We start from the raw sequence: 56,325 nt of genomic DNA on the forward strand, positions 1-56,325 counted from the left end.
ATCGCTTTCAGGTCGAAGGCTATGCGCTGCCCAACGGTTTGCAGTTGCTGCTCAAACCCGGCACCGAGCGTGGGCATGTGGCGATCCGCTTGGTGGTCGGCGTTGGCCTCGACGATTTCGATTGCGATGACAAAGAGCTGCCGCACCTGCTCGAACATCTGCTGTTCAGCGGCATCGACGCCACTGGCGAAGGCGGTTTAGAGGAACGCATGCAAGCGTTGGGCGGCGACTGGAATGCCTTTACCAGTAACGCCGATACCACCTTCGTCATCGAAGCCCCGGCGAAAAACCAGCGCAAGGTCCTCGACCTGCTCCTCGATCTGCTTACGCAAACACGCATCGACGACAACGCGATCAACGCCGCCAAACGTGTAGTCGAGCGTGAGGACGGCGGCCATTACACGCGTCTGCAGCGCTTTCTTGACCGCCAGGATCTCGGCCACACCGCGAGCAATCAGCTCGCCGTCGAACTTGGCTTGAAATGTCCGCAACGCGCCGAGGTCGGCCACCTGACCCAGGAGCAACTGGAGAAGGTGCGCAAGGCCTGGTACGCGCCGAACAACATGACCCTGATCGTCGTCGGTGAGCTCGACAAACTGCTGCCGGCCTATCTGGAACGCACCTGGGGCGCCCTCGAAGCGGTCGACCCGAGCGAACATCGGCCACTGCCGGACATCCGCACCAGCGCCGCCCATGAACGCACCCTCACCCGTGGTTTCATCGGCGACAGCGCCAAGCTGCACTGGCTGGTGCCGGAACCGGTGATCGATGATCAATACGACCAGACCTTCGACATCCTCAAGGATTACCTCGACTGGGCGCTGTATCGACAGATTCGCCTCAATCACGGTTTGTCCTACGGGCCCTGGGCCGAGCGCGAAGTGTTTGGCGGCGTCGGCTTCATGAGTCTGAACGCCGATCTGGATCGCGATGACGTCGACGAGGCGATCCAGGTGCTGGAAGACCTCAAGGCCGATCTGCTGAAAAACGGCCTCGATCCGGACACCTTTGCGCGGATCAAACAGGCTTCCATCGCCCATCAGGCCTGGGCGGTCCAGGGCAACAGCGCGCTGGCGGATTATTACTGGAGCGCCCTCGGTGATTACCAGGACGGCCGTTTTGCCAACCCGGCGCGTGAGCTGCAAGGAGTGACCCTGGAAGCAGCGAACAAGGCCATGCGCGAGTTGCTGTTGCAGCCGGGGTATTTGCGGATCGAGAAGCCGTTGATCAGTGATGATCAGGTGTTGTGGTTGAGCGCGGGGGGTATCGGTGTGTTGCTGCTCATCCTGATCGGCTGGCGCTTGCACCACCGCCGCCGGCCGGCCGAACACTAACCCTGTAGGAGTGAGCCTGCTCGCGATAGCGGTCCTTCAGTCACCATTTCTTCGGCTGATACACCGCTATCGCGAGCAGGCTCACTCCTACAAGGGAATGCGTTGGTTTTAAGTGACCGGCAGCCTCGCCACAGCGCCCGGCGGGCGCTACTCTGTCGAGGTTTTTTCCTATCCAGTTGTGAACCGCCCAAATGCCGAAAATACAGCTCCTGATCCAGCGCATTCTCGAACTGATGAAGCGCTATCCCGGGGTCATTGCGCTCGGCGGTTTCATCTCCGGGGTCGGCAGTTTCATCATGGTCGACCGTCAGCAAGGGCTGGCGAGCTGGATCACCGTGATCATGCTGCTCAGCTGGATCTGGCTGATGTTGGAAAACACCCTCACCGGCCTCTTCACCCGCGTGTTCAAACGCGAGATTCCCCAGCCGCTGCTGCGTTACGCGACGCAGATGATCCATCAGGAAAGCCTGTTTTTCGTTCTGCCGTTCTTCTTCATCACCACGACCTGGAACAGCGGTCAGTTGTTCTTCACCGGCCTGCTCAGCGTCGCGGCACTGATTTCCATCGTCGATCCGCTCTATTACAAATGGCTGGCGCCCCGGCGCTGGGCGTTTCTCGCGTTGCACACGCTGACCCTGTTCGCCGCCCTGCTTACCGCGTTGCCGGTGATCATGCACCTGACCACCGCGCAGAGCTTCAAGTGGGCGCTGGGCATTGCCGTGCTGTTGTCGTTCCCGAGTCTGGCGTCGATCTTCCCGATCCGCACGCTGCGCAACGCGCTGGCGATTCTGTGCATCACCGTCGGCATTGGTGGCGTCGGCTGGGCGCTGCGTTCGTGGGTGCCACCGGCGACGTTGTGGATGACCGACGTCGCAATCAGCACGCAAATGCAGGATCGCACGCCCGGCGCCAGTCTCGACACGGTCAGCGCCGAGCAGATTCGTGGCGATGGCCTCTACGCCTACACCGCGATCAACGCGCCACGCGGGCTCGATGAGCGGATTTATCACGTTTGGCAGTTCAACGGCAAAGAGGTCGACCGCATTCCGCTCGATATCCACGGCGGGCGCAAGGAAGGCTACCGGGCGTGGACGCACAAGCAGAATTTCCCCGGCAACCCGGCGGGTAAATGGCAGGTACGAGTGCTGACCGAGGATGGCCAGGTGATCGGCGTGCTGCGCTTCGAAATCACCGACAGCACAGCGATCAAAGAAAAGTAGTCCGGTTCGTGCTATTACGTTAGTTCGCATAAAGGCCGAACAAGCACGGAGCTTATGACCAGCAGCTCGATCAGCGGTAATGCCCAACTGGACACGACGATCAGCCCTGCCCGCTTGCGGGTCACGGGGGACTGGACGCTTGCCCATTACGCCGAGCTCAAGACCCTGAGCGAGAAGCTTCGCGGCCAGTACGACACCAATACTCAAATTGACCTCAACAGCCTCGGCGCCCTCGACACTGCTGGCGCGTCGTTGCTGGTCGAACTGCTCGGCTCCGAACGTCTCGGTAAATCTGCCGAGCATCCTGATTGCACGATTTCCACCGCCGACCGTGCGCTGCTGCAAACCGTGTACTGCTCGATGAGCGATTTCTGCGTGCCGATCAAGGAGCCGGAAATCAGCGTCAGCGTGCAGTTGCTCACGCGCATCGGTCGCGCCGTCGATACCATCTGGCAAGACACCCTGCAGTTGCTCGGCTTCGTCGGCCTGATTCTGGAAACCATCGCTCGCAACCTGTTCCGGCCCAAGCGCTGGCGCATCACGCCGATGATCGCGCACATCGAACAGACCGGCCTCGACGCCGCCCCCATCGTGGCGTTACTGACCTTTCTGGTGGGCGCGGTGGTGGCGTTTCTCGGCGCGACGGTGCTGGCCAGTTTCGGCGCGACGATTTTTACCGTGGACCTGGTGGGCTTCTCGTTCCTGCGCGAATTCGGCGTGCTGCTCACGGCGATCCTGATGGCCGGGCGCACCGCCAGTGCCTTCACCGCGCAGATCGGTTCGATGAAGGCCAACGAAGAAATCGACGCGATCCGCACCCTCGGCCTCGACCCGATGGAGTTGCTGGTGGTGCCGCGTGTGCTGGCGATGCTGGTGGCGCTGCCGATGCTGACGTTTCTGGCGATGCTCTGCGGGATCATTGGTGGCGGCGTGGTTTGCGCGGTGTCGCTGGATATCTCGCCGGCGATGTTCCTGACGCTGTTGCAGTCGGACATCGGCGTGCAGCACTTTCTGGTCGGCTTGGTGAAGGCGCCGATCTTCGCCTTCATCATTGCCGCGATTGGTTGCCTGGAAGGCTTCAAGGTCAGCGGCAGTGCGGAGTCGGTCGGCGCCCACACCACGTCGGCCGTGGTGCAGTCGATTTTCGTGGTGATCGTGCTCGATGCGGTGGCCGCGCTGTTCTTCATGGAGATGGGCTGGTGAGTCGTCTACCCCGCGCGCCCTCGGAGGCGGTGATCGAGGTTCGTGGCCTGTGCAATCGCTTCGGCAGCCAGAGCGTGCACGAGAACCTCGATCTGGATTTGTACAAAGGCGAAATTCTCGCCGTGGTCGGTGGTTCCGGCAGCGGCAAATCGGTGCTGCTGCGCAGCATTGTCGGTTTGCGCCGGCCCAGCGAAGGTATGGTCAAAGTGTTCGGCAAAAACCTGCCGAGCCTGTCCGAGCATGAGCGCTCGCTGGTCGAACGCCGCTTTGGCGTGCTGTTCCAGAAAGGCGCACTGTTCTCGTCGCTGACGGTGACCGAGAACGTCGCCCTGCCCCTCATCGAACACGCCGGCCTCAGCCGCAACGACGCCGAACACTTGGCCGCGGTGAAGCTGGCGCTGGCCGGGCTGCCGTTGTCAGCGGCGGACAAATACCCGGCGTCGCTGTCCGGCGGCATGATCAAGCGCGCCGCGCTGGCCCGGGCCCTGGCGCTGGATCCGGACATTCTGTTCCTTGACGAACCCACCGCCGGCCTCGATCCGATTGGCGCGGCGCAGTTCGATCAATTGATCCTGACCCTGCGCGATGCCCTCGGCCTCAGTGTGTTTCTGGTGACCCACGACCTCGACACGCTCTACACCATCACCGACCGTGTGGCGGTGCTGGCGCAGAAGAAAGTGCTGGTCGCCGGTCCCATCGACGTCGTCTCGGAAACCGACGACGCGTGGATCCACGAATACTTCCACGGCCCGCGCGGCCGCTCGGCGCTGGACGCCGCCAAATTGCTCAACGAGGTCTGACATGGAAACCCGAGCGCATCATGTATTGATCGGCCTGTTCACCGTGATTGTGGTGGCAGGCGCCCTGCTCTTCGGTCTGTTCCTGGCCAAGTCCAGCGTCGACACCGAGTTCAAGGATTATGAAGTCGTCTTCAACGAGGCCGTCAGCGGTCTGTCCAAGGGCAGTTCGGTGCAATACAGCGGGATCAAGGTCGGCGATGTGATCAGCCTGCGCCTTGATCCGAAAGACCCACGGCGGGTGCTGGCGCGGATTCGTCTGGCCGGTGACACCCCGGTCAAGGAAGACACCCAGGCGAAACTGGCGCTGGCCGGGATCACTGGCACGTCGATCATCCAGCTCAGCGGTGGCACGCCGCAGAGCCCGAAACTGAGTGGTCATGACGGCAAGCTGCCGCTGATCGTCGCTTCGCCCTCGCCTATCTCGCGCCTGCTCAATGACAGCAACGATTTGATGACCGGCATCAGCGCGCTGCTGCATAACGCCAATCAGATGTTCTCCCCGGAAAACGTCGAACGTGTGAGCAAAACCCTCGCGCATCTGGAGCAAACCACCGGCACCATCAACGATCAACGCGGCGACATCAAACAGGCCATGCAGCAATTGGCGACGGTCGGCAAGCAGGCCGGCAGCATGCTCGAACAAACTTCGCTGCTGATGCGCAACGCCAACGGCCTGATCAACGATCAAGGCAAGCAAGCACTGGGCAGCGCCGAGCAGGCGATGAAGTCGCTGGAGCAAAGCACCGCGACGATCAGCACCCTGCTCAACAAAAACGAAAACTCCCTCGACAATGGCATGCAGGGCCTCAACGGCCTGGCCCCGGCGATCCGCGAATTGCGCGAGACGCTGACCTCGCTGCGCGCCATCTCGCAACGCCTTGAGGCCAACCCCAGCGGCTACCTGCTGGGCCGCGACAAGAACAAGGAATTCACGCCATGAAGCTGACTCGCCTCGCCCTTTTCGCTGCTGGCATTTCGCTGATCAGCGCGTGTTCGATTCTGCCCCAGGCCGAGCCGTCGGACGTGTATCGCTTGCCGGCCGCACAGGCGCCCGCCTCGGCCAGTTCGGCAGCAACGCAGCACTGGTCGCTGCGACTGAACAAGTTGCAGGCCAGTGAGGCTTTGAACCGGCCGACGATTGCGGTGATTCCGCAGGGCGATGTGATCAGCAGCTACAAGGGCTCGCGCTGGAGTGATCCGGCGCCGGTGCTGGTGCGCAATCGCTTGCTCGACGGCTTTGCGCGTGATGGCCGAGTGACGTTGCTCAGTACCGATGACAGCAACTTTGCGGCGGATCTGGAATTGGGCGGGAATTTGCAGGCGTTTCAGACCGAGTATCAGGGCGCGCAGGCCAGCGTTGTGTTGCGGGTTGATGCGTTATTGGTGCGCGGCTATGACCAGCGCATTCTGGCCAGTCGCCGGTTTGAAGAGCGCCAGCCGCTGAGTGATGTGCAGGTGCCGGCGGTGGTTGCCGGGTTCGGCCAGGCCAGTGATCGCTTGACCGCCAAAGTCGTGGCTTGGGCCGTCGACCAGGGCCAGAAACTCGCGCCCCCAAAACCCTAAGCCCAACACACAACCCCTGTAGGAGTGAGCCTGCTCGCGATAGCGGTGTATCAATAGCCATCAACGGTGACTGATACACCGCTATCGCGAGCAGGCTCACTCCTACAGTTTGGAATTGTGGTTAGCCGAAGAACCAGTAGCAGACGAAAATGGCACCAACGACCCCGGCAAACTCCGCCAACAACGCACACCCCACCGCATGCCGCGCGCGCTGAATCCCCACCGCGCCGAAATACACCGCCAGCACATAGAACGTGGTCTCGGTACTGCCCTGAATAGTCGCCGCGACCAGCGCCGGGAAGCTGTCGACCCCTGAGGTCTTCATCGTCTCGATCAACATCGCCCGCGCTGCGCTGCCGGAGAACGGTTTGACCATCGCCGTCGGCAACGCATCGACAAACCGCGTGTCCCAACCGGCCCACTCGACCAGATGACGAATGCCGTCGAGCCCGAAGTCCAGCGCACCGGAGGCGCGCAACACGCCCACCGCGCAGAGCATCGCCACCAGATACGGCAGCAGATTCTTTGCGACATCGAAGCCTTCTTTGGCGCCTTCAACGAACGCCTCGTAGACCTTCACTTTCTTTAACGCGCCGATCAGCAAGAACAGCATGATCAACCCAAACAGCGTGAGATTGCCGAGGATCGACGACAGTCCCGCCAAAGCCGTCGCCGAAAGGGTGCCCAGCAGCGCCATGAAGCCGCCGAGAATCAGCGCGCCGGGAATCAGATACGCCAACACCACCGGATCCCAGATCCGCAGACGCTGCATGAACGCCACCGAGAGGAAGCCGACAATCGTCGAGCAACTGGTCGCCAGCAGGATCGGCAGAAACACCAGTGTCGGGTCCGGCGCGCCTTGCTGGGCGCGGTACATGAAGATCGTCACCGGCAGCAGGGTCAGGGAGGAGGCGTTGAGCACCAGGAAGAGGATTTGCGCGTTACTGGCGATGGTGGCACTGGGATTGAGCTCCTGCAGCGCCTTCATGGCTTTCAGGCCGATGGGCGTGGCCGCGTTGTCGAGGCCCAGACCGTTGGCAGCGAAGTTCAACGTGATCAGGCCGAGGGCAGGGTGACCGGCCGGGACTTCCGGCATCAGCCGCAGAAACAGCGGGCCGAGGACTTTCGCCAACCACTCTACGATCCCGGCTTTTTCGGCAATGCGCAGAAAGCCCAGCCACAGGGTGAGGGTGCCGAACAGCAGCACCATGACTTCGACCGAAAGCTTGGCCATGGCGAAAATGCTTTCCACCATCGCCGCGAAGATCCCGGCGTTGCCGCCGATCAGCCACTGCGCCAGCGCCGACACGGCTGCGACGATAAAGAAGCCAAGCCACAGGCCATTAAGCATCAGTCAAATCCCCCGAAGAATGCCGCGAATGATAGCGGGGTCGCCAGAAACGACAAACCCCGGATTTCTCCGGGGTTCGTATGGCTGACTCGGTCCTCTGTAGGAGTGAGCCTGCTCGCGATGAGGGCGGCACATTCAACATCTCTGTTGTTTGGTACACCGCCATCGCGAGCAGGCTCACTCCTACAGGGTTTTGTGTCAGTTCTTGGAGATTTCGCCCGCTGGCAGTTTTTCCTTGCTGCGCCAGTGCGGCAGGGAGTTCCAGTAGCGCTCGCCCTTGGCATCGTCGTACATGCCTTCCCAGCGCGAGATAACCAGTACAGCCAGGGCGTTACCGATCACGTTCAGTGCGGTACGGGCCATGTCCATGACGCGGTCGACACCGGCGATGAAGGCCAGACCTTCCAGCGGGATACCGACGCTGCCCAGGGTGGCCAGCAGCACCACGAAGGAAACGCCCGGTACGCCGGCGATGCCTTTGGAGGTGACCATCAGGGTCAGCACCAGCAGCAGTTGTTGGCTGATCGACAGGTCGATGCCGTACAGCTGCGCGATGAAGATTGCCGCGATCGACTGATACAGGGTCGAACCGTCGAGGTTGAACGAGTAACCGGTCGGCACCACGAAGCTGCAGATCGCTTTCGGTGCGCCGTAGGCTTCCATCTTCTCGATCACGCGCGGCAGCACGGTTTCCGAAGAAGCGGTGGAGTAGGCCAGCACCAGCTCATCCTTGAAGATGCGCATCAGCTTGAACACCGAGAAACCGAACATCTTGGCGATCAGGCCCAGCACTACGAAGGCGAAGAAGGCGATGGCGAAGTAAACCAGGATCACCAGTTTGGCCAGCGGCAGCAGGGAAGCGAAACCGAAGTTGGCCACGGTCACCGCGATCAGTGCGAATACGCCGATCGGGGCGTAGTTCATGATCATGTGGGTGACTTTGAACATGCTTTCCGAGACGCCCTGGAACATCTTCACCAGCGGCTCGCGCAGGTCCGACTGCAGGCTCGACAGACCGAGACCGAACAGCACGGAGAAGAAGATGATCGGCAGCATTTCGCCGCGGGCCATGGCCGCGAAGATGTTCGACGGGATCAGGTTGAGGATGGTCTCGATGAACGCGTGTTCATGCTGTACTTCGGCGGCAGTGGCCTGGTACTTGGAGATGTCCACTGTGCCGAGGGTGCTCATGTCGATGCCGGCACCCGGATGGAACAGGTTGGCCAGCAACAGGCCGACAACGATGGCGATGGTGGTGACGATTTCGAAATAGATGATCGTCTTCAGGCCGATGCGCCCAAGCTTCTTCGCGTCGCCGACGCCGGCGATGCCGACGATCAGGGACGAGATGACGATCGGGATCACGATCATCTTGATCAGACGGATAAAGATATCGCCTGCTGGTTGCAGGACGTTGCTGATCCACCAGGCCTTCTCGGCACTGAAGTGGTTGAGCAACGCACCGATTGCAATACCCAGAACCAGACCGATGAGGATCTGCCAGGCGAGGCTAATTTTTGCCTTCTTCATTATCTTTACCCTTACTTGCGTTTGACTCAGGCACATGCAGGAACTGGAACGCTTTTTAGCGGAAAAGTCTGTGCATCTGCCTCCGTATAAGGTGCCCCGAAGCGCGTGTTTACGGCTCTTCGGCAGGCGAAAAAAGGCGCAACTATTCCGATGCAAGGTTGCGACGTCTAATGCCGTAAACGCCTACCCTATGCCGAATCGGCATGAGCTTTTTTAATTGAAACTGGCGTCCCAACCGGTTCGATTGTGACATTTCGGCCGGCATAAGTGCCGTGAACCGGCCATCACAGCGGAGGTTGGTTGTTTTTTGAGCAAGGAAAATTCATCAAAAACGTTAGGAAAAAGCCTACGTAGGAAGACTAGAAGTCCCACTGTTTAAGTGGACTCTTTGTCGATATACGGTCGCCATGAAACACCGCGTAATGTTTTTGCGCGCAGTGTCAGCGATAAAAAGGATGAGCTGGACGCTCTGGATCAATGTTTTGCTCGATTGAAAGCTCAGCGCAAGTCCGTCGATCGATGCTGGATCGGCGAACCTGCGGCGCAGCTTTTTAATTGCCCTGACCCGGCCCTTGCGCAGGCACTCCCTGTACCCGTAGGTCACTCCGACCCTGCAACAGTCAGAACGTCCCGGCCCCTTGGTCATGCGCCGGCCTTCCTCAGGTGGGCGCAATGGAAGGCAGCAGGGCTGCTGCCTTCATGTTCAGATCAGTACCAGTTCGGATCTTTCTTGAGGGTTTCCATCAGAAGATCCTGCATGCCCTGGTCGGGTTTGCCGAGGAAGCGGTAGGTGGCATGTCGCGTGGGCGACTTGTCGGCCGGCAGTCCTTCGGGGACATCGACGAGCATGGCGTATGCGTCTTTCTTGTCGAAACTGAAGGCGACGATCAAGCGGTGGTTCAGGCACTTGTCTGCAGATTCGCAGAGCGGGCCAACCAGATACTGGTCGCCATCTTCAGTCACGGCATTCATCTGTTGGTCAGGCGTGCCGGACAGGTTCATCACCCATTCCGGCAGGCGCTCTTCCTTCTTCACCACGCCTTCCCAGGTTTGCCGATACTGCGGGTCGGAACTCAACAGTTCGTTGACCCGCGCCTGGCCATCGTTGGCCGCCATCGCCATGGCACTACCGCCCAGAAGCAGGGCGGCTGCCAGTGTCTTTAAAACAGTCATCGTTAACCTCGGCCGCGACGGCCAAAGAAGAAGGAAGCGATGAACATCACCAGGAACACGACAAAGAGAATCTTGGCGATACCCGTGGCGGTGCCCGCGATACCACCGAAGCCCAGTACTGCAGCGATGATGGCAATGATCAAGAATGTAATTGCCCAGCTCAACATGGTGATTCTCCTTACTTCTCTATTTAGGGGTGTTGCGTGTCCCGGCGCGTAGCGCCCGAATTCATTCAATTGGTCAGAAAACCCAACGCTCTTCGCGTGGCATTTGATCCAGTGGCTGCGCTTGATCGACATCCATCATGCGCATCGAGGCGCTCTCGGCCTGACTGCTGCTGACGGCACTGAAGTGCGTTTGCGTGTTGTGCTGGATCGAAATCAGCGGCTCAACCTTCTGGCTGTTTTCCCAGCTCAGGTATTGCTGACAGGCGATCAGGGTGATCAACAGCGCCAATACGCCAAACAGACCTTGCTGGATATGCAGTGGCGAGATACGCACTTGGGCGGCACGTGGGCGAGTCATCCTGGGTTCCTCACTCTTATTCGGTTGGGGCAGTTCATGTCTGCCCGGGCTGTAAGAGATATTGCAGCCTGCATGCCAGTTTTTTGTTTGAAAAAAAATCAATAAAATCAATATGTTACAAGTGTGAGGAAAAGCGTTCGCGACGCATCCTGCACGATGGCTCATCTGGCATCGTGCGCAATGCACGATTTTTTCGTAGGAGAATTCATTCTTATGGAATTGAGAGCAGGGCGCAGATGTCAGAAAAGGACGCAGGTAATGCCCTGCAAACCGGTGACTGTTTAAATAACCAACAAAATCAATGTATTGGCCGTAACGGCAGGAGAGAGCTACCCTCCTATGGCTGGCATCGTTCAGAATCAACCATGCAACTTGCCCGATTTTTCCGGGACTAACCCAAGACCAATCACTATGGAGCGTAGGAAAAATGGAATCTGCCACTGAGCATCAAGGCCGCATTCTGCTGGTGGACGACGAATCCGCCATCCTGCGTACGTTCCGTTATTGCCTCGAAGACGAGGGCTATACGGTCGCCACAGCGAACAGCGCGGCTCAGGCCGATGCCCTGCTGCAGCGTCAGGTCTTTGACCTGTGTTTCCTGGATTTGCGCTTGGGCGAGGACAACGGTCTCGACGTACTGGCGCAAATGCGCATTCAGGCGCCATGGATGCGCGTAGTGATCGTCACCGCGCATTCAGCTGTCGATACGGCCGTTGATGCGATTCAGGCCGGCGCCGCCGATTATCTGGTCAAGCCGTGCAGCCCGGATCAGTTGCGTCTGGCCACCGCCAAACAACTTGAAGTGCGCCAACTGTCGGCGCGCCTCGAAGCCCTTGAAGGCGAGATCCGCAAGCCGAAAGACGGTCTCGACTCGCACAGCCCGGCGATGAAAGTCGTACTGGAGACGGCCCGCCAGGTCGCGAGCACCGATGCCAACATTCTTATCCTTGGCGAGTCCGGCACCGGTAAAGGTGAGCTGGCCCGAGCGATTCACGGCTGGAGCAAGCGCGAGAAAAAATCCTGCGTAACCATCAATTGCCCGTCGTTGACGGCGGAATTGATGGAAAGCGAGCTGTTCGGTCACAGCCGTGGCGCGTTCACCGGCGCTAGCGAAAGTACGCTGGGTCGAGTCAATCAGGCCGACGGCGGTACGCTGTTTCTCGACGAGATCGGCGATTTTCCCCTGACATTGCAACCCAAGTTGCTGCGTTTCATTCAGGACAAGGAATACGAGCGGGTAGGGGATCCGGTCACCCGCCGCGCCGATGTGCGCATCCTTGCTGCAACCAACCTCAATCTGGAAGACATGGTGCGTGACGGCCGCTTCCGTGAAGACCTGCTCTATCGCCTCAACGTGATCACCCTTCACCTGCCGCCCCTGCGCGAGCGCGCCGAGGACATTCTCACGCTGGCCGACCGCTTCCTCGCCCGTTTCGTCAAAGAGTACGCACGTCCGGCGCGGGGTTTCAGCGACGAGGCTCGCGAGGCGCTGCTCGGTTACCGCTGGCCAGGCAACATTCGTGAGTTACGCAACGTGGTTGAGCGGGCGAGCATCATCTGCCCGCAAGAACGCGTCGAGATCACCCACTTGGGCATGGCCGAGCAACCGGCCAACAATGCGCCAAGAGTCGGTGCGGCATTGAGTCTCGACGAATTGGAGAAAGCCCATATCGGCGCGGTTCTCGCCACTGCCGGCACGCTGGATCAAGCGGCAAAAACCCTGGGTATCGACGCCTCGACCCTGTATCGCAAGCGCAAGCAGTACAACCTGTGAGTGCCGGGCGATGAAACTGGCGATGAAGTTGCGGACCCGCTTGTTCTTGAGCATTTCCGCGCTGATCACCGTGGCCCTTCTCGGGCTGCTGCTCGGGCTGGTCAGTGTGATGCAGATGGCCGGCACTCAAGAGGCATTGGTGCGCAGTAACTTCGTCACCCTCGATCTGGGCCTCAAGTTGCGACAGACGCTGGGTGATCAATTGATCATCATGCTGGCGGAAAAACCTGACCCGGTCGCTTTCGAAGCGTCGAAACAGCATTACTTCCAATTGCTCGACGAAGGCATCGCTCAAGAACAGGAGGGCGATGGTCGACAGTACGGTTTCAGTCAGGCCAAAGCGGATTACCTCCGCTTTCTGCAAGCCTTCGATTTGTCGCATGACCCGGCCAGTTCAATGGGCAGCAGCGCCGACTTCCGGGAGCGCTTCAACACCTTGCGCAACGGCCTGATCGCTGAACACAAACATGCCCTCGATAACATCAACGCGGTACAACACGCCGCCCGCGACCGGGCGCTCCTCGTCGCGGGCCTGCTCGGGCTGGTGGGACTGGCTGTGTTGATCATCGGATTTGTCACTGCTCACGGTATCGCCCGGCGATTTGGCGCGCCGATCGAAGCGCTGGCGCAAGCGGCGGACAATATTGGCCAAGGCAATTTTGAAGTGACCCTGCCGATCTCTTCGGCAATGGAAATGAATCAGTTGACCAAGCGTTTCGGGCTGATGGCCGAAGCGCTGCGTGAGCATCAGGCAACCAACGTCGACGAATTGCTTGCCGGTCAGCAACGCTTGCAGGCGGTACTCGACAGTATCGATGACGGCTTGTTGATGATTGACCGCCAAGGACATCTGGAACACCTCAACCCAGTCGCTCAGCGCCAATTGGGCTGGGAAGATGACCGTCTCGGCCAAGGACTGGGGACGGCGCTGGGGCGCCCGGAACTGGACGCGCAGTTGCAACTGGTGCTGCGCGGCGGCTCTCTGGAGCGTGCGCCGGAGGATTTGAGTATCGAGGTCGACGGCGAATCGCGCCTGCTGACCTACAGCCTGACGCCGGTCAGTCACACCCAGGGCCACATTCTCGGCGCAGTGATGGTCTTGCACGACGTCACCGAGCAGCGCGCTTTCGAGCGGGTGCGCAGCGAGTTCGTCCTGCGCGCCTCTCACGAGCTGCGCACGCCGGTCACCGGCATGCATATGGCGTTCGGCCTGTTCCGTGAACGGGCGAAGTTTCCAGCGGAGTCGCGCGAGGCGGACCTGCTCGACACCGTGAACGAAGAAATGCAGCGCCTGATGCAGTTGATCAATGACCTGCTCAACTTCTCGCGTTATCAGAACGGTCTGCAGAAACTGACGTTGGCGCCGTGTTCCATCGAAGATCTGCTGGAACAGGCGCGACTTCGCTTTGCAGATTTTGCGCTGGGCAAAGGCATCGCACTGAATGTCGAAGTGCAGGGGCCATTGCCCCGGTTGCAAGCCGATCAGGCCCAACTCGACCGCGTCCTCGACAACCTGATCGACAACGCCCTGCGCCACACCGCCCGCGACGGCCAGATACGGTTGCAGGCGCGACGCCATGGCGAGCGGGTGATCATCAGTGTTGAAGATAATGGCGAAGGTATTGCCTACGGCCAGCAGGGGCGCATCTTCGAGCCGTTCGTGCAGGTCGGACGCAAGAAGGGCGGCGCCGGTCTTGGCCTGGCGCTGTGCAAGGAAATCGTCCAGCTACACGGCGGGCGGATGGGCGTTTACTCGCGGCCGGGGCAGGGCACGCAGTTCTATATGGCGCTGACAGTTTAGGCTTCGTCGTCCATGCGTCGCCCGGTGAGGCGCCGCCCTCGGGTGATCAGCTCAATGAACTGCACCGCGCTCAGGGCATGGGCGAACAGCCAGCCTTGCCCGAACTTGACGCCTTCACTGCTGAGCAATTCGGCTTGCGACTCCAGCTCGATGCCTTCGGCAATCACCTTCAAGTCCAACGCCTGCGCCATGTGAATGATGTGCGGGGCGACGCCGCTGCTCGCCGCATCGTGGCCGAGCGCATCAATAAAGGCCTTGTCGATTTTCAGGCAATCCACCGGCAGGGTTTGCAGGTAGGCGAGGCTGCAATAGCCGGTGCCGAAGTCATCGATCAGCACCTGATGGCCGACATCGCGCAGGGCTTGCAGGTTTTCCCGCGCCACCACCACATCAATCAGACCACGTTCGGTGACTTCGAAGGCGATTTGCCGCGCGGCCACCCGGTGCAACGTCAGTAGCCGCGCCATGACTTGCCCGATGCGCGGCACCATGACGTCGCAAGCCGCAAGATTCACCGAGATATACAGTTGCGGGTTGGCCCGAAGCAACTGGCCCAACTGCTCCAGCAGGCGCTGGAGGACGAAATCGGTCATCTGGCGGATCTGCCCGGTGTTCTCCGCCATCGGGATGAACAGGTCGGGGCTGGTCAGCGTGCCATCTGGGCGACGCCAGCGCAGCAAGGCTTCGGCGCCGACGCAGTTACGGCTGTCGAGGTCGAAGATCGGTTGGTAGAGCACCTGCAGCTCGCCACGGCGGATGGCGCCGTGCAATTCGGCATCCAGCGATTGGCGCTGACGCGCCAACAGAAACACCAGAAAACCGACAATGGCGCCGGCCACCAGGCAGACCGGGATCATCCACCACCAGACAGCGGGGATGTGCATGCCGGTACGCGGTGTGATCAATACCAACTGATATTCGGGGTTGTCGGTGGGCATGCGATAGATCAGCCGCGTGTGCGTCACCTGCAAGGCGTCGCGGCTTTTCGGCGGCCATTGCTCTGTGGGTGGCCAGACCTGTTCTTTGCCCAGTACCGGAATGGCTCGAGTGCCATGGTCCAGCACCACCAACAGACTGCTGCCGGGCGACAGATCGACCATATCGGTCAGGTGCCCCCGGGAGGTAGCGACGCGAAAATTACCGCGCCCCAACATCAGCGCTGCACGGTTTTCATCGGGTTCGGTGGTGGTGTTAAGCCAATAGCTGTAGGTCGGGCCTTTGATATCCGGCGCACGAACAACGGACAGACCTTCCTGGCGCGGACGGTTGGAGCAGATCCGCGAGGCGTCCATATAAGCGGCTTCATAAACGAAGCGATAGTTGAAGGTGACTTGCTGCAGGGTAGCGATCATTTCGTCGTCACAACTGCGCAGAGGTTGGGCTTCGAGGTCGTCGAGACTTTCGCGCAGTTGACCGAACAATTGTTCGAGGCGGGCCAGGAATCGTTCGCCTTGGGCATTCATTTCCTGGCTTTCACGTTGCTCGACCTGACGCATTGCGACAAACAAACCGCCGGCGATCAACAGGCTGGCACTGAGGACAGCCGCGATCATCGCCAAAAACCAAGGGCGAAAGAACCAGCTACGCAGCGTCTCTCGGGTAGCAGCCATCATGGAATATCCGAAGAATTACCAATGAGTTATAGCTGCTGATTGCGATTTCGCCCTGACCGTCGGGCGGGCGTCATTATTTTGTCTGATTAAGGACCAGCAGCAGTGCTGCGGTTTGCGCGTCCGGTGTGCCGTCGAAGCGCGAAGGGCGGAAGTGCATCTGGAAGGCTGCGAGGACGTGGCGTGTCGCAACGTCGAGTTCGCCGGTCTGCGGGGTGTCGTAGCCCAGATGCGCCAATTGCGCCTGGAACCAGCTGATGCTCGGCAGTTCGGCGCTGTTGAACAGCATTTGCTGGCGCGCGACCGCCATTTCATTCGGCCACACGCCCAAGCCTTCAGCGGCGAGGCGCTTCCATGGGAACAATGGGCCCGGATCGAGTTTGCGCAGCGGGGCGATGTCGCTGTGACCGATGATGTGACGCGGGCTGATGCCGTTGCGCTTGCTGATGTCCTTGAGCAGGACGATCAGCGATTGAATTTGCGCTTCGCTGTACGGATACCACAGGCGCCCGGTCGGCGTGTCCTTGAAGCCCGGATTGACGATTTCGATACCGATCGAACTGGAGTTGAGCCAGGTGCGGCCCTGCCATTGGCTTTCACCGGCGTGCCAGGCGCGCTGGTTTTCGTCCATCAGCTTGTAGATGGTGCCGCCCTTGTCGTCGCCGATCAGGTAGTGGCTGCTGACTTCGCCGTGGGTCAGCAGTTGCAACGAGCGTTCCAGCGACGTCGACGTGTAGTGGACGATCACGAACTGAATGCGACTGTCATGGTTGGCCGAAGGGTGGCTGGTGTCGTAACGCGGGCCGCTGGCGCAACCGGCCAGGACAAGCAGCGAAGCGAGAAGGGCAAAGAATTTCATGGCAGAGGGCAATACACGCAAGACAATAATGCAACAGTGTAACGTACTGCCTTGCGTCTCAACGGTCAGCGGGCGCAATTAAACAAAATGGAACAATTTGCTCAGCCCAGCTCGACCCGGTTGCGTCCGGCGTTTTTCGCCCGGTATAGCGCCTGATCGGCTCTTTTCAGCACCAGATCGCTATGTTCTCCCGCTCGGAATGTCGCCAATCCCATGGAAAGGGTAATCGTCACTCGCTCGCCTTTAAAGTGGAACGGGCACGCTTCGATCGCGGCGCGCAGGGTCTCCAGCAGTTTGGCGCCAACTGCAGGTGGTGTGGCTGGCATCAGTAGAACGAATTCCTCCCCGCCGAAACGGGCGATGAAGTCCGAGCCGCGCAGGCGCTTGCGCAGCACGGTGGCGATGATTTTCAGCACCTTGTCGCCGGCCAGATGGCCGTAGTTGTCGTTGATCCGTTTGAAGTGATCGAGGTCGAGCATGGCCAGGCTCAGGGTGTTGCCGTGTTGTTGCCACTGCTGGATTTCGTGCTCGAGGCGTTCACTCCACGCGGCGCGATTGGGCAGGCCGGTGAGCGGATCGATCAAGGCTTTCTGTCTTTGTACTTCAAGATGTTCGCGGAAACCTTGGGCTTCCTGTTCCATATGCGCTACGCGCTCGGACAGGCTTTTGAGCCGCGTGGCGACTTCCTGCTCGCGGGCGTCGCGCTGCTTCTGGTGCTGATCCATGGTGCCGAGCAGGCCTTCGAGATGGTTCTCCAGCACGTGCTTGAGGTCTTCCAGATCCGCAGCTTCCTGCACGCTGGTCTGCAAACCGTCGACCTGCTCGCGGATCTGAGTGTCCATGGCCCGCGCTGCCGAGCTGTTATCGGCGTGACCTTCACTGGCGGCTTGCAGATTGCTCTGGAACGCTTCGAGGCGTTCGTTGAGCTGTTGCAAATAGGCTTCGAATTCATGCTGACCGCTGTCAGTGATCGCCAGCATCAACGTCGCGAGATCGTCGAGGATCGGGATCAGTTCATACCAGTTCAAGCCGTGCTTGAGGCGCTCACGCATCGCTTCGGCTTGCGGGCGGTGGCGCTCGGGCAGGGTCAGGTCGTCGAGCAGACCGATCAGGGTGTCTTCGATGTGTTTGGCCACGGAGCTGTACGACGGCTCTGGGGAGTCCGGCAGGGCGAAGAGAATGTCTTGCTCGGAATGCTCCGGATCGATAGCTGCGAGGGCCTGCGCCATTGGTTCAGGCAGGGGCAGGCTGTCGAGGATCAGCGGTGTCGGGTCGCCGGGGTGGATCAATTCGTCCGGGTTGAAGCTGGTGGCCATTGCCGGCGTCGGGGCGGCACTTGGCGCGATGACGGTTTCGGCTTTGGCCTCGACGGACGGCGCTACAGCCGTATCAGCCACTTCTTCGCTGACGAGGGGAGGTGGTTCAAATGCAACCACGTCAGCTTCTGGCAGCGGCTCCGAGAGCGGCGAGCGGGCCTCGATCGCAGGTGCGGGTGGTTTGATTATGGGAGCGGTGATGACCGGCTCCGAAACTGCGGCAGCTTGCTCGGGCACGGGCACTGGTTCTGGCCCGGTTTCTGACGCGGCAGGCGCTGGCACTTCACGCGTTACTTGCGCCTGCGCCTGCGCGGGCGTTTCTGCGCTCGGAGCTGGCGCTTCTTCACTGTCACGAGCCCCAAACAAACGCTGCAACAATCCCGGACGTCCCGGTTCGGCTGGCGTTTCCAGCTGACTCAATGCCCTGCTTTGCAAGCCGCTGAGCTCACTCAGCAGCAATGGCATTTCCCGCGCGGAACCGACGCGACCATCCAGTTGTTTGGCGAATTTCTTCAGCGGCTGGGCGACTTCACGCGGCAGTGGCAACGCCTGCAACTGGGTGACCAGCGAGGTCAGCGCGGTGCTGACTTGATCAATGCGGGTTTCACGGCGCTGCTCGGAATCGAGCACGGCTTTTTCCAGGCGCGGCAGCAGGGCGGCGAGGCCTGCGTCCATGTCGTCGGTGCGCACCACATCGCGCATCTCTTTCATGCACTGATCAACGACCTTGTCGGTGCCCTCGGCAGCCAGCGTGCTGCGCACCAGACCACGTCGAAGCAAGTCGAGCCTGGCGGCCCAGCGGCGTTCGAGTTTGTCCTGCTGTTCGATGCTTTTGAGGTACTTCTCTTTCCAGCGCTGGGCTTCGTCGCTCATTCAAGGGTTCCGCGAGGGGCAGGACTCATCGCGGGCAATGCATCGGCCGTGAGCGAACCCGGCAGACGAATCTCTACCGCGACCGGCAGGTGATCGGAAATGGGTTGTGCCAGCACTTGAACTCTTTCCAGGGTCAGGGTCGGGCTGAGCAGAATATGATCAAGGCAACGCTGCGGGCGCCAGCTGGGGAAAGTCGCTTCCACCTGCGGAGCCAGCAAGCCGAGATCGCGTAACGGAGAGTGTTGTAGCAGATCGCTGGCGTGGGTGTTCATGTCACCCATCAACACTTGGTGTTTATAGCCACCGATCAGCTCACGAATATAGGCCAGTTGCAGGCTGCGCGTGCGCGCGCCGAGGGCCAGGTGCATCATCACTACCACCAGCGCTTCCGGACCTTCGCCGAAACGCAGCAGAATCGCGCCGCGACCTTTCGGGCCGGGCAGCGGATGATCTTCAATCGCCGACGGTTTCAGGCGACTGAGCACGCCATTGCTGTGCTGGGCCAGTCGACCGAGGTTGCGATTGAGTTGTTGATACCAGTAGGGGAAGGCGCCGAGTTGGGCCAGATGTTCGACCTGGTTGACGTAGCCTGAACGCAGGCTGCCGCCATCGGCTTCCTGCAGGGCGACCAGATCGAAGTCGCCGAGCAGGTCGCCGATCTTTTGCAGATTGCCTGAGCGGCCGTTGTGCGGCAGCAGGTGCTGCCAGCTACGGGTCAGGTAATGCCGATAGCGCTCGGTGCTGATGCCGACCTGGATATTGAAACTGAGCAGACGCAGTCGCTGGTCTGCGGGCAGGCCCGTGGACTCCAGGTGATGCTCGTTGACCTGCGGATCATGCAGGCCAACGATGCGTTCGGACTTCCAGCGGCGCATGGCGGTGGCGGCGCTTAGTTGGCTGCAGCCTTGGTTGCCGCTCGCTCTTTGGCGACCAGTTGGTCGGCCAGTTGCAGCGCTTGCTCGGCACCACCGGCAGAGCCGATGTCGAAGCGGTATTTACCGTTGACGATCATGGTTGGCACGCCAGTGATTTCATACTTCTTGGCCAGTTCGCGAGCCTTTACGATCTGACCTTTGATGGCGAACGAGTCGAAGGTGGCAAGGAACTTGTCCTTGTCCACGCCCTGGGTGGCGAGGAAGTCAGCCATGTCGTTCTTGTCGGTCAGCTTCTTGTGTTGTTTCTGGATTGCTTCGAAAACCGCGGCGTGAACCTTGTGCTCGACACCCATGGCTTCGAGGGTCAGGAACATTTGACCGTGAGCATCCCACGGGCCGCCGAACATCGCCGGGATACGCACGAAGTTGACGTCGGATGGCAGCTTCTCAACCCATGGGTTGATCACCGGTTCAAAGGCGTAGCAGTGCGGGCAGCCGTACCAGAACAGCTCGACCACTTCGATCTTGCCAGGCTCTGCAACCGGTACCGGGTTGGCCAGCTCGACGTAAGGGGCGGCTGGGGCTTCGGCGGCTTGAGCGGTCACGCCGAACAGGCTGGCAGCGACGAGGGCGGCGCTGATGATCAGATTACGCATGCTTTACTCCTGGACAATTTGGGTCGCCTCGCGCGACCTGTTTTCAGACAGATCCTGGCGGGCATGAGTTCTGTAGTGTAACGGCAGCGGCCACAAAAAAGGGCGGCCAAAGCCACCCTTTTTATACTTGCTGTGACGGATTAATCGAGCGTTAACATCGCAGGAGATGTCCACCCCCTGCAGACCTCGATCCGCTGGCCTTCGCTGGCCTTAGTGCAGGCCCTGAATGTAGCTGGAGACCGCGGCGATGTCTTCGTCGCTCAGCTTGCGGGCGATGGTGCGCATGGTCATCGCGTCGCCGTCGTTGCTGCGTCCGGCCGCCGGATCTTCCTTGCGGAAGTCGGTCAGTTGCTTGGCGATGTATTGAGCGTGTTGGCCACCGAGGTGCGGGAAGCCGGCGGCGGCGTTGCCAGCGCCATTCGGCGAATGGCAGCCGGTGCAGGCTGGCAGGCCTTTTTCCAGGTTGCCGCCACGGAACAGGGCTTCACCGCGAGCGACGATCTTCGGATCGGCGGCGCCGACGCTGCCTTGCTGGCTGGCGAAATAGGCAGCGATGTCGGCCAGGTCCTGATCGCTCAGGTTGGTCAGCAGGCCGGTCATTTCCAGAACAGTGCGCTTGCCCGACTTGATGTCGTGCAATTGCTTGGTCAGGTAGCGTTCACCTTGACCGGCCAGTTTCGGAAAGTTTGGCGCCATGCTGTTGCCGTCCGGGCCATGGCAGGCTCCGCAAACGGCGGCTTTTGCCTGGCCTGCTGCGGCATCACCGGCAGCATGGGCGAAGCCTGAGATTCCCACGGTCAACAGCAGACTCACGATCAATTTGTTCATCAGCTAATCCAACTACGGCTAAGGGTTAAGTTATGGACCGGGTTTACTCGCTCATCCAAAGGATGATGGCTTGGTAATCCTCGGCACTGCAGTCCATGCACAAACCACGCGGCGGCATCGCCTTGAAACCCTGGGTCACGTGTTGCACCAGCGTCTCCATACCTTTCGCCAACCTCGGCGTCCAAGCTTCCTGATCGCCTCTTTCGGGCGCCATGGGTAGTTGGCCGGAATGACAGGCACCACAAACACGGTTGTACACAGCTTCCGGATCCTGTGTAGCCTGTGCGCTGTAAAGCGGCATCAAGACTCCGGCAGCCAGCAGCCATTTCGTCATAAAACGACCTTTTCAGGGTTGAGAGCGTTCTGCGTTCTAATGCGCAATCAAGGTCTGTCGCTCTCGTGAACTTCATCCTACGCTGGGACAAAGCACACACAAAATCTGCGGCATTATATACTGGCGTCACTGAAACGGAAGCGACACCGCGTTCCGCGCCCAATCCCGGCGCCGCCCACATCGGAAATCCCATGCAACTCAAGAATCCCATCCTCGGCCTGTGCCAACAGTCCACGTTCATGCTCAGTGCCGCCAAAGTCGATCAATGCCCCGACGACGAAGGCTTCGAAGTGGCATTTGCCGGTCGTTCCAACGCCGGTAAATCCAGCGCACTGAACACCCTGACTCACGCCAGCCTGGCGCGCACCTCGAAAACCCCGGGTCGCACACAGCTGTTGAACTTCTTCAAGCTAGACGAAGATCGCCGTCTGGTCGACCTGCCGGGCTACGGTTACGCAAAAGTACCGATCCCGCTGAAGATGCACTGGCAGCGTCACCTTGAGGCGTACCTCGGTGGCCGCGAGAGTTTGAAGGGTTTGATTCTGATGATGGACATCCGTCATCCAATGACCGACTTCGACCTGTTGATGCTCGACTGGGCCGTTGCGGCCGGCATGCCAATGCACATCCTGCTGACCAAGGCCGACAAACTGACCTACGGCGCAGCCAAGAACACCTTGCTCAAAGTGCAGTCGGAAATTCGCAAGGGCTGGGGCGATCAAGTCACCATCCAGCTGTTCTCGGCACCAAAACGCATGGGCCTGGAAGAGGCCTACACTGTACTGGCCGGCTGGATGGAACTGGCAGACAAAGGCGCCGAGGCGGCTGAGTAAACAGGGATTAGAAAATTGGCTGTGGTGCGCTCAGGCAAGGCGAAAGCACACTGAAAAGCGGCCGGGGTCGCGCTCGACTTTAGGGTACCTAAATGAGCATTTTTAGCTGTGCTTTCAACGCAATCTGAGCGTGCCACAGCCAATTTTCAGGCAAAAAAAGCCCCGGATTTCATTGGGGAGGGAGAAATTCCGGGGTTTAAGTTCCGAACCGCTAGGGCGGGGTTCAGATATCTGCCAACACTTAACACAACATAGGAGCATCGAAGGGCTTCACCAGCCATTCAGTATCTCTGAGTGGTGTACTTCCAGATTAGTTCAGATTTTTTTCAAAAAGCTTTGGAATAATCCCAAGCGCTTTTCGAAATAAGCAGGTTTTACCGGCGTTGCCGCGACATCAGGTCGCGGCAAACCGTGTTCAAAAGGCTCAGTGAGCCTCATCCCAATTGTTGCCCACCCCCACTTCGACCAGCAGCGGCACATCCAGTTTCGCCGCCTCGCTCATGTGCACGCGAATCTCGGCGCTGACCTGTTCGACCAAATCCTCACGAACCTCCAGCACCAGTTCATCGTGCACCTGCAGAATGACTCTGGCGTCCAGCCCTGAAGTCGCCAGCCAGTTATCCACCGCGACCATGGCTTTCTTGATGATGTCGGCAGCCGTGCCCTGCATCGGCGCGTTGATCGCTGTGCGTTCGGCGGCAGCGCGTTCCTGCGGCTTGTTCGAATTGATCTCCGGCAGGTACAGACGACGACCGAAGAACGTCTCGACATAACCCTGATCCGCCGCCTGCGCGCGGGTGCGATCCATGTACTCGCGAACGCCTGGATAGCGGGCGAAGTAGGTATCGATGTAAGCCTTGGCCGTCTTGGTGTCGACGCCGATGTCCTTGCCGAGCTTCTGCGCGCCCATGCCGTAAATCAGACCGAAGTTGATCGCCTTGGCGCCACGGCGCTGGTCCGAGCTCACTTCGTTGAGCTCAACCTTGAACACTTCAGCAGCGGTCGCGGTGTGCACGTCGAGATTGTTGCGGAAGGCATTCATCAGGCCTTCGTCCTTGGACAGGTGCGCCATGATCCGCAGCTCGATCTGCGAATAGTCCGCCGCCAGCAATTTATAGCCCTTTGGCGCGACGAACGCCTGACGGATGCGTCGACCTTCAGCGGTGCGCACCGGGATGTTCTGCAGGTTCGGATCACTGGAGGACAAACGCCCGGTCGACGCCACAGCCTGGTGATACGAAGTGTGGATCCGCCCGGTGCGCGGGTTGATCTGCTCCGGCAGGCGATCGGTGTAAGTGCTCTTCAGTTTGCTCATCGAACGGTGCTCCATCAGCACCTTCGGCAAGCGGTGATCGTCTTCAGCGAGTTTCGCCAGCACTTCTTCAGCGGTGGACGGTTGACCCTTGGCGGTCTTCTTCAGTACCGGCAGGCCGAGTTTTTCGTAGAGAATCACGCCCAGTTGCTTCGGCGAGCCAAGGTTGAATTCTTCCCCGGCGATCTCGAAGGCTTCGCGCTCCAGCGCGACCATCTTGTCGCCCAGCTCAATACTCTGCACACCGAGCAGGGCTGCGTCGACAAACGCGCCTTGGCGTTCGATGCGCGCGAGAACCGGCACCAGCGGAATCTCGATGTCGGTCAGCACGCTGGCCAGACTCGGGATGGCGCTGAGCTTTTCGAACAAAGTCTGGTGCAGACGCAGAGTGATGTCGGCATCTTCGGCGGCGTACGGGCCGGCCTGTTCCAGCGCGATCTGGTCGAAGGTCAGTTGCTTGGCGCCTTTGCCGGCGATGTCCTGGAAGCTCACGGTGGTGTGATCCAGGTACTTCTGCGCGAGGCTGTCCATGTCGTGACGGGTGGCGGTGGAGTTGAGCACGTAGGACTCAAGCATCGTGTCGAAGGCGATACCGCGCACGGTGATGCCGTTGTTCTGATCGCCGCCGATGGCGCAGTTGGCGAGGATGTTCATGTCGAACTTGGCGTGCTGGCCGACCTTGAGCTTGCTCGGGTCTTCCAGAATCGGCTTGAGTGCGCGCAGTACGGTGTCGCGATCCAGCTGTTCCGGCACGCCGATGTAAGAGTGGGTCAGCGGAATGTACGCGGCTTCGTTGGCCTGCACGGCGAACGACAGGCCGACCAGTTGCGCCTGCTGCGCGTCGATGCCGGTGGTTTCAGTATCGAAGGCGAACAGTTTGGCGTTGTTGAGTTTTTCCAGCCAGACGTCGAAACGTGCCTGATCGAGGATGGTTTCGTACGCGGCTTCAGCAGGCGCGGCGGGCGCTTCCTCTGCTGGCGCGCTGAACAGATCGGCGGCCGGCGCAGGCTCGCTGGCTGCGCTCAATTCGAGACGTTTGGCGTCGCGATCCAGATCATTGATCCAGCTTTTGAATTCGAGCAGCGTGTACAGCTCGTAGAGCTTGGCCGGGTCTTCCGCGCCCATCTGCAGATCGTCGAGTTCGACGTCCAGCGGCACGTCGACCTTGATGGTCGCCAGTTGATAGGAGAGGAACGCCATCTCCTTGTGTTCTTCAAGCTTGGCCGGCAGGGTTTTCGCGCCGCGAATCGGCAGGGTCGGGACGATGTCGAGATTGGCGTACAGCTCGGTGAGGCCGCCGTTGACCCCGACCAACAGGCCGGACGCGGTTTTCGGGCCAATGCCCGGAACGCCGGGAATGTTGTCGGACGAATCGCCCATCAGCGCCAGATAATCGATGATCTGCTCCGGTGCGACGCCGAATTTCTCCTTCACGCCTTCCACGTCCATCGAACTACCGGACATGGTATTGACCAAGGTAATGTGGCCATCGACCAGTTGCGCCATGTCCTTGTCGCCGGTGGAGATCACCACCGGGCGATCCGCCGCCGCGCTGCTGCGGGCGAGGGTGCCGATGACATCGTCAGCCTCGACGCCTTCCACGCACAGCAGCGGGAAACCGAGGGCGATCACGCTCTGGTGCAGCGGCTCGATCTGCACGCGCATGTCGTCGGGCATGCTTGGGCGGTTGGCTTTGTATTCGGCGTACATTTCATCGCGAAATGTCCCGCCCTTGGCGTCGAACACCACGGCGAACGGGCTGTCCGGGTACTGCTTGCGCAGACTCTTGAGCATGTTCAGCACGCCTTTGACCGCACCGGTCGGCAGGCCTTTGGAGGTGGTCAGTGGTGGCAGCGCGTGAAACGCGCGGTACAGGTAAGACGAACCGTCCACCAGGACGAGGGGGGCTTGGCTCATGAGCAGGATCAACCTTTTCGGCGGGTCCGGCGCTAGAATAGCGGGACCGTTGACGACAAAGGGACAAGGTTATCATGCGTACGTTAAATCGCTTGCTGCTGGTCGGTCTGATTGCTGCCTCGCCGTTGGCCGCGATGGCGGCGGATGATGCGCCGTCGGGAGATCCTGAAGTCACCATTCGCACGGAAGGCGACAAGACGATTCAGGAGTATCGTCAAAACGGGTTCCTGTACGCGATCAAAGTCACGCCGAAGGGCGCACCACCCTACTTTCTGGTGCGTGCAGACGGGACGGATGCAAACTTCATCCGCTCGGATCAGCCGGATATGCTGATTCCGTCGTGGAAGATTTTCGAATGGAAGTAGATTTTTAATTCACTCGGCGCCGCAATTGGCGGCGCCCGTACTGGCAGTTAAAACATGTCTGTGTTCACTCCCCTGGCTCGGCCCGAGCTGGAAACCTTTCTCGCCCCTTACGGGCTTGGCCGTCTGCTTGATTTCCAGGGGATCGCCGCCGGCAGCGAAAACACCAACTTCTTTATCAGCCTGGAGCAAGGCGAGTTCGTCCTGACCCTGGTCGAGCGCGGTCCGGTGCAGGAGATGCCGTTCTTCATCGACCTGCTCGACGTGCTCCACGAAGCCGATCTGCCGGTGCCGTACGCACTGCGCACCACCGACGGTGTGGCGTTGCGTGAGCTGAAAGGCAAACCGGCGCTGCTGCAACCGCGCCTGTCCGGCAAGCACATCAAAGTCGCCAATGCTCAGCATTGCGCGCAGGTCGGCGAATTGCAGGCGCATCTGCACCTGGCGACCCAGGGCGAGCGCATGATCAAGCGCAAGACCGATCGTGGTCTGGACTGGATGCTGGAGGAGGGCACGGAGTTTCTCTCGCACCTGAGTGATGAACCGCGTGTGCTGCTACAAAAGGCGCTGGATGAAATCACCGAGCGCAAAGAGAAGATCCTCGCGCTGCCGCGGGCGAATATTCATGCCGACCTGTTTCGCGATAACGCGATGTTCGAAGGCACGCACCTGACCGGGCTGATCGACTTCTACAACGCTTGCTCGGGGCCGATGCTCTATGACGTGGCGATTGCCTTGAATGACTGGTGTTCGGACGAGGACGGTTTGATCGATGGACCGCGAGCCCGCGCGTTTCTCGGCGCCTATGCGGCGTTGCGCCCGTTCACGGCGTCGGAGGCTGAGTTGTGGCCGACCATGCTGCGCGTGGCGTGTGTGCGGTTCTGGCTGTCGCGGTTGATCGCGGCGGAGCAGTTTGCCGGGCAGGACGTGTTGATTCACGATCCGCAGGAGTTTGAACAGCGCTTGGCGCAGCGGCAGCAGGTCAATACACCTTTGCCTTTCGCGCTTTAAGATCAAAAGATCGCAGCCTTCGGCAGCTCCTACATGGGATTACCTGTAGGAGCTGCCGAAGGCTGCGATCTTTTTCTATGGGTTTACAGAGATTCCAGGCACCCGGCCAGATCGTTACCCAACTTCTCCAACACCTGCTCATAACCCTGAGCCGTCGCCGGGGTGTACCCGCCCAACGCATCCAGCTCAGCTAGTTTCACCGGCAGCCCGGCCACCAAAGTCTCGGCCAAGCGCGGGCGCAACGGCGGCTCACTGAACACACAGGTCTTGCCGACTTCCTGCAAGCGCTTGCGCATCGCTGCAACATGCTGCGCGCCCGGCTGCACTTCGGCAGCCACGCTGAATACGCCGGTGTGCTTCAGGCCATAAGCCTCTTCAAAGTAATCAAACGCCTCGTGGAAGACGAAGTACGGCTTGCCTTCAACGCTGGCCAGACGCTGCTTCAAACGCTGATCCAACGCATCCAGACGCGCGTCAAACGCCTTGGCATTGCTCTGATAACGCTCGGCGTTGGCCGGGTCGGCAGCGCTCAAGTCTGCCGCCATCTTGTCGGCAATCACCCGTGCGTTCACCGGCGACAACCACAAATGCGCATCCAGCGTACCCGGGCGGTGATCGTGATCATGCTCGTCGGCGTCTTCGGCGTGGGAATGGCTGTCCTCAGCAAAACGACGCAGTTTCATCCCGGGCAGGTCCTGCACCGCGACGCTCGGCAGCGTACGACCGTTCAGCACGCGCGGCAGGAAACCTTCCATGTCCGGGCCGATCCAGTAGAGCAGATCGACCGATTGCACCTTCCGTACGTCGGATGGGCGCAGGGCGTAATTGTGCGGCGAAGCACCCGGTGGCAGCAGCACTTCGGGAATCGCCACACCGTCCTGCACCGCCGCTGCAATCAGCTGCAACGGTTTGATGCTGGTGAGCACTTTGACCTCGGCCTGAGCCGAACCGATCAGCAGAAAACTGGCGACAAAAGCCACAAAAACAGAAAAAAGTCGGGACACGATGACCACTCAAGGAGGCGAGAACGGGTAACATAATAACGTCTCTATCAAAACTCGTCGCCGCCCATGCCTATTACACCGATTGCCAGCCGTCCCCACGACCACTCACATTGCGTGCACAGCGCTTTGTCCGAGGCCGATACCTTGTGCGCCCAGAAGGGCTTGCGCCTGACCGCGTTGCGCCGCCGGGTACTGGAACTGGTGTGGCAGAGCCACAAGCCGCTGGGCGCCTACGACATTCTCGCGGTACTCAGCGAGCAGGACGGCCGCCGCGCCGCGCCGCCAACCGTGTATCGCGCGCTGGATTTCCTCCTGGAAAACGGCCTGGTGCACCGCATCTCCTCGCTCAACGCCTTCGTTGGCTGCGTGCACCCGGAGCACGCGCATCAGGGCCAGTTCCTGATCTGCCGCGATTGCCACGCCGCCATCGAACTTGAGCAAAAAGTGATCAGCGACGCGATCATCAACAGCGCCAAAGACGTTGGCTTCATCGTCGAAGCGCAGACCGTCGAAGTCGTCGGCCTGTGCTCCGGTTGCCAGGGGGCTTGATGAGCAATGCGCTGATTCGTCTGGAACAGGTCGCCGTCACGTTTGCCGGGCAGGCTGTGCTGGACAACATCGAGCTGAGCGTCGAACCGGGGCAGATCGTCACCCTGATCGGCCCCAACGGTGCCGGCAAGACCACCTTGGTGCGCGCCGTGCTTGGCCTGTTGAAACCGGACAGCGGCAGCGTTTGGCGCAAGCCGAAACTGCGCGTTGGCTACATGCCGCAAAAACTCCACGTTGATCCGACGTTGCCGTTGTCGGTACTGCGCTTTCTGCGGCTGGTGCCGGGCGTTGATCGTCCGCGTGCCTTGGCCGCATTGAAAGAAGTGGGTGCCGAACACGTCATCGACAGCCCGGTGCAAAGCGTTTCCGGTGGTGAAATGCAGCGTGTGCTGCTCGCTCGGGCCTTGCTGCGCGAGCCTGAATTGCTGGTGCTCGACGAGCCGGTGCAGGGTGTTGATGTTGCCGGCCAGGCCGAGCTTTACAGCCTGATCACCCGTCTGCGCGACCGCCACGGCTGCGGCGTGCTGATGGTGTCCCACGATTTGCATCTGGTGATGAGCACCACCGATCAGGTGGTCTGCCTCAACCGTCATGTCTGCTGCTCCGGGCATCCCGAGCAGGTCAGCGGCGATCCGGCGTTCGTCGAGCTGTTCGGCAAGAACGCGCAGAGCCTGGCGATCTATCACCACCATCACGACCACGCTCACGACCTGCACGGTTCGGTAGTCAAAGGGCCAGTTGTTGGCCAACCTCACGTTCATGGAGACAACTGCAAGCATGGCTGATTTTCTGTTGTATGCCCTGCTTGCAGGTCTGGCGCTGGCACTGGTGGCCGGTCCGCTCGGTTCGTTTGTGGTCTGGCGGCGCATGGCCTATTTCGGCGACACCCTGTCCCACGCCGCGTTGCTCGGTGTGGCGCTGGGCTTTCTGCTGGATGTCAGCCCGACCGTTGCGGTGACCGTTGGCTGCCTGCTGCTGGCGGTGCTGCTGGTAACCCTTCAACAGCGTCAACCGCTGGCGTCTGACACGCTGTTGGGAATTCTCGCACCGAGCACGCTCTCTCTTGGCCTGGTGGTACTAAGCTTCATGCATGAAGTGCGGATCGACCTGATGGCCTATCTGTTCGGCGACCTGCTGGCGATCAGCCCGACTGATCTGGCGTGGATCCTCGGTGGCAGTGCGGCGGTGCTGGTGTTGCTGGTGACACTGTGGCGGCCATTGCTGGCGATTACCGTGCACGAAGAACTGGCCAAGGTCGAAGGCCTGCCGGTTGCGGGCCTGCGCATGGCGCTGATGCTGTTGATCGCAGTGGTGATCGCGGTGGCGATGAAAATAGTCGGTGTGTTGCTGATTACGTCGCTGTTGATCATCCCGGCGGCTGCGGCACAGCGTCACGCCCGTTCGCCGGAGCAGATGGCACTCGGCGCGAGCTTGCTGGGCATGCTCGCCGTATGTGGCGGGCTGGCGCTGTCGTGGTTCAAGGACACCCCAGCCGGGCCGTCAATCGTTGTGACGGCGGCCGCACTGTTTCTGTTGAGTTTTGTTCTGCCCCGTCGTGGGGTGTAGACTTGGCCGCTTTTTGCGCAATTAGAGAGTCGCAGGAATGAAGCCGTTCGCCTCCCGTTATCTGCTCCTTGTCGCATTTTCAGTGCTACTGGGCGCCTGCCAAAGCACGCCGCCGGTGGCTGAAGTCCCCGATGCGCGGGCTACGGCCATCGCACAGCTGGAGCAAAACCTGGCCAGCAGCGAACTGGCCACTGCCGAAGACCAATTGGCTGCTTTGCAGAAAGAAACCCCAAACGACGCATCCCTTGAGCAATACCAGCGGCAATTGGCCGAGGCGTATCTGCGTCGCAGCCAGATCGTGCTGCAGAAGGGGGATGTGAATGCCGCCGCCACAGCGTTGAGCCGTGCCCGTGCGTTGATGCCGAAAGCACCGGCGCTGACCGGTGGCGTGAATGGCGCCATCACTGAAGCGCGCAAGGCTGAGCTGGAGAAGGCTGAAGCTGCACTGCTGGCCGCCGAAGCCAAGCCGAAAGCCAAGGTGATCGATCCGACCGCCGAGAGCACCACGGTGGCGCTGAATATCACCGATAGCCGCAAACTTCGCCGGCAACTGGATGCGATCGCCGCTGACGTGGTGAATTACGAGTGTGGGGTGACCATTCAGGCACCACGGACGAATGACTATCCATGGTTGTCGACGTTGCTGACAAAACGGGTCAAGAAATTGAACCCGGATTTTGAGCTGAAGATCGAGAAGCAGATTGTGCGCACCGTACCGGCGCAGATGGTTCTTAGCCCGCGTAAGCAGTAGAAAGATCGCAGCCTGCGGCAGCTCCTACACAGTCATTCCCTGTAGGAGCTGCCGAAGGCTGCGATCTTTTGCTTTTTAAGCCGGAATGGCTTTGGCCTTAGGCTCGCGATCCCAAACCCGATGCTGCCCGATCGCCGCAAAGAACGGTTTGGTCAACGCACCCACATCCTTGCCCTCCAGCAGCCCGGCATCTTTCTCCAGCTTCAACACATCCAGCAACTGCTTGGCTTCGCCCTGCAACGCAATTGCCTTCAAGTGCTTGTAAGCCTCCAGCACGTAGTGCAATGCCACGCCGTCGCCGCTCAACGCCTTGACCGACGCCGCGCCACCCGGCACAAACACCGCGTCAAAGATCACCGACGGCATGCCTTCCATCGAAGCGTCCACGGGCAGGCTTTTGCCGTCCGCCGTTTTCACCGGCGCCGAAGTCGGCCCCAGCAACTTGGCGTGCGCACCTTCAGCCGCCAATGCTTTCTTCATCGCATCAATCGCCGCGCCATCGACACCGTTAGCAGCAAGAATCGCCACTTTTCGCGTTTTGATGTTTTCCGGCAGCAGGTTCGCCTGACTCAGTGCTGGCGAGTGATCGAACGACACCTTGCGCGCATCCACCGTGCCTTTGGCAGGTGCAGGCAGACCCAGATTGGCCGCCACACGCTTGGCCAGTTCCAGATCGATGTTGGCCAGAATCTCGTTCACTTCCCGCGCACGGATGAATTCGCGCTCAACCTTGCCCAGCTCGAAGCTGTAGGCGGCAATGATGTGCTCTTTCTCGTGGTCGCTCATGCTGTTGAAGAACAGCGTCGCCTGGGAAAAGTGATCGCTGAACGACTCGCTGCGCTGGCGGATCTTGTTCGCATCGATGCGTTCCGGATAACTCTCGAACCCACCGTCCTGCGCGGCCGGCGGCGTTTCTTTTGGCCAGCCGCCATCAATCGAGTTCGGCTCGTAAGAGGCGCGGCCCTTGTCGATCACCGTGCGGTGCTGCGCATCGCGCTGACCGTTATGGAACGGCGCCACCGGGCGGTTGATCGGCAGCTCATGAAAGTTCGGCCCACCGAGTCGGCTGATTTGCGTGTCGGTGTAGGAAAACAGCCGACCTTGCAGCAGCGGGTCGTTGGAGAAGTCGATGCCCGGCACGATGTGGCCAGGGCAGAACGCAACCTGCTCGGTCTCGGCAAAGAAATTGTCCGGGTTACGGTTCAAGGTCATTTTGCCCAGCGGCGTGATCGGCACGATTTCTTCTGGGATCAGTTTGGTCGGATCGAGGATGTCGAAATCGAAGTCATGCTCGTTTTCTTCCTCGATGACCTGCACGCCCAACTCCCATTCCGGGTAGTCGCCCATCTCGATCGCTTCCCAGAGGTCGCGACGGTGGTAGTCGGTGTCTTTACCGGCGAGCTTCTGCGCTTCGTCCCAGACCAGCGAGCAAGTGCCGGCGGTAGGGCGCCAATGGAATTTGACGAAGCGTGATTTGCCTTCAGCGTTGATCAACCGGAAGGTGTGCACGCCGAAGCCCTGCATGCTGCGCAGGCTTTTCGGGATCGCCCGGTCGGACATCGCCCAGATGACCATGTGCGCCGATTCCGGTACCAGCGAAACGAAGTCCCAGAAGGTATCGTGGGCCGAACCGCCGGTAGGGATTTCATTGTGCGGCTCGGGTTTCACCGCGTGGACGAAGTCGGGAAACTTGATTGCGTCCTGAATGAAAAACACCGGCATATTGTTGCCGACCAGATCGAAGTTGCCTTCATCGGTAAAGAACTTCACGGCGAAACCGCGCACGTCTCGTACGGTGTCACCGGAACCGCGCGGCCCCTGCACCGTGGAAAAGCGCGCGAACACCGGGGTCTTTTTCCCTGGGTCCTGTAGGAAGCCGGCCTTGGTCAGCGTCGAATGGTTCTCGTAGGCCTGAAAGAAACCATGGGCGCCAGTGCCGCGCGCGTGGACGATGCGCTCCGGGATGCGTTCATGGTCAAAATGCGTGATCTTTTCCCGCATGATGAAGTCTTCCAGCAACGACGGTCCGCGCGGGCCGGCCTTGAGGGTGTTCTGGTTGTCGGCGATCTTCACGCCTTGGTTGGTACGCAGGGCCTGGCCGGTGGCGTCGGAGCGAAACTTCTCGAGGCTGTCGAGTTTGGCGTTGGTGTTGGCGCGATCCGGCGTGTCGGTTCCGGCCATCTGGCTTTTGTCGGACGTAGGCTTCTTGCTCATCAGTCGTAAACTCCTCGGTTGACCCCGATGCTTGCCGGGGACTCTTGAGTGGTTCCCGGGCACGGCACCCAGGGTTTTCAAGTCGCTTACTTAGTGACTGATGGGCTGCTTTGGACGTTCCTTTTTTATGACCTTTGATCTTGTTATTGCCAAATCGAAGGTTAATTGCGAAATAAATGCTAAGAACCTCTATACGGACAGGCTAAAATGCGCGCCCGGCTAACCGCTGATCCTTTTCTAACGCGCCCCACAAGGTTCGCTACGTGATCGAGTTTCAAAACGTCCACAAGACTTACCGCGTCGCCGGTAAGGATATTCCCGCGCTGCACCCGACCAGTCTCTCTATCGAGAACGGGCAGGTGTTCGGCCTGATCGGCCATTCCGGCGCGGGCAAAAGTACCCTGCTGCGTCTGATCAATCGCCTGGAAGACTCCAGCGGCGGCAAGATCATCGTCGACGGCGAAGAAGTCACCGCGCTGGACGCCAACGGCCTGCGCCGTTTCCGTCAGCAAGTCGGGATGATCTTCCAGCACTTCAACCTGCTCGCCTCCAAAACCGTGGCCGACAACGTAGCGTTGCCGCTGACCCTGGCTGGCGAACTGTCGGGCAGCGACATCGACAAGCGTGTTGCCGAGTTGCTGGCGCGGGTCGGTCTGTCTGACCACGCCAAGAAGTACCCGGCGCAATTGTCCGGTGGCCAGAAGCAGCGCGTCGGCATTGCCCGCGCCCTGGCAACCAAGCCGAAGATTCTGCTGTGCGACGAGGCCACCAGTGCCCTCGACCCGCAGACCACCGCATCGGTTCTGCAATTGCTGGCCGAGATCAACCGCGAACTGAAGCTGACCATCGTCCTGATCACTCACGAGATGGATGTGATCCGTCGCGTCTGCGATCAAGTGGCGGTGATGGATGCCGGCGTGATCGTCGAGCAAGGTTCGGTGGCTGATGTGTTCCTGCATCCCAAGCACCCGACCACCAAGCGCTTTGTTCAGGAAAGCGAGCAGATCGACGAGAGTGAACAGCGTGATGACTTCGCTCACGTGCCGGGGCGCATTGTGCGTCTGACCTTCCAGGGCGAAGCGACCTACGCGCCGCTGCTCGGTACCGTCGCCCGGGAAACCGGCGTCGACTACAGCATCCTTGCCGGTCGTATCGACCGCATCAAAGACATTCCGTACGGGCAATTGACCCTCGCCGTCACCGGTGGCGACATGGAAGCGGCTTTCGCCCGCTTCACCGCCGCTGACGTTCACATGGAGGTATTGCGCTAATGGAAGACCTGATCAGTTTCTTCACCAATATCGATTGGTACGAAATCTGGCTGGCCACCGGCGACACCATGCTGATGCTTGGCGGTTCGCTGCTGTTCACCGTGCTGCTCGGCCTGCCGCTGGGCGTGCTGCTGTTCCTCTGCAGCCCGCGCCAGTTGCTGGAAAACCGTGGCCTCTACGCGTTCATGTCGTTGGCGGTGAACATCCTGCGTTCGCTGCCGTTCATTATTCTGTTGATCGTGATGATCCCGTTCACCGTGCTGATCACCGGCACGTCGCTGGGCGTGGCCGGTGCGATTCCGCCGTTGGTCGTCGGTGCCACACCGTTCTTCGCGCGTCTGGTGGAAACCGCGCTGCGTGAAGTCGATCGCGGCATCATCGAAGCGACCCAGTCGATGGGCGCGACCACGCGGCAGATCATCATGAACGCTTTGTTGCCGGAAGCCCGTCCGGGCATTTTCGCGGCGATTACGGTGACGGCGATTACACTGGTGTCCTATACGGCAATGGCCGGTGTGGTCGGCGCCGGTGGTCTGGGTGACCTGGCCATCCGTTTCGGTTACCAGCGTTTCCAGACTGACGTGATGATCGTCACCGTGGTGTTGCTGTTGATTCTGGTGCAAGTGCTGCAGATGGTCGGTGATCGACTGGTCGTGCATTTCTCGCGCAAATAAGCGGTTTTGTAATCAAGAGATGAGCCGGCCATTCGCTGGCAGGCGCCAGACGGGCGCCTCATAAGGAGTTAGCTGAATGAAAAAACTGATCGCTGCTTTCGCTGCCGTTGCGGCATTCTCGGCCCACGCCGAAACCCTGACCGTGGCTGCCACTCCGGTGCCGCACGCGGAAATCCTCGAGTTCGTGAAGCCGGCGCTGGCCAAAGAAGGCGTGGATCTGAAGGTCAAGGTCTTCACCGACTATATTCAGCCGAACGTACAGGTCGCCGAAAAGCGTCTGGACGCCAACTTCTTCCAGCACCAGCCGTACCTCGATGAGTTCAACAAGGCCAAGGGCACCAGTCTGGTTGCCGTGGCCGGTGTGCACCTGGAGCCGCTGGGCGCTTACTCGAGCAAGCTCAAGGATCTGAAGGATCTGCCAAGCGGTGCCAACGTGGTGATCCCGAACGACGCCACCAACGGCGGCCGTGCGCTGTTGCTGCTGGCCAAGGCTGGCGTGATCACGCTGAAGGATCCGACCAACATCCTGTCGACCGTCAAAGACATCGCGCAGAACCCGAAAGACCTGAAGATCCGTGAACTGGAAGCCGCGACCATCCCGCGCGTGCTGACCCAGGTTGATCTGGCGCTGATCAACACCAACTACGCGCTGGAAGCCAAGCTCGATCCGTCCAAGGATGCGCTGGTGATCGAAGGCAACGACTCGCCGTACGTGAACATCCTCGTGTCCCGCCCGGACAACAAGGACAGCGATGCGATGAAGAAACTCGCTGCTGCGCTGCACAGCCCGGAAGTGAAGCAATTCATCACCGAGAAGTACAAAGGCGCGGTATTGCCGGCGTTCTGATTCGGGTTGCTGCAATGAAAAAGGGGCGCATTTATATGCGCCCCTTTTTTTGTCTGATGCTTGGCTTTGGAGCTGTTGTGAAGCGACCCCTCACCCCAGCCCTCTCCCGGAGGGAGAGGGGGCCGACCGAGGTGTCTTGCGTTCTACATCGACCTGAAAGATCCAGTCGATTATGGATTCAGCACAGCACATCGACCTGAAAGGTCTTGGCGATTATAGATTCAATGCAGGACGTTCAATTCGGTGTGGCTCCCCAATATCCCCCAATCAGTCCCCTCTCCCTCTGGGAGAGGGCTAGGGTGAGGGGCTTTTGCGTTTAAAAGATTACTTGCGGTTAAGCATGACCGGGAGTTGCGCCACCAATTTGGCGTTGTTCAACGGTGCCCGAATAAACCCACGCTGGGTGCCATCCGGGCCAATCACCGCGAGGTTGCCGCTGTGATCCACGGTGTAATTCGGCTTACTGGTATCCGCCGGAATAAACGGAATACTCACCGCATTCGCCACCTTCTGCAGCTCTTCAATCGAGGTCGGTGTCAGGCCAACAAACTGTGGATCAAAGTAGCCCAGATACTGCTTCAACTGCTTCGGGTTATCGCGGTTCGGGTCAACGCTGACCAGCACGATCTGCAACTTGTCCACAGCGTCTTTTGGCAACTCACTCTTGATCTGCCGCAACTGCGCCAATGTGGTCGGGCAGATGTCCGGGCAGAAGGTGTAGCCGAAGAACAACAGACTCCACTTACCCTTCAACTCATTGATCGCCACCGGTTTGCCGTCCTGATCGGTCATCGTCACGTCCGGCAAATTACGGCTCTGCGGCAGCAGAATGATGCCGGCATCGATCAGCGCAGTCGGGTCGCCCTGGCCCTTGCCGCTCAGCACTTTGTTGACGGTAAGTCCCAGGATCAGCGCGATCACGGCGACGAGGATGAAGACGGTTTTCTGGGTTCGAGTCATAGGTTCAACAGTAAGTAGTGGTCTACGAGCAGGGCGATGAACAGCAGAAACAAGTACCAAATAGAGTACTTGAAGGTGTTGATCGCCGCGTGCGGCCGAGTGCCACGGTACAGCACCACGGCCCATTGCAGAAACCTTGCGCCGAGGGCGAGGGCGCAAATCAGGTAGAGCATGCCGCTCATGTGGATCACGTACGGCAGCAGGCTCACCGCCAGCAGCGCGAAGGTATAAAGCAGAATATGCACTTTGGTGTAGTGCTCGCCGTGGGTAACCGGCAGCATCGGGATGTCGGCCTTGGCGTATTCCTCTTTGCGATGGATCGCCAGCGCCCAGAAGTGCGGCGGCGTCCAGGCGAAGATGATCAGCACCAGCAGCAACGGTTCGGCGCTGACGTGGCCAGTTGCAGCCGTCCAGCCCAGCAGCGGTGGCGCAGCACCGGCGAGGCCACCGATAACGATGTTTTGCGGCGTCGCGCGTTTGAGAAATCCGGTGTAGATCACTGCGTATCCGAGCAGCGAAGCCAGCGTCAGCCACGCCGTCAGCGGATTGGTGAATGTCAGCAACAAGGCCTGACCGAGCAGCGCCAGCACCAGCGCAAAAGTCAGCGCCGCCGCCGGCGAAACCCGTCCTTCAGCCAGCGGCCGTTTATGCGTACGCGCCATCACCGCATCGATGCGCCGATCGACCACATGATTGACCGCCGCCGCACCGCCGGCACACAGGGCAATCCCCAGATTGCCGAACACCAGCACCGTCCACGGCACCCCGGCGCGGGTCGCGAGGAACATGCCGACCAGCGAGGTGATCAGCATCAGCACCACGACTTTCGGTTTGGTCAGTTCCAGATAATCACGCCACAGCGCTTGGGCGGGACGTTCGCCAATCAGAATCGCCACGGCGTTTCTCCTTTTATTGTGATGGGCGCGGCAGAGTGTTTGCGCGGGCTCAGGCGCCAGCGTGCGAGCACCGGTTGTTTGACTCGGACCAGACTGGTGCGCGCGTGATAGTTGACCAGCACCATGGTCAGCAATAGCGGGGCACCGCCAGCGTTATGCGCGACCGCCACTGGCAGCGGCAGATGGAACAAGACATTGCTGATGCCGAGGGTGATTTGTGCGGTGAGGGCGATCAATACCAGCCCGGCCAGCCGCGTCATGCCGACCACTTTTAGTTGCCAAGCCAAGCCAAGCAAAACCAACGTCACCAGCAAAGCGCCAATACGATGAGTCAGGTGAATCGCCGTGCGCGCATCACTGTCGAGTTGCCCGCCGAGATAATTCGGGCCGATGTGTTGGGTCAGGTGAAAGCCATTGGCGAAATCCGCCGGCGGCAGCCATTGCCCGTGGCAGGTCGGAAAATCGATGCACGCCACTGCCGCATAGTTGGAACTGACCCAGCCACCCAGCGCGATCTGGCCGATCACCAACAATAATCCCGCCGTTGCCCAATACTGCAAACGCTTGGGCACGGTCAGCGCCGGCAGAACACCGGACAATCGCAACGTCAGCAAAAACAACAGGCTCAACGTCGCAAAACCGCCGAGCAAATGTCCGGTGACCACTTGTGGCCAGAGCTTGAGCGTCACCGTCCACATGCCGAACGCCGCTTGCGCGAACACCACCGCCAGCAGAAATAGCGGCAGCTTCAACGGCTGCCCCGGATGACGACGGTTGACCCACGCGCGCCCGGCCAGAATCGAAATCAGCAGGCCGAGGGTGCCGGCGAAGTAGCGGTGGATCATCTCGTTCCAGCCCTTGTGCGCCTCCACCGGCGAGTCGGGGTAATGCAGTTCGGCATGGGCCAGTTGCGCTTCGCTTTTCGGCACGCTGATAAAGCCGTAGCAGCCCGGCCAGTCCGGACAGCCGAGGCCGGCGTGGGTCAGGCGCGTGTAGGCGCCGAGCAGCACCACAATCAGTGCCAGCAGGGTGGCAAACAGCGCGAGGCGAAATCCAGGTTTGGCCATGACGATGCCCTTATCCGATGTTCGACAGTTTCAGCAGATGCCGCAGGTCGTTGAGCAGATCCTTGCCTTTCACATTCGGCTCGTAGCGCAGCACGAGGTTGCCGTGCGGGTCGATGATCCACAGCTGCGGCGTGGCTTTGTCGCCCGTGGTTTTGCTGAACACACCCGCATCCAGCGGATAGCGTTGCAGCTGTGGATATTCACGGGTCAGCTTGGCCTCGTAATCGGCGCTCACCGGTTGCGCCACGGCGAGGGCATGGCTGGCGCGCCCGGCCTCGCGACCAAGACCGATCTGGATCTGCCGCGCCAGATACACCAGTTGCTGGCAATCCACCGCGCAATCCTTCGGCGCAGTGCCCAGCATCTGCCAGCGTGCATCATCGGCTTGTACGCCGAGGTCGGCGCGGGTCTGGCCGTTGCCGATCAGTTCGCCGTGATAGCTGCGACCTTCGGGCACCCAGAACTGCAATTTGTACATGCCGGTGGCGAGCAGCATCGGGCCGACCACGCCGAGCACAATCAGCAACAACTGAATGCGCCCGCGACGGCGGCTGGCAGCAGGTTTCGCCTCAGACATGCTGGGTGGATTCATGGCCGTTCCCATGGTGTTTCTCCTTTGCGTTGTGCAAGCCCAAATAGATATAGAGACCGAGCAGGGCGGTGGCCATGGCGAACCACTGCACGGCATAACCGAGGTGTTTTTCCGGGCCCATGGCAACCACCGGCCAATCGGCCTCGTAGCTGGCCGGGCCGGGCTCGGCGCGTAGTTCGTAGGCGAAGCCGTCGCGTTCCAGGGTTTTCCACAGCTTGGCCGGGTCGACGGCGGTGATGGTTTGCGGCCAAGTACTGCTGACCGGGTCGGCGTGCAACTGGAAAGTCGCGCCGGGAGCGACGTAGACCCAGGCATCGACATTCAGGGCCTCTGCCGGTGTGGAAAATTGCGGCGGCACGCGGCGATCCGGCCACGGCAACCAGCCGCGATTGACCAGCAGCCACAAACCGCTGCGTTGATCCTGAAACGGTTGCAGCAACTCGACACCGACCTTGCCGTTACGTTGGCGGTTATCCAGCAGCAAACTGTGCGCGGCATCGAACTGGCCTTGCAGATGCACACGGCGATAGGCCGGATCGGCGCTGCTCAGCAACTCGCCGCTGGCCATCGGTTCGGCCGCGCGGCGTTCGGCGTAACTGGCGAGCAGGGCGGTTTTCTCGGCGCCCCGGCTCAGTTGCCAGAAGCCCAGCGACACCAGCAGCGGCAGCAACAACGCCACCACCACGGTCGGAATCACGCCCGGGCGAAAGCGCTTCATGGCTGCGCCACAAAGTCAGTCGTTGCGCTCGCTATACTCAACTGCATCGCCTGTCCCCCGGAGTTCTTCCCATGCTCAAAACAGCGATCGTCCTGATGCTGATTGCCACGGTGATCAGCCTGTTCAGCGGCCTGTTTTTCCTGGTCAAGGACGACAGCAGCTCGAATCGCCTGGTCATCGCCTTGAGTGTTCGGGTGGCATTGGCCGCTGCCACCGTCGGCCTGATCGCCTGGGGTTTTTACAGCGGCCAACTGGTGTCGCATGCGCCTTGGTAATGCTGATCCTCAGAGTACGTAAACGAAGATAAAGAGGCCGATCCACACCACGTCGACGAAGTGCCAATACCAGCTCGCCGCTTCGAAGCCGAACTGGTGCTCGTTATCGAAGTGACCCTTCATGATCCGCATCAGCATCACAAACAGAATGATTGTGCCGATGGTCACGTGGGCGCCGTGGAAACCGGTGAGCATGAAGAACGTCGCGCCATAAATGCCCGAACCGAGGGTCAGGCCCAGTTCGTGATAGGCGTGGATGTACTCCTCAGCCTGGAAACCGAGAAACGCGCAGCCGAGCAGCACGGTGATCGCCAGCCAGATTTTCAGCGCACCGCGATGGCCTTTCTTCAGCGCATGGTGGGCGATGGTGATGGTCACGCTGGAGCTGACCAGCAGAATCGTGTTGATCAGCGGCAGGCCCCACGGGCTGATCACTTCTTTGGGCGGCGGAAACAGTTTCGGGTCCGGTGTGTGCAGCAGTGGCCAAGTGAACTGGAAGTTCGGCCAGAGCATGTGGGCGATGCCTTTCGGCCCTTCGCCGCCGAGCGCCGGGCCGGAAATGTGTCGCACGTAAAACAGCGCACCGAAGAAGGCGACGAAGAACATCACCTCGGAGAAGATGAACCAGCTCATGCCCCAGCGAAACGAGCGATCCAGTTGTGCGCTGTAAAGTCCCGCGCGGCTTTCCTTGATCACCGTGCCGAACCAGCCGAACAGCATGTATGCCACCAGCAGGCCACCGACGAAAAAGATCAGCGGGCCGTGGGATTCCGGGCGTGCAGCCTTCAGATCGTTGAACCAAGTCGCGAGGCCGTACACGGTGACGAACATCCCGACCGTGGCAATGATCGGCCATTTGCTCTGGGCCGGAACGAAATAATGCTCATGAGTTGCCATTTATTGTTCTCCTTATCGGGCACGCTCAACCGCCAGTGTTTACAGCCACCGGCGGATGTCGGGCGGTGATATCGAACAGCGTGTAGGACAGCGTCAGGTGCTTCACATCCTTGGGCATGTCGCGGTCAACAATGAAGCGCACCGGCATCTCGATCTGCTGACCGGGCTGCAGCACCTGCTGGGTAAAGCAGAAACATTCGGTCTTGTGGAAATACGCCGCGGCGTTGCTCGGCGCGATGCTCGGCACGGCTTGCGCACTCATCGGTTTGTCGGTGGGATTTCGTGCGATGAAGATCATCTCGTTGACGGCGCCGGGGTTGGCGGTGAGTTCGTCATGCTTGGGGTAGAAGTCCCACGGCATATCGGCGGTGTTGGTCGACAGAAACTGCACGCGTACCTGGCGCGAAGTATCGACCACTTGCTCACCCTCGTACTGCCCACCGGTCTTGCCGTTGATGCCGAAGGCTTTGCACATCACGTCGTAGATCGGCACCAGGGCAAAACCGAACACAAACATCGCTACCACGACCCCGAGCAGGCGGGTGACGAGTTTTTTCATCGAGATCGAGTCAGCCATGGTTCATGCCTCCCCACTAAACCCTGTAGGAGTGAGCCTGCTCGCGATGGGTCCACCGCGGTGTGCCTGACACACCGCCATCGCGAGCAGGCTCACTCCTACAAAAGTCAGGCGTTTCATTTCACTTCCGGCGGTGTGGTGAAGGTGTGATACGGCGCCGGCGACGGCACGCTCCACTCCAGACCTTCCGCACCATCCCAAGGCTTGGCCGGTGCAGGCTCGCCACCCCGAATGGTCTTGATCACGATGAACAGGAAGAAGATCTGCGTCGCGCCGAACATGAACGCGCCAATCGACGAAACCATGTTGAAGTCGGCGAACTGCAGGTTGTAGTCCGGAATCCGTCGCGGCATCCCCGCCAGTCCCACGAAGTGCATCGGGAAGAAGGTCAGGTTCATGCCGACGAACGACAGCCAGAAATGCAGCTTGCCGAGGGTTTCGTCGTACATGTGCCCGGTCCATTTCGGCAGCCAGTAATACGCCGAGGCGAAGATGCCGAAGATCGCCCCCGGCACCAGCACATAGTGGAAGTGCGCGACCACAAAGTAGGTGTCCTGATACTGGAAGTCCGCCGGGGCGATGGCCAACATCAATCCGGAAAAACCACCGATGGAAAACAGGATCACGAACGCCACGGCAAACAGCATCGGTGTCTCGAAGGTCATCGAGCCTTGCCACATGGTGCTGGCCCAGTTGAACACCTTGACCCCGGTCGGCACCGCGATGAGCATCGTCGCGTACATGAAGAACAGCTCGCCGACCAGCGGAATGCCGACCACGAACATGTGGTGCGCCCAGACGATGAACGACAGGAACGCGATGCTCGCCGTGGCGTAGACCATCGAGGTGTAGCCGAACAGCGGTTTGCGCGCGAAGGTCGGGATGATCTGGCTGACCGCGCCGAACGCCGGCAGGATCATGATGTACACCTCAGGGTGCCCGAAAAACCAGAACACATGCTGGAACAGCACCGGGTCACCGCCACCGGCAGCACTGAAGAAACTGGTGCCGAAGTGGATGTCCATCAGCATCATCGTCACGCACCCGGCCAGCACCGGCATCACCGCGATCAGCAGGAACGCGGTGATCAGCCAGGTCCAGACGAACAGCGGCATTTTCATCAGGGTCATGCCGGGGGCGCGCAGGTTGAGGATGGTCGCGATCACGTTGATCGCGCCCATGATCGAACTGATCCCCATCAGGTGGATGGCGAAGATGAAGAAGGTCACGCTTTCCGGCGCATAGGTCGTCGACAGCGGCGCGTAGAAGGTCCAGCCGAAATTCGGCCCGCCACCGGGGGTGAACAGGGTCGACACCAGCAGCAGAAACGCCGCCGGCAGCAGCCAGAAGCTGAAGTTGTTCATCCGGGGCAGGGCCATGTCCGGCGCGCCGACCATCAACGGGATCATCCAGTTGGCGAGGCCGACGAATGCCGGCATCACTGCACCGAAGACCATCACCAGACCGTGCATGGTGGTCATCTGGTTGAAGAACGCCGGTTCGACGATCTGCAAACCGGGCTGGAACAACTCGGCGCGGATCACCATGGCGAACGAGCCGCCAAGCAGGAACATCAAAAACGCAAACCACAGGTACAGCGTGCCGATGTCCTTGTGGTTGGTGGTCAGCACCCAGCGCATCAGGCCTTTGGCGGGGCCGTGGGCGTGGTCGGCGTGACCGTGGTCATCGATGACAGCGCTCATGGCCGGTCTCCTTTACGTGAGTGGGCGGGGCGGGCCGGGGCGCGCTGCCCCGGCCGGTTCACGAGGTACGCGATAGACCGGCTCATTTGCTTTCCGCCTGTTTCAGCTCCAGCACTTCTTTTGGCGTGACCATGTCGCCCTTGTTGTTGCCCCAGGCGTTACGTTCGTAGGTCACGACCGCTGCGATATCGACTTCCGACAGCTGTTTGCCGAACGCCGCCATGGCGGTGCCGGGTTTGCCGTGGAAGACAATGCTCAAGTGATCCTTGATCGGGCCGGTGGCAATTTTCGAGCCCTTGAGCGCCGGGAACATCGGCGGCAGGCCTTGGCCTTCGGCCTGGTGACAGGCAACGCAGGTGGTGTGATAAACCTTGTCGCCGCGCTCCTTGAGTTCGTCGAGGGTCCAATCCTTGCTGGTCAGCTCTTTAAGCTGCGCGGCCTCGGCTTTGCGCTCGGCCAGCCACTTGTCGTAGTCGGCCTTCTCTTTGACCTCGACCACGATCGGCATGAAACCGTGATCCTTGCCACACAGTTCGGCGCACTGGCCACGGTAAAGCCCGGGCTTGTCGACACGCGTCCAGGCCTCATTGACGAACCCCGGGATCGCATCGCGTTTGACCGCAAACGCCGGCACCCACCAGGAGTGGATAACGTCGGCGGAGGTCACGAGGAAGCGCACCTTGGCCCCGGTCGGCAGCACCAATGGCTTGTCGACCTCAAGCAAGTAGTGCTCGCCCTTGGCTTCCTTGTTGTGGATCTGCTCGGCGGGAGTGGCCAGGTTGCTGAAGAACTCGACGTCCTGGCCCAGGTATTTGTAGTGCCACTTCCACTGATAACCGGTGACCTGGATATCGATGTCCGGCTCACTGGTGTCGTACATCTTGATCAGCGTCGCGGTGGCGGGAACGGCCATGGCCACCAGAATCAGCAGCGGCACGACGGTCCACATGATTTCGACGCCGGTGCTTTCGTGGAATTTTGCGGCGACCTGCCCGGTAGAACGGCGGTGCACCATCATCGACCAGAACATGGCGCCGAAGACGATTACCCCGATCACCACACAGATCCAGAAAATGGTCATGTGCAGGTCGAATACTGCGTGACTGATTTCAGTCGCTCCAGGCGCCATATTCACAGTCCAGGCGGCGTTGGCCTGGCTGAAAATCGACCACAACAGGAGGCCCATCCAGACGTGTGGATGTCGCATCATTGCGGGTTCCCCTTATCGTTCTTGTTATCCCGCCGGCTTTCGCCTGCGGCAAGGGAGCGGCTGCATCAGACTACGAACTTGAATCGCCGGGCCTTGCTGCGGGTGCAGTCGGGCGTCATCAGCTAACTCCATTCACTGGCGAGTATAGACAGCGACGGGAAATTGCAATGTGCGCACGTAAATGATCTGAAACAGCGGGTGCTTGCATTCGAGGGCACGAATGGAGAAGGATGCAGACGAGTGGTGGCAAATCGATATAACGCAGTTGCATCAAGGATGAAATAATTATGACAAATGCGTCTTAGCATTTTTCGTAAGCCAGCTAACTTATGTCTTCCCTATTTCATTGCCTTGTTTCCTGGAGTTTTCATGAACACCGCCGCATTGCGCGAGCAGATCCAAACAGCCCAACAACACGAGAAAGACACTGGCCTGCTGACCCGTCAGCTGGAAAGCAAGCTGCCGCATCTACACCCGTCGATCCAGTTACCGGAAGCCGACGCCAATGGTGTGCTGACGCGTTTTGTCGCCGCCTACATCGATGAAGTGCCAGACCTGCTGGATGCAGCCAATGAAGTCGCCAGGGAAGCGGGAATCGAATCGCAGATCAAACCGGTGTTGAAAATCGCCGAGCAGTATTTCCTCCAGCCGCCAGCCATCATGGCCGGGCACGTTGGCCTGGACAGCCTGCTCGACGAAGCCTATCTGGCGCACCGTTTTGTCGAAGAGGTCAACGACCTGTACATCAAGCATTTCGGCCAGCCACTGATCCCCCTGGACATGACGGTCGCCAACTTGATTGCTCACCAATTGATCGGTGAGGAATTTGCCAACCAGCTGGACGAAGCGGTGCATCACGCCATCGACGAGATGCTCAACGACGAGAGTTTTGCCTTGGAATCGGTAGAAATCTACCGCGAAAAACTCAGCAGCCCGGACACCGGCGCCGCGTGGAAACGCTGGCCGTGCATGAGCCGCCGCCTGGGCGTGGGGCTGGAGCTGGATCAGCCTGCTGCCTGAGTTACACACAATCCAATGTAGGAGCTGCCGCAGGCTGCGATCTTTTGATCTTGATTGTTAAAAACAACATCAAAAGATCGCAGCCTGCGGCAGTTCCTACAGGGTTTGAGTTCAACCCGGAGATTTAGCCGGCAGCACCGATTCCGGTATTGGTCCGCACCCTGCCTTCAAGCCTGCGCTTCAACCCCCGCGACTCGATCAACAGCTTCGAGCCCTTCGCCGCATTCGCCCGGCCCCATTCTTCCAGCAACTCCAGACACGAATGGTCGATGTAGCTCAGGTTATTGAGCGGCACATGCACCGTGGTGCCCACTGGAATACTGCCCAGCACCTGCGTCAGCGCCGGAACCTTGAGGAAGGTCGCCGCACCGACCAGGCGCAATTCCATCTCACCGTCCTGCGGCAGATCGATCAGGCTGATCTTCAACCGCGAAGCCTTGAACGCCAGTTTCAACAGGGTCAGACCGAAACCGAGCAGCACACCGGTCAGCAGGTCAGTGAAGATAATTGCCAACGCCGTCGCCGCGTAGGTGAACATCGGCATCCGTCCATATCGGCCCAGACCGCGAAAGGCTTTCAGGTCGACCAGTTTGAAACCGGTGTACACCAGCACCCCCGCCAGACTCGCCACCGGAATGCTTTGCAGCACGCTCGACAGCAACAGCACGAACGCCAGCAGCCACAGGCCATGGAAGATCGTCGAGTAACGCGTGGTCGCACCGGCCTGAACGTTGGCCGAACTGCGCACGATGACCCCGGTCATCGGCAGCGCGCCGACCAGACCGCAGAGCATATTGCCGACACCTTGCGCCGACAGTTCTCGGTCGAAATCCGAACGCACGCCGCTGTGCATGCGATCCACCGCAGCGGCGGACAACAGCGTTTCGGCGCTGGCGATAAACGCCACGGCGAACGCGGCGATCAGCAACGTCGGGTCGGCCAGACTGAGCAGGTCCGCAGGTCTCAGCCAATCGATGGCTTCCGCCAGATTCGCCGGCACCTCGACGCGTTTGACCTGCAAGGCCAGCAGCAGACTCGCCGCGGTCGCCAGACCGACACCGAGCAGCGCACCCGGAATGAACCGCAGCGCATGCGGGCGAAATTTTTCCCACAGCCACATCACCGCAATCGTCGACAGCCCGAGCAATCCGGCCTGCCAGCCGAACGACGGCAAAGCTTGCGTGACTGCCGCCGGGAACGCCGCAAGGTTATCCAGCCCGGAAGGTTTCGGCGATGCATCGAGCATCACATGCACCTGTGAGAGCACGATCAACACGCCGATCCCGGCGAGCATACCGTACACCACCGCTGGCGCCGTAACCCGAAACCAGCACCCGAGCTTCAAGCGCCCGGCGACCAGTTGCAGAAAACCGGCGAGCAGCAGAATCGGCCCGAGCATCTCGATGCCGTGCTGGCGCACCAGCTCGAACACCAACACCGCCAGACCTGCCGCCGGGCCACTGACTTGCAACGGCGAACCCGCGAGCCAACCGACCACCAGACCACCGATGATCCCGGTGATCAAACCCTTGGCCGGCGGTAACCCTGAGGCAATCGCAATACCCATGCACAGCGGCAGGGCGACCAGAAACACAACCACTGAAGCGAGCAGCTCCCGTGGCAACACCGCTTTCAATTGAGCCGCACGCATGGCGATTCTCCCGAAGTTTTCTTCAGGCATGGCAAGGCCGGGTCGCTGAATCAGCGACCGGCGTCAAACCACACAGATGTTTAGGAGGATTTAGAAGCGCGCTTTGGGCGTCGCCACCGGAATCGGATGGCTGCCGTCGAGCGGCAGGAAGCGTCCCTGATCCGCGTCGTAAGCTTTGATTTCGCTGGTTTCGATGTTGTAGACCCAGCCATGGATGAACAGATGACCGTTCGCCATGCGCGAGGCTACCGAAGGATGGGTACGCAAGTGCTGCAACTGGGCGATGACGTTTTCCTCGGTGAGGATCGGCATGCTTTCTTTTTCGTCGGCACAGTGACAGTTGTCATGCACCATGGTTTTCGCGACTTCAGCGTGGCGCAGCCAGGCTTTGACCGTCGGCATCTTTTCCAGGCTGTCCGGATTGAGCACAGCACGCATGGCACCGCAATCGGAGTGGCCGCAGATGATGATGTGCTGCACACCGAGGGCCAGCACCGCGTATTCGATCGCGGTGGAAACGCCGCCGTTCATCTGGCCGTATGGCGGGACAACATTGCCCACGTTACGGGTCACGAACAGATCGCCCGGCGAGCTCTGGGTGATCAGCTCGGGGACGATGCGCGAGTCGGCGCAGGTGATGAACATCGCTTTTGGCGCCTGGGCCGTGGCGAGTTTCTTGAAGAGTTCTTCCTGCTGCGGAAAAACCTCATGATGAAAATGCAAAAAGCCGTCTACGATCTGTCGCAGCGCTGCATCGGCGGATTCCGCTTCAGGGGTTTGCGCCGACACAGCCAACGGCTGTTTATCCTTGTCACTCATGATTCATCCTCTTAGGCGGATTCAGGGAGTCTTCCCCGGTATTCCGGTATGAAGCCAGTGGCTGTTTAAAACTATCCGGGTCATCCCGACCCGTCAGTCACTCGATGAACAAGGTAGCCGCCGAAACTTAACTCAAACTGAATCAAACGCTCTAGAACGTGTGTTCCAGGTCACAAAAACGTGACTGGGTGTTTTCGGCGGAAGGATTCCAACCCCTCAACCATAGGCCAATTGTCGCTAAATCAACGACATCTGGCGACCCGGCGGACAGAAGGCAGTGCAATCGAGGTTGTAGCCTTCGCGGTGATTTAAACCAAGACGTTTAATTACCTTCGAAAACCTCTGAGCCAACAGATCGGCGAACGGTCCTTCACCGCGCATGCGTGCGCCAAAACGGCTGTCGTAGAGCTCGCCGCCGCGGCTCTGGCGGATCAGGCTCAGCACATGCGCCGCCCGTTGCGGGTAGTGCGCGGCCAGCCACTCTTCGAACAGCGGCGCCACCTCCAGCGGCAGACGCAGCATCATGTAGGCCGCACTTTGCGCCCCTGCGGCGTGGGCCTCGGTGAGCAGGTTTTCGATTTCGCTGTCGTTGATCATCGGAATCATCGGCGAACACAGCACACCGACCGGAATCCCCGCTTCGCGCATGACCCTGATAGCGCGCAACCGCGCCTTGGGGGCTGCCGCTCGCGGTTCGAGGATACGTTTAAGTTCGTCGTCCAGCGTGGTCAGGCTGATCATCACTGCCACCAGTCGTTGTTCGGCCAACTCGGTCAGCAGGTCGAGGTCGCGCAGAATCAGCGAGCCCTTGGTGACGATGGTCACCGGATGCCTGTAGCGCAGCAGCACTTCGAGGGTCTGGCGGGTGATCTTGTGTTCGCGCTCGATCGGCTGATACGGATCGGTGTTGGAGCCGAGATTGATCGGCGCACATTGATAACCGCGTTTGCTCAGTTGTTCTTCCAATACCTGAGCGGCATTGGTCTTGGCGATCAGCCGGGTTTCGAAATCCAGCCCCGGCGACATGTCCCAATAGGCGTGACTGGGCCGCGCATAGCAGTAGATGCAGCCATGCTCGCAGCCGCGATAGGGATTGATCGAACGATCGAAGGGTAAATCCGGCGAAGTGTTGCGGGTGATGATGGTTTTCGCGGTTTCGATCATCACCTCGGTGTTCTGAGTCTCGGGCACTTCCTGATACCAGCCATCGTCCTCGGCTACCGAGCGGTTCGGCGCGAAGCGGTTGTGCGGATTGGTCGCGGTGCCGCGACCGCGAGGTGGTAATGCAGTAGACATGAAAAAACGCCCCGATACTGTATATGCACACAGTATCGGGGCGTTGCGCATCTGGCTAGTGCCGTTGGGCGACTGGTCAGTTGTGTTCTGTTACCTGACCGAGATCATCATTGGAGGTATGTTTCATGTCCTCCTTGCGCAGTTCGGCGACATCGGCGGCAGTCACCGGCGCGCCCTTGTTGCCCCAACTGCCACGGATAAAGCTCACCACATCCGCCACTTCCTGATCCGACAGGCGCCAGGCGAAACCGGGCATGGTGAAGGTCGACGGTGCCGTGTGCGTCGCCGGCAACGTACCGCCCTTGAGCACGATGTGGATCAGCGATGTCGGGTCTTCCGATTGCAGCACCGGATTACCGGCCAGCGCAGGGAATACCCGGGTGTAACCGTGGCCATCGGTGCGGTGGCACGCGGCGCAGTTGTCGATGTATACCGAAGCACCGCGCTGACTGTCATCGCCGTTCCACAGGGCTTTCGCCGCTGTCTCGTCGTACTGATGCGGCTGATCGTTCGGATCGGTGGCCGGCAGTGACTTGAGGTAGCGGGCAATCGCCGTCAGGTCGGCGTCGGTCATGTATTGCATGCTGTGGGTGACCACATCGCTCATGCCGCCGAACACCGCGCTGCGATCGCTGCGTCCGGTCTTGAGGAATTGCACCAGTTGCTCCTCGCTCCAGCTGCCGAGGCCGTCCTTGTGATCGCCGCGCAAGCTCTTGGCGATCCAGCCTTCCAGCGGCGCACTGCCGGCGAGGAAGTTGCTGCCATCGGCAGCGCTGAGGGATTTTTCCTGCATGGTCAGCGCGCGTGGCGTGTGGCAGGCACCGCAGTGGCCGAGGCCTTCGACCAGATAGGCGCCACGGTCGATCACCGGGTCGGCACTCGTCGCTTTATAGTCCTCGACCTTCGGCGCAAACATCCAGCGCCAGCCCATCAGCGGCCAGCGCATGCTCAACGGCCACGGAATGTCACTGGCCTTGTTCTCCTGCGCGACCGGTTCAACGCCGTGCATGAAATACGCGTACAGCGCCTGCATGTCGGTTTCGCTGACGCGTGCGTAGGACGGATACGGCATCGCCGGGTACAACGTACTGCCGTTCCTGGCGACACCATGGCGCACGGCCTGATCGAAATCCTCGAAGCTGTATCCACCAATACCGGTTTTATCCGGGGTGATGTTGGTCGAGTAGATCGTGCCGATCGGGGTTTCCATCGGCAGGCCACCGGCGAACGGCTTGCCGTCCTTGGCGGTGTGGCAGGCTACGCAGTCACCGGCGCGGGCGAGGTACTCGCCCTGTTTGATCAAGGCGTGATCAATTTCAGCCGCATGGAGTGCGGCGCTACCGAGCAGCGCCAAAGTCGCGATAACGAGATTCTTCATGGTCATCGCTCCTTAAGCCTGCACCAGCGGGCCGGGGTTTTTCAGGTATTGCTCGCGGATCGCTTTCGCCGACCAGTAGGTCAGTGCGGCAACCAGGCCCGTCGGGTTGTAACCCAGGCCTTGCGGGAACGCCGAGGCGCCGGGCACGAAGACGTTGTGCACGTCCCAGCTCTGCAGATAACGGTTCAGCGCGCTCTTCTTCGGATCGGTACCCATGATCGCGCCGCCGTTGAGGTGGGTGGTCTGGTAGGACGCGGTGTTGAAGTGGTCGCCGACTTTCTTGCCGATCACGGCAATGGCTTTCGGGCTCATCGCTTCGGCGACCTTGCCCATTTTCTCGACCATGAAGCGGTTCATCTTGATGTCGTTTTCCTGCCAGTCGAAGGTCATTCGCAGCAACGGCAAGCCGTAGGCGTCGCGGTACACCGGATCGAGGTCGAGGTAGTTGCCTCGGTAGGACTGATGCGCGCCGTGAGCGTCCATCGACACCTGGTGGGTGTAGTAATCGGCGGTGGCGCGTTTCCAGTCACTGCCCCACGCGGGAGTGCCCGGCGGGTTCGAGGTACCGGCAATCGGCCGGCTGCCAGCCTGGTTGACCCACATCGGCGAGCCGCCGACGAAGCCGTGGGGACCGTGGTCGAAGTTGTCGGCGTTGAAGTCGTCCAGCGCCACGCCGTTGCCGCCGGCGCCGATGAAGTTGTTGGTGTGGGTGTCCTTGTCGAAGAACGCCTTGATGGTCGCCATGTTCTGGTAGGCGAAGTTACGCCCGACCACGCCTTCGCCAGTGATCGGGTCGTACGGCTTGCCAATCCCTGAGAGCAGCATCAGACGCACGTTGTGCAACTGGAACGCGCCGAGGATCACCAGATCCGCCGGTTGTTCGATCTCGCGACCCTGACCGTCGATGTAGGTCACGCCGGTGGCTTTGGATTTCGTGCTGTCGAGGTTGACGCGCAGCACGTGCGAGTTAGGCCGCAGCTCGAAATTCGGCAGCGGCTTGAGCGCCGGCAGAATGTTCACGTTCGGCGAGGCTTTGGAATACATGTAGCAGACATAGCCGCTGCAGAAACCGCAGAAGTTGCACGGGCCCATTTGCGCGCCGTAAGGATTGGTGTACGGCCCTGACGTATTCGCGGACGGCAGGTTGTAGGGTTTGTAACCGACTTCTGTAGCCGCTTTGCCGAACAGCTGTGCGGACACGGTGTTCTTCTGCGCTTCCAGCGGGAACGGGTTGGAGCGATCCGGCGCGTACGGGTTGCCGCCCTTGCCCTGACCGACCAGTTGGCCCTTCACGGTCCAGGCCTGGCCGGAGGTGCCGAAGACTTTCTCGGCGAAATCGAAGAACGGCTCCAGTTCTTCATAACTGACGCCGAAGTCCTGGATGGTCATGTCTTTGGGGATAAAGCTTTTGCCGTAGCGCTCTTCGTAGTGGCTGCGCATGCGCAACTCGATCGGATCTACGCGAAAGTGCACGCCCGACCAGTGCAGACCGGCGCCGCCCACACCATTACCCGGCAGGAACGCACCCAACTGGCGGTTCGGCAGAGCAATGTCGTTGACGCTATGACGGATGGTGACGGTTTCTTTCGAGATGTCTTGAAAGAGTTTTTTGCGCACGCTGTAGGTGAGTTCGTCGATCACCTGCGGATAGTTGCCGTCGGGGTAGGTGTCCTGCATCGGCCCACGCTCCAGCGCCAGCACGTTGAGACCCGCTTCGGTCAGCTCCTTGGCCATGATCGCGCCGGTCCAGCCGAAACCGACGATGACCGCGTCTACTTTCTTCATTACCGTTGCCATGCTTACGCCCTCTCGCCGCGAATCGAAACTGCCGGGAAGGGGTATTGCTCGTTGCGTTCCACCCAATCCATGAAATCGGCGCGGGCGCCGGGGAAGCCGATCATGGTCCAGCCGACCATGCCTTTGTTGCCACCGTGGATCGGGTCGCAGAAGAACCCTTCCTTGGTGTTTTGCAGCAACAGATTGAAGAAAATCTTCGCTGGAACGGCGTCGAATTGCGCTTTTCCGGCTTCGAGTTGCTTGAGCAAATCGTCTCGGGTAGCGCTGTCTTGCTCAGCAAATACTTTACCGTTGAGGGATTTTGCCCACTGATCCGTGGCGGCGATGCCGAGGCGGTAGATCTCTTTGGGTACCAGTTTGCTCTGCCAGCCCATTTCCGGAGCGGCGTCGGCATTGAACGGGCCTTGCATGTACCACAGGGCACCGGCGGCGTACGGCGTATTCATCTGACGGTCGATGTATTCCGGCACACCGGCCTCTAGCGCTCCCGGGCCCTGGGCATCGTTGGGGATCAATTGCGCGACGGCGGCATTGATGAATGCCCATTCCTCAGCCGTGAAATAGTTCGGCTGGTAAACACCGGCGTCGGTGCGAGCCGGTTGCGCGGCCGGTGCAGCAGGCGCGGCTTCGGGCGCCGCTTGCAGCACACTGCTGCCCAGGCTGGTGCCGGCCAGGGTGACCACCGGAATCAGGGTCAGGGATTTGCGTAAAAACTCACGCCGCGGGTTGTCTCGATCTTCATCAGACATGGGGGTGCACCTCATCAGGCATTAGGGGACAGCCGTTTCTGCGAACGGCTTGAGGATTTTTCGTCGAGACGGATCCGGTCTGGCCCGGAAAAAGGGGACGCGTCTGCAACATGATGTGACAAATGGTAGCAGGCTAAGCTTCCGGATAAACCGATTCAGCGGAAAAAAGACCGGTTTTCTTAACTGCAATGGTCGAAAGCGTGCGGATTCACGTTTCTTTGACAGCCGCCTCACAGGGCTTTGACCGCGCAACGCCGAAGCTGCGTTTCCCCTCATCGATGAATCCCGACACGGTCACCCCAGCATGTCCCGAGTGCGTTTTTTCCCTGCCTTGTGTTTATCGTTTCTAGCGCTGTTGTCCTGGCTGCCGGCCCAGGCTGCGACGCCAGCGACAGCCCGGCCCGCTGATTGGGCGCAACCGGTCGAAGTGCAATACAACCTGTTCCAAATCTCACCGACGCTCTATCGCAGCGCCTTGCCCGATGGCGGCGCGGTGCCGTTGCTGAAAAATCTCAAGGTCGCCACGGTGATAAATTTCCTGCCGGAAGCGGATAGCGACTGGCTGTCGGAGCCTGGCATCAATCAACTGCAACTGCCGTATCGCACCAACCACGTCGATGACGCCGATGTGCTGAAGACGCTACGTGCCATTCAGGCTGCCGAAGCCAGTGGCCCAGTACTGATGCATTGCAAGCACGGCTCCGATCGCACTGGCCTGATGGCGGCGATGTATCGCGTGGTAGTGCAGGGCTGGAGCAAAGAAGACGCCTTGAGCGAGATGACCCAAGGTGGCTTTGGTGAGAGTGGGCACTTTCGCGACAGCGTGCGCTACGTGATGCAGGCCGATGTCGACAAGCTGCGCACGGCGCTGGCCAATGGTGATTGCAGCACCAGCGCGTTCGCCACTTGCTCGATGAAGAGCTGGTTTCAGTCAGTCAATCTGAAGTGAATCCAACCTCCCACGGCTTTGCGCTGTGGGAGGTCATGTCGCGACTCAGTCTTCAGTCTTCTTCTTGAGCTTCGGATTCGGAAAGAACTGCACCGCTTGTACGGTCTTGTCCGTCGCAGGTTTGCTGATAGCGCTGGTGTTGACCCGCGTGCCCAACTCTTTGGGCACCGAAAGCCCTTGCTCATTGAGCGTGTCGGAGTAACCGCAAGCGACACATTCACGGTGCGGCACGCTGTCTTCGTTCCACATCATCAACTTGTCCGGCTCGCTGCACGCCGGGCATACAGCCCCGGCGATAAAGCGTTTCTTGGTAATCACAGGCCCGTCACTCATGCTGCCGCGTCCTCACTCAGGCCGCTGTGGCGCAACAGTGCGTCAATCGACGGCTCACGGCCACGGAAGTCGACGAACAGCACCATCGGTGCCTGCGAACCACCGCGCGCCAGAATCGCCTCGCGGAAAGCACGACCGGTTTCAGCGTTGAGCACGCCGTCTTCTTCGAACTTCGAAAAAGCATCTGCCGAGAGCACTTCAGCCCACTTGTAGCTGTAGTAACCCGCCGCGTAACCGCCGGCGAAGATGTGCGCGAAGCTGTTGGGGAAGCGGTTGTAGGCCGGCGGACGCATCACCGACACCTCGTCACGCACGCCTTCGAGCACTTGCAGCACGCTGCGGCCGTCACCGTGGGTGGCGTGCAGTTCGAAGTCGAACAGCGAGAATTCCAGCTGACGAACCATCATCAGGCCGGACTGGAAGTTTTTCGCCGCGAGCATTTTTTCCAGCAGGTCCTGCGGCAGCGGTTCGCCGCTTTCGTAATGACCGGAAATCAGCGCGAGGCCTTCCGGCTCCCAGCACCAGTTTTCCATAAACTGGCTTGGCAGCTCGACCGCATCCCACGCCACGCCGTTGATGCCGGAAACACCGGCGTGATCAACACGGGTCAGCAAGTGATGCAGGCCATGGCCGAATTCGTGGAACAGCGTGGTCACTTCGTCGTGGGTCAGCAGCGCAGGCTTGCCGCTGTCGGCCGGGGTGAAGTTGCACACCAGATTGGCCACCGGGCTTTGCAGCACGCCGTCGACGGTGCGACGACGGTCGCGGGCGCCGTCCATCCACGCACCGCCACGCTTGTTAGCGCGGGCGTAGAGGTCGAAGAAGAAGCGGCCGACGTGCTGGCCGTTTTCCTTGATCTCGAACAGGCGAACGTCCGGATGCCAGGTGTCGAAGCCTTTCTGTTCGGCGATTTCGATGCCGTACAGGCGCTGAACGATGGCGAACAGACCGCCCAGGACTTTATCGATCGGGAAGTAGGCGCGCAGGGTTTCCTGGGCGACGCTGTAGCGTTGCTCACGGAGTTTTTCACCGTAGAAACCGCTGTCCCAGCTTTGCAGGTCGGCGCAGCCCTGTTCGGCGGCGTAGGCGCGCAGCTGTTGCAGATCCTGTGCGGCAAACGGTTTGCTGCGCTTGGCCAGATCACGCAGGAAGCTCAGCACCTGATCGCTGGATTCGGCCATTTTGGTGGCCAGGCTCAGCTCGGAGAAACTGGCGAAACCCAGCAACTTGGCCAGTTCCTGACGCAGATCGAGGATCTCTTCCATCACCGGGCCGTTATCGTTCTGACCGGCGTTCGGGCCTTGATCCGAGGCGCGGGTGCAGTAGGCGGCATAGACTTCTTCACGTAGCGCACGGTCTTGCGCGTAGGTCATCACCGCGTAGTAGCTCGGGAATTCCAGAGTGATCAGCCAGCCGTCGAGGCCTTTGGCTTGCGCGGCGGCAGCCATTTGCGCCTTGGCCGAGTCGGTCAGGCCGGCGAGCGCGGCTTCGTCGCTGACGTG

General features: G+C 60.1%; 53 protein-coding genes (2 of these 53 only partly in view). 21 read left to right on the forward strand and 32 right to left on the reverse strand.

Annotated features, from left to right (window positions below):
* From AK821_RS11355 to AK821_RS11380, 6 genes are all read left to right on the forward strand, one after another.
* Nucleotides 1-1,334, forward strand: partial view of a M16 family metallopeptidase gene (locus AK821_RS11355; protein WP_064389714.1) — the 3' portion only. It extends 58 nt beyond the left edge of the window; the window shows 1,334 of its 1,392 coding nt (coding positions 59-1,392); its start codon lies beyond the left edge, outside the window; it ends in the stop codon at nucleotides 1,332-1,334.
* Nucleotides 1,335-1,525: 191 nt separating this feature from the next.
* Complete coding sequence (locus AK821_RS11360) at nucleotides 1,526-2,554, forward strand: DUF5924 family protein (RefSeq protein ID WP_064389715.1); 1,029 nt, start codon at nucleotides 1,526-1,528, stop codon at nucleotides 2,552-2,554.
* A 54-nt stretch (nucleotides 2,555-2,608) separates the two neighbouring features.
* A complete protein-coding gene (locus AK821_RS11365; protein ID WP_064389716.1) occupies nucleotides 2,609-3,757 on the forward strand; it encodes an ABC transporter permease in 1,149 nt (382 codons plus the stop codon).
* Nucleotides 3,754-4,557: an ABC transporter ATP-binding protein gene (locus AK821_RS11370; RefSeq protein ID WP_007911797.1), complete on the forward strand. Its 804-nt coding sequence runs from the start codon at nucleotides 3,754-3,756 to the stop codon at nucleotides 4,555-4,557. Before AK821_RS11365 ends, AK821_RS11370 begins: the two co-directional genes overlap by 4 nt.
* A gap of 1 nt (nucleotide 4,558) precedes the next feature.
* On the forward strand, nucleotides 4,559-5,497 hold the full coding sequence (locus tag AK821_RS11375) for an MlaD family protein (RefSeq protein ID WP_064389717.1): 939 nt from the start codon (nucleotides 4,559-4,561) through the stop codon (nucleotides 5,495-5,497).
* Nucleotides 5,494-6,120: an ABC-type transport auxiliary lipoprotein family protein gene (locus AK821_RS11380; RefSeq protein ID WP_064389718.1), complete on the forward strand. Its 627-nt coding sequence runs from the start codon at nucleotides 5,494-5,496 to the stop codon at nucleotides 6,118-6,120. The genes AK821_RS11375 and AK821_RS11380 overlap by 4 nt, the downstream gene beginning before the upstream one ends.
* 121 nt (nucleotides 6,121-6,241) lie before the next feature.
* On the opposite strand, the gene AK821_RS11385 is transcribed toward AK821_RS11380, so the two are convergent.
* From AK821_RS11385 to AK821_RS11405, 5 genes are all read right to left on the reverse strand, one after another.
* On the reverse strand, nucleotides 6,242-7,471 hold the full coding sequence (locus tag AK821_RS11385; protein WP_007911793.1) for a nucleoside recognition domain-containing protein: 1,230 nt from the start codon (nucleotides 7,469-7,471) through the stop codon (nucleotides 6,242-6,244).
* Nucleotides 7,472-7,669: 198 nt separating this feature from the next.
* Entirely contained in the window at nucleotides 7,670-9,001 is a 1,332-nt protein-coding gene (gltP, locus tag AK821_RS11390) for a glutamate/aspartate:proton symporter GltP (protein ID WP_064389719.1), read from the reverse strand.
* A 708-nt stretch (nucleotides 9,002-9,709) separates the two neighbouring features.
* Complete coding sequence (locus AK821_RS11400) at nucleotides 9,710-10,174, reverse strand: inhibitor of vertebrate lysozyme family protein (protein ID WP_064389721.1); 465 nt, start codon at nucleotides 10,172-10,174, stop codon at nucleotides 9,710-9,712.
* A 2-nt stretch (nucleotides 10,175-10,176) separates the two neighbouring features.
* On the reverse strand, nucleotides 10,177-10,341 hold the full coding sequence (locus AK821_RS29465) for a DUF1328 domain-containing protein (protein ID WP_003177151.1): 165 nt from the start codon (nucleotides 10,339-10,341) through the stop codon (nucleotides 10,177-10,179).
* Nucleotides 10,342-10,414: 73 nt separating this feature from the next.
* Nucleotides 10,415-10,699 carry a hypothetical protein gene (locus tag AK821_RS11405; RefSeq protein ID WP_064389722.1) on the reverse strand — a complete coding sequence of 95 codons (285 nt, stop codon included), beginning with the start codon at nucleotides 10,697-10,699 and terminating at the stop codon, nucleotides 10,415-10,417.
* Nucleotides 10,700-11,126: 427 nt separating this feature from the next.
* Between AK821_RS11405 and algB the strand changes: the two genes are divergently transcribed.
* Entirely contained in the window at nucleotides 11,127-12,473 is a 1,347-nt protein-coding gene (algB, locus tag AK821_RS11410) for a sigma-54-dependent response regulator transcription factor AlgB (protein WP_064389723.1), read from the forward strand.
* A 10-nt stretch (nucleotides 12,474-12,483) separates the two neighbouring features.
* Nucleotides 12,484-14,274 (forward strand): KinB sensor domain-containing domain, encoded by a 1,791-nt coding sequence (locus AK821_RS11415; protein WP_064389724.1) that lies wholly within the window; start codon nucleotides 12,484-12,486, stop codon nucleotides 14,272-14,274.
* Here the strand turns inward: AK821_RS11415 and AK821_RS11420 are convergent.
* The 7 genes from AK821_RS11420 to AK821_RS11450 form a co-directional block, all read right to left on the reverse strand.
* Complete coding sequence (locus tag AK821_RS11420) at nucleotides 14,271-15,884, reverse strand: EAL domain-containing protein (RefSeq protein ID WP_177330946.1); 1,614 nt, start codon at nucleotides 15,882-15,884, stop codon at nucleotides 14,271-14,273. The two genes, AK821_RS11415 and AK821_RS11420, sit on opposite strands and share 4 nt — an antisense overlap.
* A gap of 76 nt (nucleotides 15,885-15,960) precedes the next feature.
* The gene (locus AK821_RS11425) at nucleotides 15,961-16,743 is read right to left on the reverse strand and encodes an N-acetylmuramoyl-L-alanine amidase (protein WP_064389726.1); all 783 of its coding nucleotides are present in this window, start codon (nucleotides 16,741-16,743) and stop codon (nucleotides 15,961-15,963) included.
* A gap of 101 nt (nucleotides 16,744-16,844) precedes the next feature.
* Nucleotides 16,845-18,932 (reverse strand): GGDEF domain-containing protein, encoded by a 2,088-nt coding sequence (locus AK821_RS11430; RefSeq protein ID WP_064389727.1) that lies wholly within the window; start codon nucleotides 18,930-18,932, stop codon nucleotides 16,845-16,847.
* Nucleotides 18,929-19,807: an endonuclease/exonuclease/phosphatase family protein gene (locus tag AK821_RS11435; RefSeq protein ID WP_064389728.1), complete on the reverse strand. Its 879-nt coding sequence runs from the start codon at nucleotides 19,805-19,807 to the stop codon at nucleotides 18,929-18,931. Before AK821_RS11435 ends, AK821_RS11430 begins: the two co-directional genes overlap by 4 nt.
* Before the next feature lie 14 nt (nucleotides 19,808-19,821).
* Nucleotides 19,822-20,463, reverse strand: a complete 642-nt coding sequence (locus AK821_RS11440) for a thiol:disulfide interchange protein DsbA/DsbL (protein WP_053125396.1) — start codon at nucleotides 20,461-20,463, stop codon at nucleotides 19,822-19,824.
* Between the two features lie 210 nt (nucleotides 20,464-20,673).
* A complete protein-coding gene (locus tag AK821_RS11445) occupies nucleotides 20,674-21,291 on the reverse strand; it encodes a c-type cytochrome (protein ID WP_064389729.1) in 618 nt (205 codons plus the stop codon).
* 43 nt (nucleotides 21,292-21,334) lie between these two features.
* The gene (locus tag AK821_RS11450; RefSeq protein ID WP_034152239.1) at nucleotides 21,335-21,625 is read right to left on the reverse strand and encodes a c-type cytochrome; all 291 of its coding nucleotides are present in this window, start codon (nucleotides 21,623-21,625) and stop codon (nucleotides 21,335-21,337) included.
* Between the two features lie 191 nt (nucleotides 21,626-21,816).
* On the opposite strand from AK821_RS11450, the gene yihA reads away from it, so the two are divergent.
* Complete coding sequence (gene yihA, locus AK821_RS11455; RefSeq protein WP_064389730.1) at nucleotides 21,817-22,458, forward strand: ribosome biogenesis GTP-binding protein YihA/YsxC; 642 nt, start codon at nucleotides 21,817-21,819, stop codon at nucleotides 22,456-22,458.
* A 424-nt stretch (nucleotides 22,459-22,882) separates the two neighbouring features.
* Here the strand turns inward: yihA and polA are convergent, their stop codons facing one another.
* Nucleotides 22,883-25,687, reverse strand: coding sequence for a DNA polymerase I (gene polA, locus AK821_RS11460; RefSeq protein WP_064389731.1), 2,805 nt, complete (start codon nucleotides 25,685-25,687; stop codon nucleotides 22,883-22,885).
* A 74-nt stretch (nucleotides 25,688-25,761) separates the two neighbouring features.
* Here polA and AK821_RS11465 point away from each other — a divergent pair, with 74 nt between their 5' ends.
* Together AK821_RS11465 and AK821_RS11470 are read left to right on the forward strand one after the other, a co-directional pair.
* Nucleotides 25,762-26,052, forward strand: a complete 291-nt coding sequence (locus tag AK821_RS11465; RefSeq protein ID WP_064389732.1) for a DUF2782 domain-containing protein — start codon at nucleotides 25,762-25,764, stop codon at nucleotides 26,050-26,052.
* Nucleotides 26,053-26,106: 54 nt separating this feature from the next.
* Nucleotides 26,107-27,060 carry a homoserine kinase gene (locus AK821_RS11470; RefSeq protein WP_064389733.1) on the forward strand — a complete coding sequence of 318 codons (954 nt, stop codon included), beginning with the start codon at nucleotides 26,107-26,109 and terminating at the stop codon, nucleotides 27,058-27,060.
* Nucleotides 27,061-27,143: 83 nt separating this feature from the next.
* Here AK821_RS11470 and AK821_RS11475 read toward each other — a convergent pair whose 3' ends face one another.
* A complete protein-coding gene (locus AK821_RS11475; RefSeq protein WP_082355434.1) occupies nucleotides 27,144-28,064 on the reverse strand; it encodes a zinc ABC transporter substrate-binding protein ZnuA in 921 nt (306 codons plus the stop codon).
* Between the two features lie 66 nt (nucleotides 28,065-28,130).
* On the opposite strand from AK821_RS11475, the gene AK821_RS11480 reads away from it, so the two are divergent.
* Genes AK821_RS11480 through AK821_RS11495 form a run of 4 tightly spaced genes read left to right on the forward strand, consistent with a single transcriptional unit; the run spans nucleotide 28,131 to nucleotide 30,930 of the window.
* A complete protein-coding gene (locus tag AK821_RS11480) occupies nucleotides 28,131-28,613 on the forward strand; it encodes a Fur family transcriptional regulator (RefSeq protein WP_007911760.1) in 483 nt (160 codons plus the stop codon).
* Complete coding sequence (gene znuC, locus AK821_RS11485; protein WP_064389735.1) at nucleotides 28,613-29,398, forward strand: zinc ABC transporter ATP-binding protein ZnuC; 786 nt, start codon at nucleotides 28,613-28,615, stop codon at nucleotides 29,396-29,398. The genes AK821_RS11480 and znuC overlap by 1 nt, the downstream gene beginning before the upstream one ends.
* Nucleotides 29,391-30,179 (forward strand): zinc ABC transporter permease subunit ZnuB, encoded by a 789-nt coding sequence (gene znuB, locus AK821_RS11490; RefSeq protein WP_016986450.1) that lies wholly within the window; start codon nucleotides 29,391-29,393, stop codon nucleotides 30,177-30,179. The genes znuC and znuB overlap by 8 nt, the downstream gene beginning before the upstream one ends.
* Nucleotides 30,180-30,216: 37 nt before the next feature.
* Complete coding sequence (locus tag AK821_RS11495; protein ID WP_064389736.1) at nucleotides 30,217-30,930, forward strand: PA5502 family lipoprotein; 714 nt, start codon at nucleotides 30,217-30,219, stop codon at nucleotides 30,928-30,930.
* A gap of 75 nt (nucleotides 30,931-31,005) precedes the next feature.
* Here AK821_RS11495 and katE read toward each other — a convergent pair whose 3' ends face one another.
* Nucleotides 31,006-33,147 (reverse strand): catalase HPII, encoded by a 2,142-nt coding sequence (gene katE, locus AK821_RS11500; protein WP_064389787.1) that lies wholly within the window; start codon nucleotides 33,145-33,147, stop codon nucleotides 31,006-31,008.
* A gap of 260 nt (nucleotides 33,148-33,407) precedes the next feature.
* Here katE and AK821_RS11505 point away from each other — a divergent pair, with 260 nt between their 5' ends.
* The 3 genes from AK821_RS11505 (at nucleotide 33,408) to AK821_RS11515 (ending at nucleotide 35,936) form a co-directional block, all read left to right on the forward strand.
* Complete coding sequence (locus AK821_RS11505) at nucleotides 33,408-34,415, forward strand: methionine ABC transporter ATP-binding protein (RefSeq protein WP_064389737.1); 1,008 nt, start codon at nucleotides 33,408-33,410, stop codon at nucleotides 34,413-34,415.
* Nucleotides 34,415-35,089 carry a methionine ABC transporter permease gene (locus AK821_RS11510; RefSeq protein ID WP_016986455.1) on the forward strand — a complete coding sequence of 225 codons (675 nt, stop codon included), beginning with the start codon at nucleotides 34,415-34,417 and terminating at the stop codon, nucleotides 35,087-35,089. Before AK821_RS11505 ends, AK821_RS11510 begins: the two co-directional genes overlap by 1 nt.
* A gap of 76 nt (nucleotides 35,090-35,165) precedes the next feature.
* The gene (locus AK821_RS11515) at nucleotides 35,166-35,936 is read left to right on the forward strand and encodes a MetQ/NlpA family ABC transporter substrate-binding protein (RefSeq protein WP_064389738.1); all 771 of its coding nucleotides are present in this window, start codon (nucleotides 35,166-35,168) and stop codon (nucleotides 35,934-35,936) included.
* A gap of 324 nt (nucleotides 35,937-36,260) precedes the next feature.
* Here the strand turns inward: AK821_RS11515 and AK821_RS11520 are convergent, their stop codons facing one another.
* The 5 genes from AK821_RS11520 to AK821_RS11540 are packed head-to-tail and all read right to left on the reverse strand — an operon-like array spanning nucleotide 36,261 to nucleotide 40,169.
* Nucleotides 36,261-36,896, reverse strand: a complete 636-nt coding sequence (locus AK821_RS11520) for an SCO family protein (RefSeq protein WP_007911741.1) — start codon at nucleotides 36,894-36,896, stop codon at nucleotides 36,261-36,263.
* Nucleotides 36,893-37,792: a heme o synthase gene (cyoE, locus tag AK821_RS11525; RefSeq protein WP_064389739.1), complete on the reverse strand. Its 900-nt coding sequence runs from the start codon at nucleotides 37,790-37,792 to the stop codon at nucleotides 36,893-36,895. The genes AK821_RS11520 and cyoE overlap by 4 nt, the downstream gene beginning before the upstream one ends.
* Entirely contained in the window at nucleotides 37,780-38,859 is a 1,080-nt protein-coding gene (locus AK821_RS11530) for a COX15/CtaA family protein (protein WP_064389740.1), read from the reverse strand. The genes cyoE and AK821_RS11530 overlap by 13 nt, the downstream gene beginning before the upstream one ends.
* Before the next feature lie 10 nt (nucleotides 38,860-38,869).
* Nucleotides 38,870-39,463 carry a hypothetical protein gene (locus AK821_RS11535; RefSeq protein ID WP_064389741.1) on the reverse strand — a complete coding sequence of 198 codons (594 nt, stop codon included), beginning with the start codon at nucleotides 39,461-39,463 and terminating at the stop codon, nucleotides 38,870-38,872.
* Nucleotides 39,429-40,169, reverse strand: a complete 741-nt coding sequence (locus tag AK821_RS11540; RefSeq protein ID WP_064389742.1) for an SURF1 family protein — start codon at nucleotides 40,167-40,169, stop codon at nucleotides 39,429-39,431. Before AK821_RS11540 ends, AK821_RS11535 begins: the two co-directional genes overlap by 35 nt.
* A gap of 71 nt (nucleotides 40,170-40,240) precedes the next feature.
* Between AK821_RS11540 and AK821_RS11545 the strand changes: the two genes are divergently transcribed.
* On the forward strand, nucleotides 40,241-40,444 hold the full coding sequence (locus AK821_RS11545) for a twin transmembrane helix small protein (RefSeq protein ID WP_007911731.1): 204 nt from the start codon (nucleotides 40,241-40,243) through the stop codon (nucleotides 40,442-40,444).
* A 9-nt stretch (nucleotides 40,445-40,453) separates the two neighbouring features.
* Here the strand turns inward: AK821_RS11545 and AK821_RS11550 are convergent, their stop codons facing one another.
* The 4 genes from AK821_RS11550 to coxB form a co-directional block, all read right to left on the reverse strand.
* Nucleotides 40,454-41,341 carry a cytochrome c oxidase subunit 3 gene (locus AK821_RS11550; protein WP_064389743.1) on the reverse strand — a complete coding sequence of 296 codons (888 nt, stop codon included), beginning with the start codon at nucleotides 41,339-41,341 and terminating at the stop codon, nucleotides 40,454-40,456.
* Between the two features lie 25 nt (nucleotides 41,342-41,366).
* Nucleotides 41,367-41,918 (reverse strand): cytochrome c oxidase assembly protein, encoded by a 552-nt coding sequence (locus tag AK821_RS11555; RefSeq protein WP_064389744.1) that lies wholly within the window; start codon nucleotides 41,916-41,918, stop codon nucleotides 41,367-41,369.
* A 116-nt stretch (nucleotides 41,919-42,034) separates the two neighbouring features.
* On the reverse strand, nucleotides 42,035-43,621 hold the full coding sequence (ctaD, locus tag AK821_RS11560) for a cytochrome c oxidase subunit I (RefSeq protein WP_064389745.1): 1,587 nt from the start codon (nucleotides 43,619-43,621) through the stop codon (nucleotides 42,035-42,037).
* An 82-nt stretch (nucleotides 43,622-43,703) separates the two neighbouring features.
* A complete protein-coding gene (coxB, locus tag AK821_RS11565) occupies nucleotides 43,704-44,831 on the reverse strand; it encodes a cytochrome c oxidase subunit II (protein WP_064389746.1) in 1,128 nt (375 codons plus the stop codon).
* A 369-nt stretch (nucleotides 44,832-45,200) separates the two neighbouring features.
* Here coxB and AK821_RS11570 point away from each other — a divergent pair, with 369 nt between their 5' ends.
* Nucleotides 45,201-45,851: a hypothetical protein gene (locus AK821_RS11570; protein WP_064389747.1), complete on the forward strand. Its 651-nt coding sequence runs from the start codon at nucleotides 45,201-45,203 to the stop codon at nucleotides 45,849-45,851.
* A 124-nt stretch (nucleotides 45,852-45,975) separates the two neighbouring features.
* On the opposite strand, the gene AK821_RS11575 is transcribed toward AK821_RS11570, so the two are convergent.
* The 6 genes from AK821_RS11575 to AK821_RS11600 all read right to left on the reverse strand — a co-directional run bounded on the left by AK821_RS11575 (nucleotide 45,976) and on the right by AK821_RS11600 (nucleotide 53,541).
* A complete protein-coding gene (locus tag AK821_RS11575; RefSeq protein WP_064389748.1) occupies nucleotides 45,976-47,502 on the reverse strand; it encodes a SulP family inorganic anion transporter in 1,527 nt (508 codons plus the stop codon).
* A gap of 90 nt (nucleotides 47,503-47,592) precedes the next feature.
* Nucleotides 47,593-48,321, reverse strand: a complete 729-nt coding sequence (locus tag AK821_RS11580; protein ID WP_064389749.1) for a carbonic anhydrase — start codon at nucleotides 48,319-48,321, stop codon at nucleotides 47,593-47,595.
* Between the two features lie 237 nt (nucleotides 48,322-48,558).
* Nucleotides 48,559-49,617, reverse strand: a complete 1,059-nt coding sequence (locus tag AK821_RS11585) for a PA0069 family radical SAM protein (RefSeq protein ID WP_064389750.1) — start codon at nucleotides 49,615-49,617, stop codon at nucleotides 48,559-48,561.
* 76 nt (nucleotides 49,618-49,693) lie between these two features.
* On the reverse strand, nucleotides 49,694-50,995 hold the full coding sequence (locus AK821_RS11590; protein ID WP_064389751.1) for a c-type cytochrome: 1,302 nt from the start codon (nucleotides 50,993-50,995) through the stop codon (nucleotides 49,694-49,696).
* A 12-nt stretch (nucleotides 50,996-51,007) separates the two neighbouring features.
* Nucleotides 51,008-52,792 (reverse strand): GMC family oxidoreductase, encoded by a 1,785-nt coding sequence (locus AK821_RS11595; protein WP_064389752.1) that lies wholly within the window; start codon nucleotides 52,790-52,792, stop codon nucleotides 51,008-51,010.
* Nucleotides 52,793-52,794: 2 nt separating this feature from the next.
* Nucleotides 52,795-53,541 carry a gluconate 2-dehydrogenase subunit 3 family protein gene (locus tag AK821_RS11600; protein ID WP_064389753.1) on the reverse strand — a complete coding sequence of 249 codons (747 nt, stop codon included), beginning with the start codon at nucleotides 53,539-53,541 and terminating at the stop codon, nucleotides 52,795-52,797.
* A 304-nt stretch (nucleotides 53,542-53,845) separates the two neighbouring features.
* On the opposite strand from AK821_RS11600, the gene AK821_RS11605 reads away from it, so the two are divergent.
* Nucleotides 53,846-54,490, forward strand: coding sequence for a dual specificity protein phosphatase family protein (locus tag AK821_RS11605; protein ID WP_064389754.1), 645 nt, complete (start codon nucleotides 53,846-53,848; stop codon nucleotides 54,488-54,490).
* 45 nt (nucleotides 54,491-54,535) lie between these two features.
* Here AK821_RS11605 and AK821_RS11610 read toward each other — a convergent pair whose 3' ends face one another.
* Both AK821_RS11610 and prlC read right to left on the reverse strand, forming a co-directional pair.
* Nucleotides 54,536-54,823, reverse strand: a complete 288-nt coding sequence (locus tag AK821_RS11610) for a YheV family putative zinc ribbon protein (protein WP_064389755.1) — start codon at nucleotides 54,821-54,823, stop codon at nucleotides 54,536-54,538.
* A protein-coding gene (prlC, locus tag AK821_RS11615; protein ID WP_064389756.1) for an oligopeptidase A crosses the window boundary here: on the reverse strand, nucleotides 54,820-56,325 show its 3' portion. 546 nt of this gene lie beyond the right edge of the window; 1,506 of the gene's 2,052 nt are visible here — the last part of the coding sequence; the start codon falls outside the window, past its right edge — the gene reads right to left on this strand; its stop codon occupies nucleotides 54,820-54,822. The genes AK821_RS11610 and prlC overlap by 4 nt, the downstream gene beginning before the upstream one ends.

This window comes from Pseudomonas sp. RIT-PI-r, from assembly GCF_001297015.1.
In the GTDB taxonomy this organism is placed as follows: Bacteria; Pseudomonadota; Gammaproteobacteria; order Pseudomonadales; family Pseudomonadaceae; genus Aquipseudomonas.

Coding starts and splice junctions, on each gene's coding strand:
- AK821_RS11450 (WP_034152239.1), bottom strand. CDS start 21,625: ATGACGAAATGGCTGCTGGCTGCCGGAGTCTTGATGCCGCTTTACAGC.
- AK821_RS11375 (WP_064389717.1), top strand. CDS start 4,559: ATGGAAACCCGAGCGCATCATGTATTGATCGGCCTGTTCACCGTGATT.
- AK821_RS11590 (WP_064389751.1), bottom strand. CDS start 50,995: ATGAAGAATCTCGTTATCGCGACTTTGGCGCTGCTCGGTAGCGCCGCA.
- AK821_RS11400 (WP_064389721.1), bottom strand. CDS start 10,174: ATGACTGTTTTAAAGACACTGGCAGCCGCCCTGCTTCTGGGCGGTAGT.
- znuC (WP_064389735.1), top strand. CDS start 28,613: ATGAGCAATGCGCTGATTCGTCTGGAACAGGTCGCCGTCACGTTTGCC.
- algB (WP_064389723.1), top strand. CDS start 11,127: ATGGAATCTGCCACTGAGCATCAAGGCCGCATTCTGCTGGTGGACGAC.
- AK821_RS11515 (WP_064389738.1), top strand. CDS start 35,166: ATGAAAAAACTGATCGCTGCTTTCGCTGCCGTTGCGGCATTCTCGGCC.
- AK821_RS11610 (WP_064389755.1), bottom strand. CDS start 54,823: ATGAGTGACGGGCCTGTGATTACCAAGAAACGCTTTATCGCCGGGGCT.
- AK821_RS11585 (WP_064389750.1), bottom strand. CDS start 49,617: ATGTCTACTGCATTACCACCTCGCGGTCGCGGCACCGCGACCAATCCG.
- AK821_RS11480 (WP_007911760.1), top strand. CDS start 28,131: ATGCCTATTACACCGATTGCCAGCCGTCCCCACGACCACTCACATTGC.
- AK821_RS11495 (WP_064389736.1), top strand. CDS start 30,217: ATGAAGCCGTTCGCCTCCCGTTATCTGCTCCTTGTCGCATTTTCAGTG.
- AK821_RS11445 (WP_064389729.1), bottom strand. CDS start 21,291: ATGAACAAATTGATCGTGAGTCTGCTGTTGACCGTGGGAATCTCAGGC.
- coxB (WP_064389746.1), bottom strand. CDS start 44,831: ATGATGCGACATCCACACGTCTGGATGGGCCTCCTGTTGTGGTCGATT.
- AK821_RS11405 (WP_064389722.1), bottom strand. CDS start 10,699: ATGACTCGCCCACGTGCCGCCCAAGTGCGTATCTCGCCACTGCATATC.
- AK821_RS11435 (WP_064389728.1), bottom strand. CDS start 19,807: ATGCGCCGCTGGAAGTCCGAACGCATCGTTGGCCTGCATGATCCGCAG.
- AK821_RS11550 (WP_064389743.1), bottom strand. CDS start 41,341: ATGGCAACTCATGAGCATTATTTCGTTCCGGCCCAGAGCAAATGGCCG.
- AK821_RS11600 (WP_064389753.1), bottom strand. CDS start 53,541: ATGTCTGATGAAGATCGAGACAACCCGCGGCGTGAGTTTTTACGCAAA.
- AK821_RS29465 (WP_003177151.1), bottom strand. CDS start 10,341: ATGTTGAGCTGGGCAATTACATTCTTGATCATTGCCATCATCGCTGCA.
- AK821_RS11605 (WP_064389754.1), top strand. CDS start 53,846: ATGTCCCGAGTGCGTTTTTTCCCTGCCTTGTGTTTATCGTTTCTAGCG.
- AK821_RS11365 (WP_064389716.1), top strand. CDS start 2,609: ATGACCAGCAGCTCGATCAGCGGTAATGCCCAACTGGACACGACGATC.
- znuB (WP_016986450.1), top strand. CDS start 29,391: ATGGCTGATTTTCTGTTGTATGCCCTGCTTGCAGGTCTGGCGCTGGCA.
- ctaD (WP_064389745.1), bottom strand. CDS start 43,621: ATGAGCGCTGTCATCGATGACCACGGTCACGCCGACCACGCCCACGGC.
- AK821_RS11380 (WP_064389718.1), top strand. CDS start 5,494: ATGAAGCTGACTCGCCTCGCCCTTTTCGCTGCTGGCATTTCGCTGATC.
- AK821_RS11580 (WP_064389749.1), bottom strand. CDS start 48,321: ATGAGTGACAAGGATAAACAGCCGTTGGCTGTGTCGGCGCAAACCCCT.
- AK821_RS11360 (WP_064389715.1), top strand. CDS start 1,526: ATGCCGAAAATACAGCTCCTGATCCAGCGCATTCTCGAACTGATGAAG.
- AK821_RS11570 (WP_064389747.1), top strand. CDS start 45,201: ATGAACACCGCCGCATTGCGCGAGCAGATCCAAACAGCCCAACAACAC.
- AK821_RS11535 (WP_064389741.1), bottom strand. CDS start 39,463: ATGGGAACGGCCATGAATCCACCCAGCATGTCTGAGGCGAAACCTGCT.
- AK821_RS11385 (WP_007911793.1), bottom strand. CDS start 7,471: ATGCTTAATGGCCTGTGGCTTGGCTTCTTTATCGTCGCAGCCGTGTCG.
- AK821_RS11440 (WP_053125396.1), bottom strand. CDS start 20,463: ATGCGTAATCTGATCATCAGCGCCGCCCTCGTCGCTGCCAGCCTGTTC.
- AK821_RS11415 (WP_064389724.1), top strand. CDS start 12,484: ATGAAACTGGCGATGAAGTTGCGGACCCGCTTGTTCTTGAGCATTTCC.
- AK821_RS11425 (WP_064389726.1), bottom strand. CDS start 16,743: ATGAAATTCTTTGCCCTTCTCGCTTCGCTGCTTGTCCTGGCCGGTTGC.
- AK821_RS11520 (WP_007911741.1), bottom strand. CDS start 36,896: ATGACTCGAACCCAGAAAACCGTCTTCATCCTCGTCGCCGTGATCGCG.
- AK821_RS11420 (WP_177330946.1), bottom strand. CDS start 15,884: ATGGCTGCTACCCGAGAGACGCTGCGTAGCTGGTTCTTTCGCCCTTGG.
- AK821_RS11545 (WP_007911731.1), top strand. CDS start 40,241: ATGCTCAAAACAGCGATCGTCCTGATGCTGATTGCCACGGTGATCAGC.
- AK821_RS11470 (WP_064389733.1), top strand. CDS start 26,107: ATGTCTGTGTTCACTCCCCTGGCTCGGCCCGAGCTGGAAACCTTTCTC.
- AK821_RS11575 (WP_064389748.1), bottom strand. CDS start 47,502: ATGCGTGCGGCTCAATTGAAAGCGGTGTTGCCACGGGAGCTGCTCGCT.
- polA (WP_064389731.1), bottom strand. CDS start 25,687: ATGAGCCAAGCCCCCCTCGTCCTGGTGGACGGTTCGTCTTACCTGTAC.
- AK821_RS11465 (WP_064389732.1), top strand. CDS start 25,762: ATGCGTACGTTAAATCGCTTGCTGCTGGTCGGTCTGATTGCTGCCTCG.
- AK821_RS11430 (WP_064389727.1), bottom strand. CDS start 18,932: ATGAGCGACGAAGCCCAGCGCTGGAAAGAGAAGTACCTCAAAAGCATC.
- AK821_RS11530 (WP_064389740.1), bottom strand. CDS start 38,859: ATGGCCAAACCTGGATTTCGCCTCGCGCTGTTTGCCACCCTGCTGGCA.
- AK821_RS11555 (WP_064389744.1), bottom strand. CDS start 41,918: ATGGCTGACTCGATCTCGATGAAAAAACTCGTCACCCGCCTGCTCGGG.
- AK821_RS11540 (WP_064389742.1), bottom strand. CDS start 40,169: ATGAAGCGCTTTCGCCCGGGCGTGATTCCGACCGTGGTGGTGGCGTTG.
- gltP (WP_064389719.1), bottom strand. CDS start 9,001: ATGAAGAAGGCAAAAATTAGCCTCGCCTGGCAGATCCTCATCGGTCTG.
- AK821_RS11510 (WP_016986455.1), top strand. CDS start 34,415: ATGGAAGACCTGATCAGTTTCTTCACCAATATCGATTGGTACGAAATC.
- AK821_RS11595 (WP_064389752.1), bottom strand. CDS start 52,792: ATGGCAACGGTAATGAAGAAAGTAGACGCGGTCATCGTCGGTTTCGGC.
- yihA (WP_064389730.1), top strand. CDS start 21,817: ATGCAACTCAAGAATCCCATCCTCGGCCTGTGCCAACAGTCCACGTTC.